Origin of the sequence: Streptomyces sp. NRRL S-1022 (assembly GCF_000720135.1) — a bacterium.
Classification (GTDB): domain Bacteria; phylum Actinomycetota; class Actinomycetes; order Streptomycetales; family Streptomycetaceae; genus Streptomyces.
The window spans coordinates 1-56,189 of record NZ_JOIU01000025.1 but is presented as its reverse complement, the minus strand read 5'-3'; the positions used below and the strand labels follow the sequence as shown (position 1 = coordinate 56,189).

51 protein-coding genes and 2 rRNA genes (1 of these 53 running past the window's edge) are annotated in these 56,189 nt (G+C 73.3%); 13 read left to right on the top strand and 40 right to left on the bottom strand.

What is annotated here, in order from left to right; translation table 11 throughout:
• The 7 genes from IG05_RS0131225 to IG05_RS0131195 form a co-directional block, all read right to left on the bottom strand.
• Window positions 1-339, bottom strand: the 5' portion of a protein-coding gene (locus tag IG05_RS0131225) for a S1 family peptidase (RefSeq protein WP_030347399.1). The gene continues 564 nt to the left of window position 1, outside the view; the window shows 339 of its 903 coding nt (coding positions 1-339); its start codon is at window positions 337-339; the stop codon falls past the left edge of the window.
• 212 nt (window positions 340-551) lie between these two features.
• On the bottom strand, window positions 552-1,334 hold the full coding sequence (locus IG05_RS0131220; protein ID WP_030347398.1) for a DUF1684 domain-containing protein: 783 nt from the start codon (window positions 1,332-1,334) through the stop codon (window positions 552-554).
• Between the two features lie 32 nt (window positions 1,335-1,366).
• Entirely contained in the window at window positions 1,367-2,647 is a 1,281-nt protein-coding gene (locus IG05_RS0131215; RefSeq protein ID WP_030347397.1) for an NtaA/DmoA family FMN-dependent monooxygenase, read from the bottom strand.
• Entirely contained in the window at window positions 2,644-3,723 is a 1,080-nt protein-coding gene (locus IG05_RS0131210) for an LLM class flavin-dependent oxidoreductase (protein WP_030347396.1), read from the bottom strand. The genes IG05_RS0131215 and IG05_RS0131210 overlap by 4 nt, the downstream gene beginning before the upstream one ends.
• A gap of 45 nt (window positions 3,724-3,768) precedes the next feature.
• Window positions 3,769-3,978: a hypothetical protein gene (locus IG05_RS0131205; protein ID WP_030347395.1), complete on the bottom strand. Its 210-nt coding sequence runs from the start codon at window positions 3,976-3,978 to the stop codon at window positions 3,769-3,771.
• Window positions 3,975-5,735 carry an FAD/NAD(P)-binding protein gene (locus IG05_RS0131200; protein WP_030347394.1) on the bottom strand — a complete coding sequence of 587 codons (1,761 nt, stop codon included), beginning with the start codon at window positions 5,733-5,735 and terminating at the stop codon, window positions 3,975-3,977. Before IG05_RS0131200 ends, IG05_RS0131205 begins: the two co-directional genes overlap by 4 nt.
• Window positions 5,732-6,589 (bottom strand): amino acid ABC transporter permease, encoded by an 858-nt coding sequence (locus tag IG05_RS0131195; RefSeq protein ID WP_030347393.1) that lies wholly within the window; start codon window positions 6,587-6,589, stop codon window positions 5,732-5,734. Before IG05_RS0131195 ends, IG05_RS0131200 begins: the two co-directional genes overlap by 4 nt.
• 414 nt (window positions 6,590-7,003) lie before the next feature.
• Here IG05_RS0131195 and IG05_RS0131190 point away from each other — a divergent pair, with 414 nt between their 5' ends.
• Entirely contained in the window at window positions 7,004-7,936 is a 933-nt protein-coding gene (locus IG05_RS0131190; RefSeq protein ID WP_030347392.1) for an ABC transporter substrate-binding protein, read from the top strand.
• 1 nt (window position 7,937) lies between these two features.
• On the opposite strand, the gene IG05_RS0131185 is transcribed toward IG05_RS0131190, so the two are convergent.
• Window positions 7,938-9,143: a DUF5685 family protein gene (locus tag IG05_RS0131185; RefSeq protein WP_030347391.1), complete on the bottom strand. Its 1,206-nt coding sequence runs from the start codon at window positions 9,141-9,143 to the stop codon at window positions 7,938-7,940.
• 266 nt (window positions 9,144-9,409) lie between these two features.
• Between IG05_RS0131185 and IG05_RS0131180 the strand changes: the two genes are divergently transcribed.
• Window positions 9,410-9,847 (top strand): cell division protein SepF, encoded by a 438-nt coding sequence (locus IG05_RS0131180; protein ID WP_030347390.1) that lies wholly within the window; start codon window positions 9,410-9,412, stop codon window positions 9,845-9,847.
• 37 nt (window positions 9,848-9,884) lie between these two features.
• Here IG05_RS0131180 and IG05_RS0131175 read toward each other — a convergent pair whose 3' ends face one another.
• The gene (locus IG05_RS0131175) at window positions 9,885-11,075 is read right to left on the bottom strand and encodes an acyl-CoA dehydrogenase family protein (RefSeq protein ID WP_030347389.1); all 1,191 of its coding nucleotides are present in this window, start codon (window positions 11,073-11,075) and stop codon (window positions 9,885-9,887) included.
• A gap of 99 nt (window positions 11,076-11,174) precedes the next feature.
• Complete coding sequence (locus IG05_RS0131170; RefSeq protein WP_030347388.1) at window positions 11,175-12,800, bottom strand: MFS transporter; 1,626 nt, start codon at window positions 12,798-12,800, stop codon at window positions 11,175-11,177.
• Window positions 12,801-13,060: 260 nt separating this feature from the next.
• Here IG05_RS0131170 and IG05_RS0131165 point away from each other — a divergent pair, with 260 nt between their 5' ends.
• Both IG05_RS0131165 and IG05_RS0131160 read left to right on the top strand, forming a co-directional pair.
• Window positions 13,061-14,245: a glycosyltransferase family 39 protein gene (locus tag IG05_RS0131165; RefSeq protein ID WP_030347387.1), complete on the top strand. Its 1,185-nt coding sequence runs from the start codon at window positions 13,061-13,063 to the stop codon at window positions 14,243-14,245.
• Window positions 14,246-14,482: 237 nt separating this feature from the next.
• Window positions 14,483-15,526: a phosphatase PAP2 family protein gene (locus tag IG05_RS0131160; RefSeq protein ID WP_030347386.1), complete on the top strand. Its 1,044-nt coding sequence runs from the start codon at window positions 14,483-14,485 to the stop codon at window positions 15,524-15,526.
• Between the two features lie 119 nt (window positions 15,527-15,645).
• Here the strand turns inward: IG05_RS0131160 and IG05_RS0131155 are convergent, their stop codons facing one another.
• Both IG05_RS0131155 and IG05_RS0131150 read right to left on the bottom strand, forming a co-directional pair.
• Window positions 15,646-15,861 carry an I78 family peptidase inhibitor gene (locus tag IG05_RS0131155; protein WP_030347385.1) on the bottom strand — a complete coding sequence of 72 codons (216 nt, stop codon included), beginning with the start codon at window positions 15,859-15,861 and terminating at the stop codon, window positions 15,646-15,648.
• A 362-nt stretch (window positions 15,862-16,223) separates the two neighbouring features.
• Window positions 16,224-16,931 carry a transglycosylase family protein gene (locus IG05_RS0131150; protein ID WP_030347384.1) on the bottom strand — a complete coding sequence of 236 codons (708 nt, stop codon included), beginning with the start codon at window positions 16,929-16,931 and terminating at the stop codon, window positions 16,224-16,226.
• A 543-nt stretch (window positions 16,932-17,474) separates the two neighbouring features.
• Between IG05_RS0131150 and IG05_RS0131145 the strand changes: the two genes are divergently transcribed.
• Together IG05_RS0131145 and IG05_RS0131140 are read left to right on the top strand one after the other, a co-directional pair.
• Window positions 17,475-18,260 carry a hypothetical protein gene (locus IG05_RS0131145; protein WP_030347383.1) on the top strand — a complete coding sequence of 262 codons (786 nt, stop codon included), beginning with the start codon at window positions 17,475-17,477 and terminating at the stop codon, window positions 18,258-18,260.
• Window positions 18,261-18,351: 91 nt separating this feature from the next.
• A complete protein-coding gene (locus IG05_RS0131140; RefSeq protein ID WP_030347382.1) occupies window positions 18,352-18,747 on the top strand; it encodes a hypothetical protein in 396 nt (131 codons plus the stop codon).
• Window positions 18,748-18,816: 69 nt separating this feature from the next.
• On the opposite strand, the gene der is transcribed toward IG05_RS0131140, so the two are convergent.
• The 5 genes from der to aroH all read right to left on the bottom strand — a co-directional run bounded on the left by der (window position 18,817) and on the right by aroH (window position 23,271).
• Entirely contained in the window at window positions 18,817-20,298 is a 1,482-nt protein-coding gene (gene der, locus IG05_RS0131135; RefSeq protein ID WP_030347381.1) for a ribosome biogenesis GTPase Der, read from the bottom strand.
• A 78-nt stretch (window positions 20,299-20,376) separates the two neighbouring features.
• Window positions 20,377-20,964, bottom strand: a complete 588-nt coding sequence (locus IG05_RS0131130; RefSeq protein ID WP_420707643.1) for a lysophospholipid acyltransferase family protein — start codon at window positions 20,962-20,964, stop codon at window positions 20,377-20,379.
• A 62-nt stretch (window positions 20,965-21,026) separates the two neighbouring features.
• Entirely contained in the window at window positions 21,027-21,722 is a 696-nt protein-coding gene (cmk, locus tag IG05_RS0131125) for a (d)CMP kinase (RefSeq protein WP_030347379.1), read from the bottom strand.
• A gap of 104 nt (window positions 21,723-21,826) precedes the next feature.
• Window positions 21,827-22,912: a prephenate dehydrogenase gene (locus tag IG05_RS0131120; RefSeq protein WP_030347378.1), complete on the bottom strand. Its 1,086-nt coding sequence runs from the start codon at window positions 22,910-22,912 to the stop codon at window positions 21,827-21,829.
• A complete protein-coding gene (gene aroH, locus IG05_RS0131115; RefSeq protein ID WP_030347377.1) occupies window positions 22,909-23,271 on the bottom strand; it encodes a chorismate mutase in 363 nt (120 codons plus the stop codon). Before aroH ends, IG05_RS0131120 begins: the two co-directional genes overlap by 4 nt.
• A gap of 147 nt (window positions 23,272-23,418) precedes the next feature.
• On the opposite strand from aroH, the gene IG05_RS0131110 reads away from it, so the two are divergent.
• Both IG05_RS0131110 and IG05_RS0131105 read left to right on the top strand, forming a co-directional pair.
• A complete protein-coding gene (locus tag IG05_RS0131110; protein WP_030347376.1) occupies window positions 23,419-23,898 on the top strand; it encodes a Rieske (2Fe-2S) protein in 480 nt (159 codons plus the stop codon).
• Window positions 23,899-23,920: 22 nt separating this feature from the next.
• Window positions 23,921-24,664 carry a DNA polymerase beta superfamily protein gene (locus tag IG05_RS0131105; protein WP_030347375.1) on the top strand — a complete coding sequence of 248 codons (744 nt, stop codon included), beginning with the start codon at window positions 23,921-23,923 and terminating at the stop codon, window positions 24,662-24,664.
• Here the strand turns inward: IG05_RS0131105 and IG05_RS0131100 are convergent.
• The 11 genes from IG05_RS0131100 to IG05_RS0131050 form a co-directional block, all read right to left on the bottom strand.
• On the bottom strand, window positions 24,590-25,339 hold the full coding sequence (locus IG05_RS0131100; protein WP_030347374.1) for a DNA polymerase beta superfamily protein: 750 nt from the start codon (window positions 25,337-25,339) through the stop codon (window positions 24,590-24,592). The genes IG05_RS0131105 and IG05_RS0131100 overlap by 75 nt on opposite strands.
• 4 nt (window positions 25,340-25,343) lie before the next feature.
• Window positions 25,344-26,351, bottom strand: a complete 1,008-nt coding sequence (locus tag IG05_RS0131095; protein ID WP_107051454.1) for an ADP-ribosylglycohydrolase family protein — start codon at window positions 26,349-26,351, stop codon at window positions 25,344-25,346.
• A gap of 67 nt (window positions 26,352-26,418) precedes the next feature.
• Complete coding sequence (locus IG05_RS0131090; protein ID WP_030347372.1) at window positions 26,419-27,480, bottom strand: pseudouridine synthase; 1,062 nt, start codon at window positions 27,478-27,480, stop codon at window positions 26,419-26,421.
• A gap of 13 nt (window positions 27,481-27,493) precedes the next feature.
• Window positions 27,494-28,111: an SMC-Scp complex subunit ScpB gene (gene scpB, locus IG05_RS0131085; protein ID WP_030347371.1), complete on the bottom strand. Its 618-nt coding sequence runs from the start codon at window positions 28,109-28,111 to the stop codon at window positions 27,494-27,496.
• Complete coding sequence (locus IG05_RS0131080) at window positions 28,108-29,181, bottom strand: segregation and condensation protein A (RefSeq protein ID WP_030347370.1); 1,074 nt, start codon at window positions 29,179-29,181, stop codon at window positions 28,108-28,110. The genes scpB and IG05_RS0131080 overlap by 4 nt, the downstream gene beginning before the upstream one ends.
• An 18-nt stretch (window positions 29,182-29,199) precedes the next feature.
• Complete coding sequence (locus tag IG05_RS0131075) at window positions 29,200-29,748, bottom strand: hypothetical protein (protein WP_030347369.1); 549 nt, start codon at window positions 29,746-29,748, stop codon at window positions 29,200-29,202.
• Window positions 29,733-30,866, bottom strand: a complete 1,134-nt coding sequence (locus IG05_RS0131070; RefSeq protein ID WP_078894615.1) for a ParA family protein — start codon at window positions 30,864-30,866, stop codon at window positions 29,733-29,735. Before IG05_RS0131070 ends, IG05_RS0131075 begins: the two co-directional genes overlap by 16 nt.
• 379 nt (window positions 30,867-31,245) lie before the next feature.
• Window positions 31,246-32,370 (bottom strand): alanine dehydrogenase, encoded by a 1,125-nt coding sequence (ald, locus tag IG05_RS0131065; RefSeq protein ID WP_030347367.1) that lies wholly within the window; start codon window positions 32,368-32,370, stop codon window positions 31,246-31,248.
• 137 nt (window positions 32,371-32,507) lie between these two features.
• Complete coding sequence (locus tag IG05_RS0131060; RefSeq protein ID WP_030347366.1) at window positions 32,508-34,574, bottom strand: tetratricopeptide repeat protein; 2,067 nt, start codon at window positions 34,572-34,574, stop codon at window positions 32,508-32,510.
• Window positions 34,575-34,757: 183 nt separating this feature from the next.
• On the bottom strand, window positions 34,758-35,384 hold the full coding sequence (locus tag IG05_RS0131055) for an NUDIX domain-containing protein (protein WP_030347365.1): 627 nt from the start codon (window positions 35,382-35,384) through the stop codon (window positions 34,758-34,760).
• 98 nt (window positions 35,385-35,482) lie between these two features.
• Entirely contained in the window at window positions 35,483-37,132 is a 1,650-nt protein-coding gene (locus IG05_RS0131050; RefSeq protein WP_030347364.1) for a CTP synthase, read from the bottom strand.
• Window positions 37,133-37,673: 541 nt separating this feature from the next.
• On the opposite strand from IG05_RS0131050, the gene IG05_RS0131045 reads away from it, so the two are divergent.
• The 3 genes from IG05_RS0131045 (at window position 37,674) to IG05_RS0131035 (ending at window position 42,554) form a co-directional block, all read left to right on the top strand.
• On the top strand, window positions 37,674-39,476 hold the full coding sequence (locus tag IG05_RS0131045; RefSeq protein ID WP_030347363.1) for a glycoside hydrolase family 15 protein: 1,803 nt from the start codon (window positions 37,674-37,676) through the stop codon (window positions 39,474-39,476).
• Window positions 39,477-39,540: 64 nt separating this feature from the next.
• On the top strand, window positions 39,541-40,863 hold the full coding sequence (locus IG05_RS0131040; protein ID WP_030347362.1) for an FAD-binding oxidoreductase: 1,323 nt from the start codon (window positions 39,541-39,543) through the stop codon (window positions 40,861-40,863).
• A gap of 44 nt (window positions 40,864-40,907) precedes the next feature.
• Window positions 40,908-42,554 (top strand): PucR family transcriptional regulator, encoded by a 1,647-nt coding sequence (locus tag IG05_RS0131035; protein ID WP_030347361.1) that lies wholly within the window; start codon window positions 40,908-40,910, stop codon window positions 42,552-42,554.
• 19 nt (window positions 42,555-42,573) lie between these two features.
• Here the strand turns inward: IG05_RS0131035 and IG05_RS0131030 are convergent, their stop codons facing one another.
• The 5 genes from IG05_RS0131030 to IG05_RS0131010 form a co-directional block, all read right to left on the bottom strand.
• Window positions 42,574-43,749, bottom strand: coding sequence for a glycosyltransferase family 4 protein (locus IG05_RS0131030; protein ID WP_030347360.1), 1,176 nt, complete (start codon window positions 43,747-43,749; stop codon window positions 42,574-42,576).
• Window positions 43,750-44,255: 506 nt separating this feature from the next.
• Window positions 44,256-45,998, bottom strand: coding sequence for a DNA repair protein RecN (gene recN, locus IG05_RS0131025; RefSeq protein WP_030347359.1), 1,743 nt, complete (start codon window positions 45,996-45,998; stop codon window positions 44,256-44,258).
• 39 nt (window positions 45,999-46,037) lie between these two features.
• Entirely contained in the window at window positions 46,038-46,955 is a 918-nt protein-coding gene (locus IG05_RS0131020) for an NAD kinase (protein WP_030347358.1), read from the bottom strand.
• Entirely contained in the window at window positions 46,952-47,767 is an 816-nt protein-coding gene (locus tag IG05_RS0131015) for a TlyA family RNA methyltransferase (RefSeq protein WP_030347357.1), read from the bottom strand. Before IG05_RS0131015 ends, IG05_RS0131020 begins: the two co-directional genes overlap by 4 nt.
• 7 nt (window positions 47,768-47,774) lie before the next feature.
• Window positions 47,775-48,071, bottom strand: coding sequence for a hypothetical protein (locus tag IG05_RS0131010; protein ID WP_030347356.1), 297 nt, complete (start codon window positions 48,069-48,071; stop codon window positions 47,775-47,777).
• 41 nt (window positions 48,072-48,112) lie between these two features.
• Between IG05_RS0131010 and IG05_RS0131005 the strand changes: the two genes are divergently transcribed.
• Window positions 48,113-48,460 carry an SCP2 sterol-binding domain-containing protein gene (locus tag IG05_RS0131005; RefSeq protein ID WP_030347355.1) on the top strand — a complete coding sequence of 116 codons (348 nt, stop codon included), beginning with the start codon at window positions 48,113-48,115 and terminating at the stop codon, window positions 48,458-48,460.
• On the opposite strand, the gene IG05_RS0131000 is transcribed toward IG05_RS0131005, so the two are convergent.
• The 4 genes from IG05_RS0131000 to IG05_RS0130985 form a co-directional block, all read right to left on the bottom strand.
• Entirely contained in the window at window positions 48,444-49,307 is an 864-nt protein-coding gene (locus IG05_RS0131000; RefSeq protein ID WP_107051451.1) for an ABC transporter ATP-binding protein, read from the bottom strand. The two genes, IG05_RS0131005 and IG05_RS0131000, sit on opposite strands and share 17 nt — an antisense overlap.
• Window positions 49,304-50,350, bottom strand: coding sequence for a FecCD family ABC transporter permease (locus IG05_RS0130995; RefSeq protein WP_030347353.1), 1,047 nt, complete (start codon window positions 50,348-50,350; stop codon window positions 49,304-49,306). The genes IG05_RS0131000 and IG05_RS0130995 overlap by 4 nt, the downstream gene beginning before the upstream one ends.
• A complete protein-coding gene (locus IG05_RS0130990; RefSeq protein ID WP_030347352.1) occupies window positions 50,347-51,390 on the bottom strand; it encodes a FecCD family ABC transporter permease in 1,044 nt (347 codons plus the stop codon). Before IG05_RS0130990 ends, IG05_RS0130995 begins: the two co-directional genes overlap by 4 nt.
• Window positions 51,391-51,469: 79 nt before the next feature.
• Window positions 51,470-52,498: an HAD hydrolase-like protein gene (locus IG05_RS0130985; RefSeq protein ID WP_030347351.1), complete on the bottom strand. Its 1,029-nt coding sequence runs from the start codon at window positions 52,496-52,498 to the stop codon at window positions 51,470-51,472.
• A gap of 74 nt (window positions 52,499-52,572) precedes the next feature.
• Between IG05_RS0130985 and IG05_RS0130980 the strand changes: the two genes are divergently transcribed.
• Window positions 52,573-53,856, top strand: a complete 1,284-nt coding sequence (locus IG05_RS0130980) for a DUF1015 domain-containing protein (RefSeq protein ID WP_030347350.1) — start codon at window positions 52,573-52,575, stop codon at window positions 53,854-53,856.
• Window positions 53,857-53,968: 112 nt separating this feature from the next.
• On the opposite strand, the gene IG05_RS48535 is transcribed toward IG05_RS0130980, so the two are convergent.
• The 3 genes from IG05_RS48535 to IG05_RS0130965 all read right to left on the bottom strand — a co-directional run.
• Window positions 53,969-54,748 (bottom strand): tetratricopeptide repeat protein, encoded by a 780-nt coding sequence (locus IG05_RS48535; protein ID WP_199808414.1) that lies wholly within the window; start codon window positions 54,746-54,748, stop codon window positions 53,969-53,971.
• Between the two features lie 1,142 nt (window positions 54,749-55,890).
• A 5S ribosomal RNA gene (gene rrf / locus IG05_RS0130970) occupies window positions 55,891-56,008 on the bottom strand.
• A gap of 104 nt (window positions 56,009-56,112) precedes the next feature.
• Window positions 56,113-56,189 (bottom strand): 23S ribosomal RNA (locus IG05_RS0130965); the annotation flags it as partial.

Sequence of the window (56,189 nt, the reverse complement as noted above, 5' to 3'; positions counted from 1 at the left end):
CTTGTTGAACCTGCCCGGTGTGCGCTTGACGACCAGGGCGTCGGCGGTGGCACCGGCCTGCTTCCTGATCTTGGCGATCTCGGCCTGGGAGACCGTGCTGTCGACGGTGACGACGACGCGGTGGGTCTTGCCGTCCACCGCCCAGGCGGTACCGGGGATGTCGGCCTTGAGGACGGAGTCGCTCGCCCGGGTGAGCTGAGCGGCGCTGAAGGTGTGGGCGTCGCTGGCGTTCGCGGTGGGGGCGGCGAACGCGGCTGCGGCCAGGAGGCCCGTGGCCACGGCGGTGAGCCGGGTCCGTCTCGCCATGGTGCCGCGGGGAGTGGTGCGCTTGTTCCTCACTTGTCGTTCCCTCCAAGGGAAGTCGGGGGGCCCGCGTGGGGTCGGGGCCCGTGAGGCGCAGCCAGGGACCGGCCGGATCCGAATACGCATGCCCCTGACAAGCGCTGGGGGGAGTATTCGGCCGAACGGCCGGTCGGCACAAGGGTGCCTTTCGGCCGACGGCCCGGAACCACCCGAACGACCCAAGGCGGCCCGGACCGGTACCCCGCAGGTCAGCCCAGCCGGCGCTCCCCCGCCTCGACCGCCGCGTCCAGCGTGTTGCCGGGAGGCGGGAAGGGGCAGATGAAGTGGTCCGCGAAGGCGCACGGCGGGAGTTGGGCGCGGTTGAAGTCGACGGTCGTGCGCCCCTCGGCGTCCGGGGCCGGGGCGAAGAGGAAGCGGAACCGGAAGCTCGTGTCACCGCTGGTGGCGTCGGCGAACACCGCCCACAGCAGCCCGTCCCCCTGCTGCGCGACCTTCAGCGTCCGCTCCCGTCCGCCCAGGGAGAAGGCGAGTTCGCCGGCGAGGGCGAAGCCGCGCTCCCGCCCGTCCGCGTTGCCGAGCCGGATGGTGCGCGTCCCGTCGTACGGCGTGAACCGCCCCGGCACCGACCAGCGCGGGTCGTAGGGCTCGGCCTCGATGCCCCGGAACGCCTGCCGGGCGGCGGAGCCGGGGTCGTACACCCGCACTCCCCACACGCCCTCGCGCACCAGCACGACCAGCCGCTTCGCGCCGAGCGCGACCCGCGCCCCGGACTCCGGACCACTGTCCGCGGCCAGCACGGCCTCACCGGAGAAGGGCCGGCCGTCCACGGACAGACCGTCGCTCTGCGCGGCCGTGAGCACCACTGCGCCCTCGTCCGCCACCCATTTCCCGGGAATGTCCGGAAGTCGACCCTCCGGATAGTCCTCGATCCAGTGCGTCGCGGTCAGCGCGAGCGGCCCGTAGGGCGCCGAGACGCTCTCCACCCGCTGCTCGTGCCACTGCTTCCAGACCTCGGACGCGTCGGTCGTCATGCCATCGGTTCCTTTCTCCTGTGAACGGCTCGTCATGTCCGGCTCTCCGCGGCCGGATGAGCCAGTCCGAGATGGGAGCGGAGGGTGCCGCCCCGGTATTCCGTGCGGAACGCCCCGCGCTCCTGGAGCAGCGGCACCACCCGGTCCACGAACTCCTCCAGCCCGTCGGCCGGCAGCTGCGGGACCAGCACGAACCCGTCGGCGGCTCCCTCGCCGGCGTACCGGTGCAGATCCGCGGCGACCGTGTCGGGCGTGCCGACGAAGGACTGCCGGCCGCTCACCTCGATCACCGTCTCCCGGACCGACAGCCCCTTCTCCCGGGCCAGCGCCCGCCATCGCGCGGCGAGCGCGCGGGTGCGGGGGTCCCGGGTGTCCGGGTCGGTCTCGGGCAGCGGGCCGTCGGGGTCGTACCCGGACAGATCCGTTCCCCAGACCCGCTCCAGCGCGTACAGCGCGTACCCCGGGGTGATCCGCCGGCGCCGGATGCCGGCGGCCCGCTCCCGCGCCTCGGCCGCGGTGTCCCCGAGGACGACGGTGACCGGGGACATGACCTTCAGGTCCCGCGGGGTACGGCCGTGGGCCGCGAGCCGCCGTTTGACGTCGGCGTAGCGCGCGCGGGCCGGCTCCGGCGCGGCGTGTTGGACGAGGAGGACGTCGGCCGAGGCCGCGGCCAGCTCCCGGGCCCGCTCTGACTCCCCCGCCTGGATGACCACGGGCCGCCCCTGGGGCGAGCGGGGCAGCCCGAACTCGCCGGCGATGTCGAAGTGCCGGCCGCGGTACGCGAACGGCCGGGGCACCCCGCCGGGGCTCCAGGAGTCCCACAACCGCCGGGCCACGCCGATGAGTTCGGCGGCCCGGCCGTACGGGTCGGGATGCCCGGCGGAGCGCGGGTCCGCGCCGGCGCGGGGGCCCGCCGAGGCCGCCACCCGCCAGCCCGCCCGGCCCGCGCTGAGGTGGTCCAGGGTGGCCAGCCTGCGGGCGAGTTCGTACGGCTCGCCGTGGGCGGCGTCCACGGTGGCGGCGAGCCCGAGGTGCACGGTGACCCCGGCGAGCGCGTTCAGCACGGCGACCGGCTCCGGCCCGCCGACCGGGTCCGGTTCGTGCAGCCGTCCGCGGTGCTCCGGCAGCCGGGGCTCCTCGTCGAGCAGGAGGAAGTCGAACAGGCCGCGTTCGGCGGTGCGGGCGAGCCGCTCGAAGCCGGCGAACGCGAGCCGCGCGCCGGCCGGCGCGCCGCCCCACACGGCCGTGCCGGGCCCGTCGGCGGCGCCGGACCCCGGGGGCGCGGCCGCCAGGTGCAGCCGCGTCACGGTCATGCCGTTCCCCCGGTCACGGCCGTCGCCCCGCGGGCGGTGTACCGAGGGGCGGGCCGGGCCAGGCCCAGGTGCTCGCGCAGGGTGCTGCCCGGGTAGAAGGTGCGGAACCGCCCGCGGTGCTGGAGCAGCGCCACCGTGCCGTTGACCAGCCGCTCCAGATCGCGGCGCGGTTCGACGGGGACGAGGTGGAAGCCGTCGGTGACGCCGTCGGCGTGCCAGGCCGCCACCAGTTCCGCGAGGTCGACCGGGCCGCCCCGGTACAGCGGGCCCTGCGCGGTGGGCCGCGGGCCGCCGCCGTGTCCCGGTGCGGCCGCGTGCTCGCCGTCGCCGAGGTCGACCAGCAGGCTCACCAGGACCCGCAGCGCGTCCGGGTTCCGGCCGGACGCGCTCGCCTCCTCGCGCAGCCGGTCCCGTAGGCCGGCGGCCTGGGCCGGCGTGGCGGCCCGCACCAGGGCGACGTCCGCGTACCGGGCGGCGACCGTACGGGCGGGGCCGTCGGTGGCGTCGACCACGCGCACGGGGTGGCCCTGCGGCGGCCGGGGCACGGTCGACGGGCCCGCGGCCGAGGCGGCGGTGCCGGTGAGGTCGACGCGGTGCGGCCGGTCCCGGTCGAGGAACCGGCCGGTGGCCTCGTCCCGGATCCCGGCGCCGTCCTCCCGGCTGTCCCACAGTCTCGCCGCCGCGTCGGCGACCTCGCCCGCCTCCTGCCACAGGGACTCCGCCGGGGCCGCGTGGCGGCGGCCGAACAGCCGGGCCTCGCCCTCGGTGGTGGACACGTCGATCCGCCAGCCGGCCCGGCCCCGGCTCACCCAGTCCAGGGTGGCCACGGCGGCCTGCACCCCGAAGGGCTCGGTGTGGGTGGTGGTGACGGTCGGCACCAGTCCGATCCGCCGGGTCGCGGGCGCCACCCGGCACAGCACGCCGAGCGCGTCGGGGCCGGGCCGGGCGAAGGAGTCGTCCAGCGTCACGAAGTCCAGCCCGCCCCGCTCGGCGAGCCGGGCCAGCTCCGCGTACGCCCCGCCGTCGACCACCCCCGGCAGATCGAGAGCGGCCGCGAGATGCAGCAGGCTACTCATCCGCGTCCCCCGGCTCACCGCGCCCCGGGGCCGAGGTCGCCACCCTCACAGCGCCCTCGCCAGGAACGCACGGGTCCGGTCCTCGCGGCCCACGATCCGTCCGCCGGCCATGAACAGCAGCGTGGGCTCGCCGGAGCCGGAGGGCCCGGGCACGACGGTGACCTCACCGGCGCGCACCTGGAGGTCGGTGCCTGCGGGCACGTCCGGCGAGCCGAAGCTCTTGTGCACCGGCCTGATGTCGACCATGACGCTCATCGCGCGAGTTCCTTTTCCAGTGAGCCGCTCAGCAGGGCCAGCACCGCCCGGGCGGTCGCGTCGTTCTGCCGGAAGGCGGGGCCGCCGGTGCGGGGGCGGGTGAAGGCGCCGGGGGTACGGGCGTCGGTGTAGGGGCCGAGGGCGAAGCGCCGGGGGTGCGGGCGTCCGGCGCGGTCGAGTATCCGGCCGTCGCCGGGGTCGACCCGGAGCAGCCCCTCGGGGGTCTCGGCGGCGCCGTCGGCGTGCAGTTCGCGCAGCAGGCTGTCGCGGGCGCGCCCGAGGGTGGGTTCGGGCAGCCGGGCCTCCACCAGTGCCCGGGCCTCGACGGAGAAGCCCGGCACGGTGGGACTGGTGGCCCGGAACACGCCGTCCTCGGCGGTGACGGCCATACCCGCCCCGACGAACCGGAGCAGTCCGGCCCGGGACAGCGCGAGCATCTGCCGCAGCCGGGGCCCGGGCGGCCCGGACGCCAGGTAGCTGAAGAAGCCGTGCCACCAGGATCCGATGTCGCCGAGCCGCACCAGCTGCCCGTAGACGGAGAGCAGCCCGAGGAAGACGGCCAGGTCGGCGCTGTGCGCGGGGTCGTGCCGGCGGGCGAGGTCCGCCTCGATGTAGTCCCGCAGCCCTTCCTGGAAGTCGTCGTGCGAGGCGTACCGCACGCCCGCCAGCGGGTGGTCGAGCGCGCCGAGGTCGAGCCGGTCGGCCGGATCCGGTACGGCGGCGGCGACCAGCGCCCGGGTCTCGGCGGGGCCGCCGGCCGCCGCGTACTTCTCCTCGAAGTCGGTCCAGGCCATCGCCGTACGCCCGGGGTGGGCGCTGAACAGTTGGTGGTAGTGGGCGAAGCCCAGCTCCTTCTCGACCAGCGGCCACACATCGCGCCGGAAGTCGAAGCCCCCGGGCCGGGCCAGCAGCTCCGCCACCTCGGCGGGGCCGAGGAAGCGGGGCAGCGGGGGCCGGTCGCCGGTCCAGTCGTAGCCGATCTTCGAGTGGTACGGCACCCCGCGCCGGGAGCCGACGTACAGCACCGGCTCCCGTCCCGAGGGCAGATAGGCGTCGCCCTCGTACCGCCCGCCGCGCCCCTCGGTGAGCAGCACCATCAGGTCGACGAAGGCCAGCCCGAAGCCGCGGACGAGGACGGGTGCGCCGGGTCCGAGCGCGGAGAGGTCGCTGTCGGCGGTGAAGTCGGGCGGCAGGTGCACCAGGCCGTGCTCGCGGGCGTACGCGGACAACTCGGTCTGCTCGGTGTCGAGTTCGGCGTCCTGGTGGCCCACGGCGAGGATCACCAGGTCGGCCGTGAGCGGGTGCGGGCGACCCTCCAGCCAGACCTGCTGGCGGCCTTCGCGCGGCCCGCCGACCCGCAGGGCGCGGTGGGGGTGGTGGTGGACGGTGACGTTCGGGGGCAGGTCGGCGAGGGCCCGGTCGTACACCCAGCGCAGATAGCGGCCCTGGAGCTGCCGGTCGGGGAAGGTGCGGCCGTCCAGCCCGGCCCACTCGTGCAGGGTGGGGCCCTCGCGCACCGGGCCGGCCATGGTCACCGTGTCGTCGGTGAACATGGTGACGTCCTCGGCCTGCGAGTTCATCCACAGCAGCGGGGACTGCGCCTGCCGCCAGATGCGTCCGCCGCCCGGCGGGTGGGGGTCGACCAGGTGGATGTCGAGGCCCGGACCGGCGTACAGCTCCGGCGCGTTGGCGGCGAGGCGTTCCAGGATGCCGGTCCCCCGCGGCCCGGCTCCGACGATCACCAGCTGCTGCCTCATCGGGCGTTCTCCGTGCCGCGGGCGTAGCGCTTCTCGACGTAGTGCTGGCCGATGCCCAGCAGCGAGGTGACCACCGCGTACCAGAGGGTGGCGACCATCAGCAGCGGGATCACCCGGTAGGTGCGGTGGTAGATCAACTGGGCGGAGAACAGCAGGTCGTTGACGGCGATGACGCTGACGATCGAGGTGCCCTTGAGGGTGCCGATCAGCAGGTTGCCGGCGGGCGGCACGATCACGCGCATCGCCTGCGGCAGCACGATCCGCCACCAGCGCCGCCAGGGGCTCAGGCCGAGCGCCTGGGCGGCCTCGATCTGGCCGCGGTCGACGGAGAGGATGCCGCCGCGGACGATCTCGGCGGCGTAGGCGGCCTCGTGCAGGGTGAGGCCGACGATCGCGACGGCGACCGGGCTGAGCAGGTCGACGGTCCGTACGCCGAACAGCCGCGGGTACAGCGCCCCGATGTTGAACCAGAGCAGCAGCTGCACCAGGATCGGGATGGACCGGAACAGCCAGACGTACCCCCAGCCGACCGCGCGCAGGACGGGGTTGGCGGACAGCCGGAACGCGGCGAGCAGGGTGCCGAGGGCGAAACCGAGGACCATCACCACCGCGGTCAGCCACAGGGTGAGCCACAGTCCGCGCAGCACGGAGTCGGAGGTGAAGTAGTCGGCGACGACGTCCCACTGGAACGCCCGGTTGCGCAGGACGGAGTTGACGGCGAACCCGAGCAGCGCGAGGACGACGACGGCCGCCGCCCACTGGCCGTACCGGCGCTGCGGGACGATCCGGGGGGCGTCGGCCGGCTCGGGCAGGTCCGAGGCGGCGGGGACTTTGGCGAGGGTGTCGGATGACATGCGAAGGCTCCGTGACGCGGTGGTCGAACACGGGTGGTGCCTTCACACGGACGCGCCCTGCGGCGCGCTACGGCCGAGCCCCTCAGCAGGACCGTGCACCGAGAGTACGGGGGCGTTTCCCTGCGCTGTCAAGGTTGTCCAGAGTGTGAGCCGTACATCTCAACTCGGTTGACGGAGAACCGGATGCCTGTTCCACTTGGCCCATGCATCCACAGCAGTGGCTGGTCACCCGCTCCCACATCGACTTCGGTCGCGTGTGGTCCTGTTCCTGTTGAGCTGACCCCCCTGCTCGCCTGCCCCCCGGGGGCGGCGTTTTCGCGTTCTCCCGCACTTCTGCTGCTCTTCCCGCCTTCACACGCGCACCCCTCCCCTCGCGTTCCCAGCACCCCTTCTGCTTCAGGAGACCGCTCCTCGATGCGTACGCCTGTTCATCGCCATTTCCTGGCTTTTGTCACCATCACCTCGGCCGCGTTGCTCCTGACCGCCTGCGGCTCCGGCGACCCGGACACCACCTCGGTGTCGGCCAAGTCCCCGAAGGTGCCCACCACGGACGTCGTCTCCGCCGTGCGCAAGGACGGCTCCGCGGCGAAGCTGCTGCCCGCCGGCACGACGAGCCTCACCGTCGCGGTCAGCGTCGGCGGCACCCCGCCCGGCACCACCTACGTCGACGACGGCAAGACCCTGACCGGTCAGGACGTCGACTTCGCCAAGGCCGTGGCCCGGGTCCTGGGCATCCGGCTGAAGGTGGAGCAGGCGAGCTTCGAGGCGATCCTGCCCGCCCTGGACAGCGGCAAGTACGACGTCGGCGCGAGCAACTTCGGTGTCACCGACGAGCGCCGCAAGTCCATCGACTTCGTCACCTACATCAACGACGGCCAGGGCTTCGCCACCCGCGCCGACAGCAAGCTCGCGAAGATCACCGACTTGAGGCAGCTGTGCGGCCTGAAGGTCGCGACCAGCGCGGGCACGACGTTCGAGGCCACGCTGGAGCAGAACAAGCACGTGTGCGCCGATGCGGGCAAGAAGGCCTACGAGGTGCAGACGTACGCCGAGTCGAGCGCGATCTGGTCCTCGGTCCAGCAGGGCCGCAGCGATGTCGTGATGTCCACGATCAACGGCCTGCGCTACGACGTCGCGCACCAGGAGGGCCTGAAGTTCCTCAACGAATTCCACCGCCTGGACGTCGGTTTCGCCTTCAAGAAGGGTTCGGAACTGACGCCCGCGTTCCAGGCGGCGGTGAACAGACTGCTGTCCGACGGCACCTACGAACGAATTCTCAAGAAGTGGGGCACGACCGGTTCGGCCATCAAGACGTCGCAGATCAGCCCGCCGGAACTGAAGGGCTGATTCAACCGTCGCAGGGGCAGCAGCAATCGCAGCCGTCGCAGCCCCCGGGGCAGGAACAGTCGCAGCAGTCGCACCACTGACAGCAGCCGTTGCGCTTCTTCCGGGACCACGGTCCCTCGTATTCCTCGGCGCAGCACATCCTGCACGTACAGAACAGCGCGAAGAACATCCCGCAGCCCGCCCAGAAGCCGCGTCCGCCCTTGGCGGGCTCGGGGCCGAAACCACCGGAACCACCACCGGAACCACCGCCGGAACCACCGCCGGAACCTCCGTCCGCACCGGCGGGACCGTAGGCGTTCCCCCCGCCGTACGGCCCCTGCGGCGCCGCGTGCCGAGGGGAGGCGCACACCGGTGCCGTGCCGAAGGCGCGGTCCACCGAGCGGCGCAGCTCGTGGACGAGGAGGAGGTGGACGAGCCGGCCGTCGCAGAATTCGGCCTCCCGCAGGGCGAGCCGGATGCCGTGCAGGGCGTCGTCGGCGAGCCGGCGGGCCTCGGCGACGGGCGTGCCGGTGGCGGTGAGGGGGTTCCAGGCACCCGTCAGGGCGTCGGCGCGCCGGTCCTCCACGGCGTCCAGCAGGTGGGCGAGCCGGCCGAAGAGCCGGCCGGCCTCCGCCAGCGGCCCGGCGTTGCCCGGCCGCCCGGCCAGCACCGCGGTGTGCGCGAAGGCCGCGGCGGTCGCGGTCTCGGTCGGCTCGGTGACGTCGAGGATCGGCGTGCCGGGACCGGCCAGGGTCTCCAGGCCGAGCTGCCGGTCGACGGCGTCGACCAGGACGCCGGTGTCGAAGCCGACCGCCGCCCCGCTGTGCGCCCCGGCCCGGCCCCAGCGCGCGGCGACCCGGCGCGCGGCGGCGGCGACCGGCCTGCGGGCCAGCAGTCCGTCCCGGTCGGCGACATGGTCGCGCACCTTCGCGGCGGCGAGCACCAGCGAGACGGCGGCGGCGAGCCGCGCACCCTCACCCTGTGCGACGGACGCGGTGCGCATGCCACGCAGCGCACACGGTCCGGCCGTACGGCGGCCGCCGTCCACCGGGCCGGCCTGAGCCTCTGTCAGAACCGATATGAGAAGCCCGTCATAGTTCGTCACGATCCGCGCGAGCTGACCGTGATCCCGGCGCAGGGCCAGGCACAGCCCGCACAAGTGTGCCGTCCAGTCGGCCTTCAGCCGCTCACCGAGGCGGTGGGCACACGGCTTGACGATTCCGAACACGACATCCCCCGTACTGTGATACGACGTTGGCGTTCACCCGTACGCACCGCGCATCACCCGTCCGCCGCAGACAATCATATTTCACTCTCAGTCAGCAGCCGTATGAGTCTCGCCCCTTGGGGCACAAGGACTCTCGACGGATCCGCTGTGCACCAGTACCGTCACAAACCCCCCGCGCGGCGTCTATCCACTTGGCGAGGCGTCCGCATCATGGATGACCATAGGGATGCGGAAAGCAAGAAAGACCGCTGTGAGAGGAGGCGTCCATGGGATCGGTACGCAAGGCGAGTGCGTGGCTCGGCCTCGTCGACGACAACGATGACGAGCGCTACTACGACGACGACTACTCCGAGGGCCCCGAGTCCGGGGACGCCTGGGTCACCGACCCGCGCGTGAAGGTGGCCACGGACACCGCCGAGGAGAAGGAACGCCGGATCGGCACGGTCACCCCGGACAGCTTCCGGGACGCCCGCGCCATCGGCGAGCTGTTCCGGGACGGTGTCCCGGTCATCATGAACCTCACCAACATGGAGCCCGGCGACGCCAAGCGGGTCGTGGACTTCGCGGCGGGGCTCATCTTCGGTCTGCGCGGCTCGATCGACCGGGTCTCGAACCGGGTGTTCCTGCTGACCCCGGCGGACACCGAGATCATCAGCGGTGAGGCGTCCGCCCACCGCTCGGACGGCTTCTTCAACCAGAGCTGAGGCAGGGCCGCGCACCGGCCCCGCCTCGCACCGGGCCTCACCGGAAGGCGTCGAGCCCGGTGAGCGCCTTGCCCAGCACGAGCTGGTGCATCTCGACGGTGCCCTCGTAGGTGAGCACCGACTCCAGGTTGGTCGCGTGCCGCATCACCGGGTACTCCAGGGAGATCCCGTTGGCACCGAGGATCGTCCGCGCCGTACGGCAGATCTCGATGGCCTCGCGGACGTTGTTGAGCTTGCCGAAGCTGACCTGCTCGGGACGCAGGCGGCCGGCGTCCATCCGCCGCCCCAGATGGTGGGCGAGCAGGATCCCCTTGTGCAGTTCCACCGCCATGTCGGCGAGCTTGGCCTGGGTGAGCTGGAAGCCGCCGATGGGCCGCCCGAACTGCTCGCGTGACCTGGCGTAGCCGAGAGCCGCCTCGAAGCTGCTGCGCGCCGCGCCCATCGCGCCCCAGACGATGCCGTAGCGGGCGTGCGAGAGACAGCTGAGCGGTCCGCGCAGTCCGGTGACCCCGGGGAGCACGGCCGTACCGGGCAGTCGTACGTCGTCCAGCACGAGTTCGCTGGTGACCGAGGCGCGCAGGGACCACTTGTGCTTGATCTCCGGCGCGGCGAAGCCGGGGGTGCCGGTGGGGACGACGAAGCCGCGGATGCCCTCCTCGGTCTGCGCCCAGACGACGGCCACCCCGGCGACCGAGCCGTTGGTGATCCACATCTTGCGGCCGTTGAGGACCCAGTCGTCGCCGTCGCGCTTGGCGTGGGTGCGCATGGCGGCGGGGTCGGAGCCGTGGTCGGGCTCGGTCAGCCCGAAGCAGCCGATCACCTCGCCGGCGGCCATGCGCGGCAGCCACTCAAGCTTCTGCTCCTCGCTGCCGAACCGGTGGATGGCGTACATCGCGAGGGAGCCCTGCACCGACACCAGCGAGCGGATGCCGGAGTCGGCCGCCTCCAGTTCCAGGCAGGCCAGGCCGTACTGCACGGCGCTCGCGCCCGCGCAGCCGTACCCGGTGAGCGACATGCCGAGCGCACCGAGCGCGCCCAGTTCACGCGCGAGGTCCCGGATGCCGGGCAGCTCGCCCTTCTCGTACCAGTCGGCGATGTGGGGCAGCACACGGTCGGCGGCCCAGCCGCGGACGGTGTCCCGGACCGCCAGGTCCTCCGGCTCCAGCAGGTCGTCGATCCCGAGCGGGTCGGCGGCATCGAACGGGGGCAGCTTCGCGGACGCGGACATGGAACACCCTCCGGACACGGGACGTCGATAAAACTAGCAGCGCTAGTTACGGCTTACCGGCCGACGTTACGGTGCAGTGTCCCGCACGTCCAGAGGGGATCAGGCGGTGACCCGCGGCTTCCCGGCCGCCGCCTCCGCCTCCCGCGGCGCCGGCAGCCCCACCTCGGCCCCGGCCGGCTCCTCCCCGCACTGCATGACCCACGGCAGCCGCAGCGCCATCACCCCGCCCAGCAGCAACAGCCCCGCGCTCACCAGCAGGGTCACGTGCAGCCCGTGCACGAAGGAGTCCCGCGCCGCCCGGCGCAGGGCGGCCCCGGCGGTTCCGCCGAGCCGGCCGGCGACCTCGTAGGCCTCGCCGAGCGAGTGGCCCGCCGCGTCCGAGGCACCCCGCGGCACACCCGGGACCGAGCGCAGCCCCGGTGTGTAGGCCGCGTTCATCACGCTGCCCAGCAGCGCGATGCCGATGCCGGCGCCGAGCTGGTACGACGTCTCGCCGATCGCCGCCGCGCCGCCGGCCTGGTCGGCCGGGGCCTCGCTCAGCATCGACTCGTAGGCGCCGAACAGCGTGGTCTCCAGTCCGAAGCCCAGCAGCACGAAGCCGGACAGCAGCAGCGCCGGGTCGTCGGTGCCGCCCATGGCCGTCAGCGTCAGCACCGCGGCGGCCGTCAGGCAGAAGCCGGCGCACACCATCCGGCGCGGCCCGAAACGGCGCAGCATGCGGGCGCCCGCCAGGCCCGCCGCCATGGCCGCGAGGGTCAGGGGCAGCAGCCTGAGGCCGGTCTCCAGCGGGGACAGGCCGAGCACCAGTTGCAGGTACTGGGCGGCGATCAGCTCCAGGCCGACCAGCGCCAGCATGGCCAGCACGATGCAGCCCACCGAGGTGCTGAACGCCGGCCGCCGGAACATGCGCAGGTCCACCAGCGGATGCGGGCGCCGGCGCTGGCGCCGGACGAAGAAGACGAGGAGGGCCGCGCCGATCAGCAGCGGCAGCACGGTGAAGGGGCTCGCCGCCGCCTCCCCGCCGCCGAGCCGCTTCACGCCGAGGACCACGCCGAACAGCCCGGCCGCCGCCGTCAGCGCGCCGGTCACGTCCCAGGGGCCGTCGCCGTCGCCCCGGGACTCGGGCAGCAGGGCCCGGCCCACCGGCAGGCTGACCAGCATCAGCGGGATGTTGATCAGGAAGACCGCACCCCACCAGAAGTGCTCCAGCAGGAAGCCGCCGAGCAGCGGTCCGACCGCCGCGCCGACCGCGGCGACCGCGCTCCAGACGCCTATGGCGAGGGCGCGCTCACGCCGGTCGGGGAAGACCTGGCGGAGGATGGACAGGGTCGCGGGCATGATCATCGCGCCGCCGACGCCGAGCAGCGCGCGGGCCAGGATGAGCGTCTCGGCGGTCTGCGCGAACGCGGCCACGGCGGAGGCGATGCCGAACAGGCCGTAGCCGAGCAGCAGGACGCGTCTGCGGCCGACCCGGTCGCCGAGGGTGCCGAAGAGGATCAGCAGCGAGGCGCAGACCAGCGGATAGACGTCGACGATCCAGAGCAGTTCCACGGCGCCGGGCCTGAGGTCCTCGGTGACGGCGGGGACCGCCACGTGCAGCACGGTCGCGTCGAGGGCGACGAGCAGCAGGCTGGCGCAGAGGACGACGAGGACGACCCACCGGTTGGCACCGGCCCCGGCCGCCCGACGGTGCTGCCGCACGGCAGCCGTGGTCGTCCCGGACATGTACGTACCTCCCAGATGATCCCTCGCGTGGGGCGGACCGACGGGGTGGGGACTCCCTGTCGTACGGCCGGAGAGGAGCGGTGTCTCCGGCCCGCGCGAACCCACGCGGGTGACTCGCCAGCGTACGCGAGTTCACCCGGGGGCCACGTGGCGGACCTCTCACACGCACGACGGAACCCGTGTGGCGTACGCCACGCCCTCCCCTCTTGACCCCCACCCGGCGACCGGTCCGGTGTCGGGGGCGGTCGATAATCGAGCCCGTGACCGATCTCGCGACGCGCGTGGACACCGCCCGCGCCCCCCTCCTGCGCCGGGCGGCGCCGGCCCTGCTGGGCTATGCGGCGGTCCGCGCCCTGGGGCTGCTCGTGCTGGCGGTGTGGAGCGCCGCGCACGGCAAGAGCGCGTACACCCTGCTGACCGCCCGCTGGGACTCCCTCTGGTACACCCGGGTCGCCGACCTGGGCTACGGCTACGAGGTGCGGCTGCCGAACGGGGACGTCCACTCCAACCTGGCGTTCTTCCCGCTGCTGCCGTGGCTGGAGCGGCTGGGGCACGCGCTCGCCCCGCTGTCGTACGCGGATGCCGGGTTCGCGGTGAGCCTGCTGGCCTCGGTGGCCGCCGCGGCCGGGATCTTCGCGGTCGCGGACCGGGTGTACGGGCCGCGGGTCGGCCTGTGCGCGGTGCTGCTGTGGGCGGTGCTGCCGGTCGGGATCGTGCAGTCGATGGCGTACAGCGAGTCGCTGTTCACCGCGCTGGCGGCCTGGTCGCTGTACGCGGTGCTGACCGGGCGGTGGGTGAGCGCGGGCGCGCTGGCGGCGCTGGCGGGGCTGACCCGGCCGGTGGGGCTGGCGGTGGTCGCCGCGGTGTGGACGGCGGGCGTGGTCTCTTTCGTGCGAGAGCGCGGCACGCGGCACGCGCCGGGCGCGCACCACCACGAACGCACCCTCGTCCGGCGCCGCGCGCTGGGCATGCTGCTCGCCCCGCTCGGCGCCGCCGGGTACGTCCTGTGGGTCGGCCGGCGCACCGGCCGGGGCCCGCTCGGCTACCTGGACGTCCAGGCCGGGTGGCGCAACGGGTTCGACGGCGGCTACGCCTTCGCCCGCTTCGTGGCCGACAAGTTCACGTCATTTCCGTCCGCCCTCGCCGGCGTCGGCCTGATCGCCGGGGTGGCCCTGCTGATCTGGCTCTACGTCACCGGAGTCCGCGGGCGCCAGCCGGTCGTCCTGCTGGTGTACACGGGGGTCGTGCTCGCTCTCGCCCTGTGCGCGTCGAGCTACTTCGGCTCCAAGCCGCGGCTGCTGATGCCCGCCTTCCCGGTGCTGCTGCCGCTCGCCGGCGCCCTGGCCCGGCTGCGCACCTCCCGATCGGCCCTGGTCATCGCGGGGTTGGCGGTCGTGGCGGCGGTCTACGGGGCGTTCTGGCTGAACGGCTCCGGCCCGCCGTGATCCACCCGGCCGGCCGATGACGCCCCGGAAAATTCCACGCCAGGGCCGGGTTAACACATTCATAAGCGCCATATAAACAACACCCGGCATGATCAAAGGAATTGGCCCGATCGGTGTCCCCGGATTGCGGAATCCCGGGAATTCGGCGCGCCCTTGAGACGTTTCCCACATCACATCGTCATCACAAAGCCGCTGTTTCGACCGGGAACACCGCTCACTCGCTGTAACGTCGATTGGGTGCGTACCGAACGAAACCTCACCCGGCGTCTGGACCGGGTGTTCGCCAGACTGGACCGTGAGCCGGAACGACCGGCCCACATCGATGTGCCGAGGATGAGCCGGCACCGGGTCGTCCTGTTCTCGGCGACCCTGGCTTTCTACCTGGCGATCGTGTGGGCCGTGGTGACCACCTCCTGGCTGGTCCGGCTGGACTGGCAGGTCATGTTCTTCCGGCCGTACCAGCAGTGGCCCGAGATCCACGCGTTCCTCGACTACTACGTGGTGCTGGGCCAGCGCGGCCCCACCGCCGTGATGGTCGCGGCCTGGCTCGGCTGGCGCTCCTGGCGGCAGCACACCCTGCGCCCGCTGCTCACCCTGGCCGCCTCGCTGCTGCTGCTGAACATCACGGTCGGCGCCGCCAAGCTCGGCATGGGCCGGCTCGGTCCGCACTACGCCACCGTGATCGGCTCGAACGAGATGGGCCTGGGCGGCGATATATTCCCCAGCGGCCACACCGCCAACGCGGTCGTGACCTGGGGAATCCTGGCGTATCTGGCCTCCAGCCCGAGAGCGCGCCGCTGGCTGTCGGCCCTCTCCGCCGTCACCTCGCTCGGCGTCGGCCTCACCACCGTCTACCTCGGTACGCACTGGCTGAGCGACGTGCTGCTGGGCTGGGCCGCGGGTCTGCTGATCCTGCTCGCGCTGCCCTGGTGCGAGCCGCTGATCACCAAGGCGGAGCTGTGGCTGTTCGACCTGCGCGACCGCTGGCGCGACCGCCGCGGCCTGCCCGCGCCCGAACCGGCCGTCCCCGTCAGGCCGGTGCTGCTCAAGACCCGCGGGGTGCCGGCCGGACAGCCGGTGCCGGTCCGCGAGCCGGTCTCCCCGACCCGGGCCTCCCGGGGCCTGGCGCACCTGGCGCCGGGGCCGCACACGGCCCGGTCGGAGCGCACCCCGGTCACCCCGGCGGGCAGCCGCCGCCCGCCGCACGCCGACCGTCTCGCGCACGCCGACCGCGTGCCGCGCGGCACGTCCCCGTCGGCCCGCCCGCTGACCGGCGGCTGACGGCCGCGACGGCGGCGGGTTCCGGTACGCACACCGCCCCGCCCCGCGCCACGGCGAAGGCCCCGCTCCCGAGGAGGAGCGGGGCCTTCGCCGTACGCGTGTCCGGACCGGGAGGGGGGTCAGCCCTTCCAGGCACGGGCCACCCGGCCGTCCCGCACCTCGAAGTTCAGCCGTCCGGCCCGGTACTCCATGGTGATGATCGCGTCCGGCGGCAGGGACCGTACCGTCGGCCATCCGCGCTGCCGGGCGAGCCGCTGGGCGTGCGCGGCGTCGAGGCCGACGTACCCGTCCGGACTGTCCTGGGGCTCCGCCTGCGGAGTGGGATTCGGTGCCATGCGGCCACGCTAGTCCGGCGGTGCGGGTAAGAGAAGGGTCAGTCTCCCGTCACACTTCTGTCACAGCCTGCGGGGCCGCGCTTTGCTCGAACTCCGTCACCCGTACGGGGGTTTCCGTTCGGCTTACCGGGGTAATCGAGCAGAATTCATGCGTGTCGGAGAGCCGTTCCGAATTCCCCCGAGTAAAGCGCCGCGACCGGTGACCGGGGCGACCCCGGACGCGTTTGTCCGCGCAATCCGCCGCGTCGGCGGTCAGGTTGACGCCGGAGGGGAATTTTCACGGATTCGGCACACAATCGCCGGACGCCGGCAGGCGCCGTCCCCGCCGGGACGGCGCCTGTCGGCCGAGTCGGGTCCGGGCCTCAGAGCGCGAGGCGCTGGCCGGGCACGATCAGATCGGGGTCGTCGCCGATGACGGCCTTGTTGGCGGCGTAGATCCGCTGCCAGCTGGTCCCGTGCCGGGCCGCGATGATGCTCAGGGTGTCGCCCTCGCGGACGGTGTAGTCACCGTGCGAGGCGGCGCGCCCTGAGGTGGCCGCCGGGTGTTCCGGCGCCTTCGCCGGGGCCTTCGCCGGGGCGGACCGCACGGGGGCGGACCGCGTCGTCGCGCCGCCGCGGGAGGCCGCCGTACCGGAGGAGTCGCCGTGGGCGGCCGCGGGGGCGCCGCCGGAGGCCCCGGCCCGTCCCGAGCAGACGGGCCAGGCACCCCAGCCCTGGGCGCCCTGGACCTTGGTGGCGACGGCGATCTGCGCGCTCCTGGAGGCCTGGTCGGCCGTCGGGGCGTAGGCGGTGCCGCCGTACGCGCGCCAGGTCGAGGCGGAGAACTGGAGTCCGCCGTAGTAGCCGTTGCCGGTGTTGATGTGCCAGTTGCCGCCGCTCTCGCACTGGGCGATGCGGTCCCACACCCCGTTGTCCGCCGCGGTGGCGTCGCCGGTCGCGGCCAGCAGTCCCAGCGGGGCCAGCAGCGCGGCTCCGGCGAGCGCGGCCGCCGTACGGCCCTTGCGGGCGCCGTCGGGACGCGCGCCGTCGGGACGGGCGGTGTTGCGGGTGGTATCGGCACACTCGGACATGTAGTTCCCTCTCCACGAACCCGGGCTCCCCCAAGGCGGGGCGCGCGTCGCCGCGTAGGGCCGCGGTTCGGCGCGTCCGCCCCGTCCGCCGTGGCCGGTGTCGGCGATTCTGCTCTGCCTGTGCCGGCCGGCGGACGTTCCCGAGCGGTGCTCGTTGCACACGGCGGAGGAATGTAGGGAGGACGAGCGGCCCGGATCAACCAACTCCGAGTCCTTCCAGGCCAGTTGGCTGTTACCGCAGGTATCGGCGATTTCCGGTCACCCACTACATGCGCCGATTTCCTGATTTGTCGACCACCACCCTGCGTAAACCGTGACCCACATCACCCCTTCAAGTTCCTTGACCATGCACGGCGCTGACGGAAAGGGTTCGAACAGTCACGTACAGTGACGCTGTGTGGTGGAAGCTTCGAACCGTTCCCCCTCGGGGCGTGACCCCCACCACAGGACGCCCGTTGTCTTCTTCATGAGCCCTGAGCCCCGGGGCTCATCGGCCGGGAGCCACCCGGCCGACCCCAGCCCCGCATCCCGAGGGAGCCACCCGTGCCGCGCATGCTCGACGTCAGCGACGCCGTACGCGCCGAGATCGGCGACGAAGAAGCCGACCGGCTGCTCGCCGGAGAGAACGCCCCGGGCAGTTACGACTGCACGTCCTGTCGCACCCCGGGCGACTCCGAGCAGGAGCGCACCAGCACCGTCCTGTTCGTCGGCGACGAGACCGCCGTCCTCGCCTTCGCCCACGCCAGCTGCCTGCCCTCGCAGGTCGTCCAGGTGACGGAGGAGCAGCTGCAGGGCGCCGTCCGGTCCATCGGCGCCGGCGACCTGGCCGGCGGCGCACCGCACAGGGCCGTGCCCGAGCAGGCCGTACTCGGGGTGACCAGCGGACTCGTCCTGATCCACGGCGAGTTGCACCCGGCGCTCCTCGTCGAGCCGACCTCGCCCATCGCCCGCCCGGGCACCATCACGGCCGGTGACGACTTCCTCCCGCTCCTCATCGAGCAGGGCTTCATGCCGGTGACCGAGCTGGCGTCCGTCCCGCCGGTGCTGCACGGCTGGTCCGTCCTGCTGGCCATGGGCCAGCTGCACGCGGTGCTGCAGCCCTCGGCGCACGGCGGACAGCCGGTCGCCTGGTGGCAGGCGCACCAGCCGCTGCAGGTGACCGACAGCTGGCGGGCCGCCGCCAACAAGCACCAGCAGGTGCTGATGTACGCGGCGCCGGTGGGCTCGATCGGCCGTCAGCCCCGGGAGGACCTGCTGCGGGACGCGCTGGACAAGGCCGCCGCCAACGGGAAGTTGGTCGCCGTGGCGCTGCCGCTCGCCGGTACCTGACCACCGCACACCGGGCGGCGGCAACGGCGGTTCGTGACCCTCAGGGGTTGCCGGACCGCATCCCTTTGACGTCCCCGTCGTTTGGACATACGTGCACGCATACGACACTCCTCCCCGCCGGTCCTTTTCGTCCGTGCCGTCCGCCCGGGCGGCGCACGAGCCCGCCGGTGGACCGTCGGCCACGCCGATCTACGACTCGCTCTACGCGGAGTGGGTCAAGGCCTTCCGTACGCTGCCGGGCGACCGCAGCGGCGAGGAGGGGCTGAGGTTCAGCGCCTTCGGGGACCTCCCGGACGCCTCGGGCACGTACGGCGGCCACCGGCCGGGGTCGTTCAGCAGCTCGTACAGCGCCTACAGCGCGGGGGCCTACAGCGCCCGGCAGCAGTCGCAGTGGCAGCGGGTCGGCACGCTCGGCCGGCAGCACGAGACCGGGATGCACTATGTCCCGGCCGTGGCCCTGCCGCCGGGACAGCGCCGGGGCGCGTGACAGGCGCCCGGACGTGAAGGGCGGCCCCCCGTCAGAGCCGGGGGGGCCGCCCTTCACGGCGTACGGCCGTTACTTCTTCTTCGCGCCGCGCTTCTCGCGCACCCGCACCGAGATGTGGATCGGGGTGCCCTCGAAGCCGAACTCCTCGCGCAGCCGGCGCTCGATGAAGCGCCGGTAGCCCGCCTCGATGAAGCCGGAGGCGAAGAGCACGAACCGCGGGGGCTTGGTGCCGGCCTGGGTACCGAACAGGATGCGCGGCTGCTTGCCGCCCCGGACGGGGTGCGGGTGGGCCGAGACCAGCTCGCCGAGGAAGGCGTTCAGGCGGCCCGTGGGGACGCGCGTCTCCCAGCCGGCCAGCGCGGTCTCGATCGCCGGGACCAGCTTCTCCATGTGCCGGCCGGTGCGCGCCGAGACGTTGACCCGGGGCGCCCAGGCGACCTGGCCCAGCTCGGTCTCGATCTCCCGCTCCAGGTAGTAGCGGCGCTCCTCGTCGAGGGTGTCCCACTTGTTGAGGGCGAGGACCAGCGCGCGGCCCGCGTCGACCGCCATGGTGACGATCCGCTGGTCCTGCACGGAGATGTTCTCGGAGGCGTCGATCAGGACGACGGCGACCTCGGCCTTCTCCACGGCGGCGGCCGTGCGCAGCGAGGCGTAGTAGTCGGCGCCCTGCTGGAGGTGGACCCGCTTGCGGATGCCGGCGGTGTCCACGAACTTCCACGTCTTGCCACCGAGTTCGATCAACTCGTCGACCGGGTCGCGGGTGGTGCCCGCCAGCTCGTTGACGACGACCCGCTCCTCGCCGGCCACCTTGTTCAGCAGCGAGGACTTGCCGACGTTCGGGCGGCCGATCAGGGCGATGCGGCGGGGGCCGCCGATCGCGGTGCCGAAGGACTGCTCGGGGGCGTCCGGCAGGACGTCGAGGACGGCGTCGAGCATGTCGCCGGTGCCGCGGCCGTGCAGGGCCGAGACCGGGTGGGGCTCGCCGAGGCCGAGGTTCCACAGGTAGGCCGCGTCGGCCTCGCCGCTGGGGCCGTCGACCTTGTTGGCGCAGAGCACGACCGGCTTGCCGGCCTTGCGCAGCAGCCGGACGACCGCCTCGTCGGTGTCGGTGGCGCCGACCTTGGCGTCGACCACGAAGACGACCGCGTCGGCCGCCTCGATCGCGTACTCGGCCTGCGCGGCCACGGAGGCGTCGATGCCGAGGACGTCCTGCTCCCAGCCGCCGGTGTCGACGACCTTGAAGCGGCGGCCGGCCCACTCGGCCTCGTAGGTGACGCGGTCGCGGGTGACGCCCGGACGGTCCTCCACGACCGCCTCGCGGCGGCCGATCATCCGGTTCACCAGGGTCGACTTGCCGACATTGGGGCGGCCGACGACGGCGAGCACGGGCAGCGGGCCGTGGCCCGCCGCCTCGATGGCGCCCTCGACGTCCTCGATGTCGAAGCCCTCTACCGCGGCGAGCTCCATGAACTCCGCGTACTCGGCGTCGCCGAGAGCCCCGTGGTCGTACTCGTGCTCAGCCGAGTCGCCGGGCTGGATGTCGTCGTTCATGAAGTCCGTACCTCGTCGTTCATTCGTGGTGATCGGTGGAAAAGCCCCGCATGGGCTGATCCACTACTCAAGTGTCGCCTAGCGCCCGGTCAGGCGCCCGGCGTTTTCCAGGTGGCTGATGAGCTGCTTGCGGATGCGCTCGGTCGCCTCGTCCAGCGCCTTGCGCGTACGCCGCCCGGAGCCGTCGCCCGCCTCGAACGGGTCGCCGAAGACGACGTCGATCCGGGAGCGCAGCGGGGGCAGCGCCTTGGTCAACCGTCCGGGCCGCCCGGAGCTTCCCAGGACGGCCACGGGCACGATCGGTGCCCCGCTGCGCACCGCGAAGTAGGCGAGCCCGGCCCGCAGCGCGGCGAAGTCGCCCTCGCCCCGGGTGCCCTCCGGGAAGATGCCCAGCACTCCCCCGGCCGCCAGCACGCCGAGGGCCCGGCCGATCGCGGTGCGGTCGGCGGCCGTGCGGTCCACCTTCAGCTGGCCGATGCCGGTCAGGAAGGCGTCCAGCGGGCCGACGAAGGCCTCCTTCTTGATCAAGAAGTGGGTGGGGCGCGGCGCCACGCCCATCACCATCGGGCCGTCGATGTTGTGGGAGTGGTTCACGGCGAGGATCACCGGGCCGGTGGCCGGCACCCGCCAGGCGCCGAGCACACGCGGCTTCCACAGGCCGTACATCAGGCCGACGCCGATGCGCCGCCCGACCTCGGCCCCCCGCTCCGAGGGCACGGACGGCTCGGTCACTTCCCGGCTCGCTTCTCCTCGACCAGGGTGACGACGCACTCGATGACCTGGGCGAGAGTGAGCTCGGTGGTGTCCACCTCGACCGCGTCGCCGGCCTTGGCGAGCGGCGAGGTCTTGCGGCTGGAGTCGGCCGCGTCCCGCTTGATCAGGGCCTCGCGGGTGGCGTGCAGGTCGGCGCCCTTCAGCTCACCGCTGCGGCGGGCCGCACGGGCCTCCGGGGAAGCGGTGAGGAAGATCTTCAGGTCGGCGTCCGGGAGGACGGTCGTACCGATGTCCCGGCCCTCGACCACGATGCCGTGCTCCGCGGCGGCGGCCAGCGAGCGCTGCAGCTCGGTGATCCGGGCGCGCACCTCGGGCACCGCGCTGACCGCGCTGACCTTGGAGGTGACCTCCTGGGTGCGGATCGGGCCGGCGACGTCGACGCCGTCGACCGAGATGGCCGGGGCGGCCGGGTCGGTGCCGGAGACGATCTCCGGCTTGCCGGCGACGGCCGCGATGGCGGTCGGGTCCTCCAGGTCGATGCCGTTGGTCACCATCCACCAGGTGATCGCCCGGTACTGGGCACCGGTGTCCAGGTAGCTGAGGCCGAGCTGCGCGGCCACGGCCTTCGACGTGCTCGACTTGCCCGTGCCGGAGGGACCGTCGATCGCGACGATCACGGGCTTGGCGGTCGGGGCGGCGCCGTTTTCCACGGGGGGACACCTTCCTGGTGCGGTGCGGTCGGGAGGCGGGGAGCGAGAGCGCCCCGCACAAGGTTACTGGGTGCGGGTCACTCGTCCGGACGCGTGCGGCCGTGCTACTGCCGCAGCGCCCAGCCGCGCTCCCGCAGCGCGGCGGTCAGCGGCCCCGCCGCCTTCGGCTCCACGCTCAGCTGGACCAGTCCGGCCTGCTGCCCGGTGGCGTGCTCGATCCGGACGTCCTCGATGTTGACCCCGGCCCGGCCCGCGTCCGCGAAGATCCGGGCGAGCTGGCCGGGCTGGTCGTCGATGAGGACGACGACGGTCTCGTACACGCGCGGGGCGCTGCCGTGCTTGCCGGGTACCCGCACCTGGCCCGCGTTCCCGCGGCGCAGCACGTCCTCGATGCCGGCGGTGCCCTCGCCGCGCTTGTCCTCGTCGGAGGACTGCAGGGCGCGCAGCGCCCGGACCGTCTCGTCCAGGTCGGCGGCGACGTCGGAGAGCAGGTCGGCGACCGGTCCCGGGTTCGCGGACAGGATGTCGATCCACATGCGCGGGTCGGAGGCGGCGATCCGGGTCACGTCCCGGATGCCCTGCCCGCACAGTCGTACGGCCACCTCCTCGGCGTGCTCCAGGCGCGCGGCGACCAGGCTGGACACCAGGTGGGGCATGTGGGAGACGAGGGCGACGGCGCGGTCGTGGGCGTCGGCGTCCATGACGACCGGGACGGCCCGGCAGTGCGAGACCAGTTCCAGGGCGAGGTTCAGCACCTCGGTGTCGGTGTCCCGGGTCGGGGTGAGCACCCAGGGGCGGCCCTCGAAGAGGTCGCCGGTGGCGGCCAGCGGGCCGGACTTCTCCCGGCCCGACATGGGGTGGCTGCCGATGTACGCGGTGAGGTCCAGGCCGAGCGCCTCCAGCTCGCGGCGGGGGCCGCCCTTGACGCTGGCGACGTCGACGTAGCCGCGGGCCACGCCCCGGCGCATGGCGTCGGCGAGCACCCGGGCCACGTGGGCGGGCGGGGCGGCCACGATCGCGAGGTCGACCGGGCCCTCGGGGGCCTCGTCGGTGCCGGCGCCCAGCGCGGCGGCGGTGCGGGCCTGGCCGGGGTCGTGGTCGGCGAGGTGGACGGTGACCCCGCGCTGGACGAGGGCCAGGGCGGCGGAGGTGCCGATCAGGCCGGTACCGATGACGAGTGCGGTTCTCACTGGGCGATGTCCTTGCGCAGGGCGGCCGCGGCGCCGAGGTAGACGTGGTGGATGTCGGTGCGCGGCGTGTCCGACTCGATGTGCGCGAGGATCCGTACGACCCGGGGCATGGCGCCCTCGATGTCCAGCTCCTGGGCGCAGATCAGGGGGACGTCGAGGATGCCGAGCCCGCGGGCGGCGGCGGCCGGGAAGTCGCTGTGCAGGTCGGGGGTGGCCGTGAACCAGATGCTGATCAGGTCGTCGGCGGTCAGCCCGTTCCGCTCCAGGACGGCGGTGAGCAGGGCCCCGACCCGCTCCTCCATGTGGCCGGCCTCGTCCCGCTCCAGTTGCACGGCCCCCCGGACCGCTCGTACCGCCACGGCGCTGCTCCTCGCTGACGTGCGTGTCTGGTTCTTGGTCCGTCCAGCCTAGTCAGCCCGCGCGGGGCGAGCGTGCGCCGCTCGCCCGCTGAGACGATGCGTACGTTCCGGTATCCACCGGTATGCACGTCTGTACGGAGGTCTGACATGCCCCAGCCAGCGACACGGCGGACAGTTCTCGCCTCGGGCGCCGGTGCGCTCGCCATGGGATGCGTGGGATGCGGCGGCAAGGACGCGGGCGAGGCCGCTCCGGCGTCTTCCCCGCCGTCGCCGTCGATGCCCGCGTCGATGCCCGCGTCGATGTCGATGTCACCGGCCGCGGAGGAAACGGCTGCCGACGGGAAGGCGCTGGCGCGGACGAGCGACATCCCGGAGGGCGGCGGCAAGGTGTTCAAGAAGGAGAAGGTGGTGGTCACCCAGCCCAAGAAGGGCGACTTCAAGGCTTTCTCGGCGATCTGCACGCACCAGGGCTGCACGGTGAACGCGGTGGCGGACGGCACCATCGACTGCCCCTGCCACGGCAGCAGGTTCCGGATCGACGACGGGTCGGTGGCCCACGGTCCGGCGACCAGGCCGCTGCCCGGACGCTCGATCACGGTGGACGGAAAATCGATCCGCCTGCACTGAGGGGGCCACGTACGCTCCGGGGATGCAGCCGCAGGACCTGGTACGCGACCACACGATCTACGCCTGTGTCATGGGCTCCCGCGCCTTCGGCCTGGCGACGGACGCCAGCGACACCGACCGGCGCGGGGTGTTCCTCGCGCCGACCCCGCTGTTCTGGCGGTTCGAGAAGCCGCCGACGCACGTGGACGGGCCGGGTGAGGAGCAGTTCTCCTGGGAGCTGGAGCGGTTCTGCGAGCTGGCGCTGCGCGGCAACCCGAACATCCTGGAGTGCCTGCACTCCCCGCTGGTGGAGCACCTGGACGACACCGGCCGCGAGCTGCTGTCCCTGCGCGGCGCCTTCCTGTCCCGGCAGGCCTACGCCACCTTCACCCGCTACGCCCTCGGCCAGCGCAAGAAGCTGGAGGCCGACATCCGCACCACGGGCGCCCCGCGCTGGAAGCACGCGATGCACCTGCTGCGCCTGCTGATGAGCGCCCGGGACCTGCTGCGCACCGGCGAGCTGCGGATCGACGTCGGCGAGTGCCGCGAGTCCCTGCTGGCGGTGAAGCGCGGCGAGGTGCCGTGGACACGGGCCGAGGCCTGGATGGTCCGGCTGGCGGCCGAGGGCGAGGAGGCCCTGCGGGGCAGCCCGCTGCCGCCGGAGCCGGACCAGGCACGCGTGGCCGGCTTCCTGTACCGGGTGCGGCGGGCCTCAGCAGTCCAGGCGGAGCCGGACCACCAGGTCGTGCAGGGCGTCGTGGGCGCCGGCCGCTTCGGGCAGGGCTGAACCGGCCTGCGCCTCGTCGAGCACGGCGTGCAGCCGCTCCACGTCGGCCTCCGCGCGCGCGTGGTCGATGTCGGCCCTGCCGTGCTCCCGCTCCCCCTTGGCGGCTATCAGCTCGGGCAGGTAGCCGGGCCCGCCGACCTGCTCCAGGAGCGTGGGCAGATGGGCCTGGACCTCGCCGCTGCGCATGAGGTGGACGCCGGTGAGCAGCACGCGGAAGGTGTAGAGCAGCGGCTTGAGTTCGCCGGTCTTCTCGAACAGCCGCCACTGGGTCACCGCGAACCCGCGGTAGTGGTGGGCGTGGTGGCTGGTGAGGACGCCGGGGGCCAGGGCGGCCAGCTCCCGGTGCGCCTCGGAGGTGTGCACGACCAGGGGCGACAGCAGCTGCTCCAGCACATAGCCGTTGCGGCGGAGCATCAGCCGGACGAACTTGCGCAGGTCGTGGGTGACGAGGTCCAGCTCGACGCCGTAGCGGACCCAGGCCCGCGAGCGGGTCTCCTCCGGCTCGTGCAGCCCGACGAGGTCGGCGGCGGGGAGCAGGTGGACGCCCCGCAGGTCCACGTCGGAGTCCTGCGAGGGGAAGCCGTACAGGTGGGCTCCGGAGACGGTGGCGAACAGCAGCGGGTCGGGCTGTTCCGCGACCACCGGGGTCAGGTCGATGTCGAGGTCGTCGATCATGGGGCTAAGCGTCCCAGAGCGCTCCGAGGGCCAACAGGTCGCCTCGGTACTCGATCCGCCCGGTCCAGTCGGCGGGCCAGACGTCCACGCCCAGCCAGGCGCCCGCGAAGGCGCCGGTGAGGCAGGCGAGGGAGTCGGAGTCGCCGGCGGTGCAGGCGGCCCGGCGCAGCGCGGTCACCGGCTCGTCCGGGAAGAGCAGGAAGCTCAGCAGACCGGTGGCGAGGGCCTCCTCGGCGATCCAGCCCTCGCCGGTGGCCAGGCACGGGTCGCTCTCCGGGGAGACGGTCCGCACGGCCTCCTGGAGGCGGCCGAGGATCTCCAGGCACTCGTCCCAGCCGCGCGCGATGAAGTGCTCGGGGGTGGGGTCCTGGGAGCGGGTCCACAGGTCGCCGAGCCAGGTGTGGTCGTAGCGGGTGCGGTGGTCCAGGGCGTACGAGCGCAGCCGGCCGACGAGCCCGGCCGGGTCGGTGCCCCGGGCGAGCAGGTGGACGGCGTGGGCGGTGAGGTCGGAGGCGGCCAGCGCGGTGGGGTGGCCGTGGGTGAGCGCGGCCTGCAACTGGGCGGCGCCGGCGCGCTGTTCGTCGGTCAGTCCGGGGACGAGGCCGACGGGCGCGACTCGCATGTTGGCGCCGCAGCCCTTGGAGCCGGTCTGGCTGGCGTCCTGCCAGGCCCGGCCCTCGCCGGCCAGCAGGCCGCACGCGGTCAGGCAGGTGTTGCCCGGGGCGCGGTTGTTCTCCGGTGACCGGTACCAGTCCACGAACTCCTCGCGCAGGAGCGGCTCCAGCCGCTCGGGCGTGAGGGGCCCGCGCTCCAGGGCCGTGGCGAGCGCGCGCCCGACCGCGAGGGTCATCTGCGTGTCGTCGGAGACCCGGGCGCGCTGTGACAGCTCCAGCTCCCGCCAGGGCCCGAACATCGACAGGATCAGCGGCACGGTCTTGAACTCGGTCGGGTAGCCGAGGGCGTCCCCGAGCGCGAGCCCGAGCAGTGTGCCGGTGGCCGCGTGTTTCGGCATGAGATCACCATCCCCCTTTATCGTCACACTGACCATAAAGGGGGATGGTGATCAAGGCAAGGGACTTCTAGAGCTCGACTTCCTTCATCAGCATGCCGACCTCGGTGTTCGACAGCCGGCGCAGCCAGCCGGACTTCTGGTCGCCCAGGGTGATCGGGCCGAAGGCGGTGCGCACCAGCTTCTCCACCGGGAAGCCCGCCTCCGCCAGCATGCGGCGCACGATGTGCTTGCGGCCCTCGTGCAGGGTCACCTCGACCAGGTAGTTCTTGCCGGTCTGCTCGACCACCCGGAAGTGGTCCGCGCGGGCGTAGCCGTCCTCCAGCTGGATGCCGTCCTTCAGGCGCTTGCCGAGGTCGCGCGGGATCGGGCCCACGATGGCCGCGAGGTACGTCTTCTTCACGCCGTACTTGGGGTGGGTCAGCCGGTGCGCCAGCTCGCCGTGGTTGGTGAGCAGGATGACGCCCTCGGTCTCGGTGTCCAGCCGGCCGACGTGGAAGAGCCGGGTCTCGCGGTTGGTGACGTAGTCACCGAGGCACTGCCGGCCCTCCGGGTCCTCCATGGTGGACACCACGCCCGCGGGCTTGTTCAGCGAGAAGAACTGGTACGACTGGGTCGCGACCGTCAGACCGTCGACCTTGACCTCGTCCTTCTCCGGGTCGACGCGCTTGCCCTGCTCGGTGACGATCTCGCCGTTCACCTCGACCCTGGCCTGGTCGATCAGCTCCTCGCAGGCCCGCCGGGAGCCGTAGCCCGCGCGCGCGAGCACCTTCTGCAGCCGCTCGCCCTCCTGCTCGGCGCCGGGGAAGGTCTTGGGCAGCCGGACGTCCTTCTTGCCCGCGTACCGCTCGCGGTTGCGCTCCTCGACCCGCGTCTCGTACTCACGGGAGCGCGCGGGGGCCGTACGGCCACCCTGCTGGGGCTGCCTCGGGCCGCCCTTGGCGCCGCCCCGCGCGGCACCGCCACGCCCGGCCTTGGGGCCGTCCTTGGTGGCTCCGGGGCCCACGTCGTAGCGGCGCTCCTCGGGGCGGGGCTTGCGGGGCCTTCCCTGTCCCTGCTTCTGGTCCCTGTCGTTGCCGGCACCGCGGTAGTTACCGCGCCCGCCGCTCTTGCCGCTGCCGCTGCTTCGCATCAAGGTTTCCGTCTTAGTCGTCTGCGTCCTGACCGCCGGGCGCGTCGGGCGCGTCCGGGTCGAACGACGGGACTCCCTCCTGGGTCTCGGCCTCGATCGCCTCCGCCTCGGGGAGGAAGGGCGCGAGCTCCGGGAGCTCGTCCAGGCCGCGCAGGCCCATCCGCTCCAGGAAGTAGTTCGTCGTCCTGTACAGGATCGCACCTGTTTCGGGTTCCGCGCCCGCCTCCTCGACCAGACCGCGCTGCAGCAGGGTGCGCATCACGCCGTCGCAGTTCACTCCGCGCACGGCGGAGACGCGGCTGCGGCTGACCGGCTGGCGGTAGGCGACGACCGCGAGGGTCTCCAGTGCCGCCTGGGTGAGCCGGGCGGTCTGGCCGTCCAGGACCAGCCGCTCGACGGCCGGCGCGTAGCCGGCACGGGTGTAGAAGCGCCAGCCGCCGGCCACGAAGCGCAGCTCGAAGCCCCGGCCCTGCACGGTGTACTCGTCGGCCAGCTCGCGCAGGGCGTCCGCGATCTGCCGCCGGGGCCGCTCCAGGATCCGTGCCAGGTGCTCCTCGGTCGCGGGCTCGTCCACGACCATGAGCATCGCCTCCAGGGCGGGCTTGAGGTCGAGGTCGGCGGTCTCGCTCATGCCTGCTTCCCCTCCTTGTTCCCCTTGTTCTCCTCCTCGGGCACCTGCGGCGGCCGGTCGAACTCGTCCGTGACCACCGGTGTCTCGTCCCCGTCCCCGCCGGTCCAGCGGACCAGCAGATCGCCGAGGGCGGTCTCCTGGTCCAGGGCGACGGCCTTCTCGCGGTACAGCTCCAGCAGTGCCAGGAACCTGGCCACGACGGTGAGGGTGTCGTCGGTGTCCTCGACCAGCGCCCGGAAGCTGGCCTCGCCCAGCTCCCGCAGTCGGGCGACCACGATCCGGGCCTGTTCCTGCACGCTGACCAGCGGGGCGTGGATGTGGTCGACGTAGACCTGCGGCCTGGGCCTGGGCTGCATCGCCTTGACCGCGAGCCGGGCGAAGCCCTCGGGGCCGATGCTGATGACGACCTCGGGCAGCAGCTCGGCGTGCCCGGGTTCGAGGCCGACGGTGCGGGGGTACCGGCGGGCCTCCTCGTCGAGCCGCTCGTTGAAGATGTCGGCGATCCGCTTGTAGGCGCGGTACTGGAGCAGCCGCGCGAACAGCAGGTCCCGGGCCTCCAGGAGGGCCAGGTCGGCCTCGTCCTCCACCTCGGCGGCGGGCAGCAGCCGGGCGGCCTTGAGGTCCAGCAGGGTGGCCGCGACGACGAGGAACTCGGTGGTCTGGTCCAGGTCCCAGTCGGGTCCCATGGCCCGGATGTGCGCCATGAACTCGTCGGTGACCTTCGACAGGGCCACCTCGGTGACGTCCAGCTTGTGCCGGGAGATCAACTGGAGGAGCAGGTCGAAGGGGCCCTCGAAGTTCGACAGGCGGACCTTGAAGACACCGTCGGAGGACTCCTGCGGATCCTCGGGCTCCGAGGGCTCTGGGGGCGCTTCGGCCGCGGGATCGCTCTGCGCGACGCCGGGCTCGGGCTGCCCGGGCCGCTCGGGCTCGGGAGCCTCGGTGGGTGGCGGTTCCGGAACCCCGGCGGGTACGGCGGCCGGCTCGGCCGGTGCGGTGCCCGGGCCGCGCCCCAGCGCACGCCGACGGCCGGCAGGTGCGCCGGGGGCAGGGGCTCCGTACGAGGTCATAGCCCCCGCAGGCTACCGCTACCGCCCGCGCAGCCGGCGTACGAGGATGCTCGCGTCCCCGCGGGACTCCAGGTCGGCCAGGACCACGGCCACCGCCTCGCGGACGATCCGCCCGCGGTCCACCGCGAGCCCGTGCTCGCCGCGGAGCACGAGACGCGCGTGCTCCAGGTCCATCAGCTCCTCGGCCGAGACGTACACGGTGATCTTCTCGTCGTGCCGCTCGCGGCCGCTGGGCCGCCGGGCCGCCGACCGCCCGCGCTTGCGCGGCTGCGCGGCGGCAGAACCTTCCTGCGCCCCCTGCCGGCGCGCCGGGCGGGTGCGGGACTCGCCGGCGTCGGCCGGCTCGGCCTCCGCGGCCGTGTGCTCCGCTCCCTCTCCGTCACCGCTCTGGACGGGCACCGACTGCGGTGCGTCCTCGGCGGCGGCCATCTCGTCGCTCTCCCCCGCGGGAGCCGGCACCCGGGCCTCACCGTTGGTCCCGCGCCGGGGCGTGGACGGCTGCAGCGCCATCCCCCCCGTCGTGCGGAACAGTTCGTCGGCCCCGGGCAGACTCACTCGGCGTGACACCGGGCGAGCACCTCCCTGGCGAGCTGGCGGTAGGCGGCGGCACCGACGGAGTTGGAGGCGTACGTGGTGATCGGCTCACCGGCGACCGTGGTCTCCGGGAAGCGGACGGTGCGCCCGATGACCGTGTGGTAGACGTGGTCGTCGAACGCCTCGACGACCCGCGCGAGCACCTCACGGCTGTGCACGGTGCGCGAGTCGTACATCGTGGCGAGGATGCCGTCGAGCTCCAGCTCGGGGTTGAGCCGCTCCTGGACCTTCTCGATGGTCTCGGTCAGCAGGGCCACACCGCGCAGGGCGAAGAACTCGCACTCCAGCGGCACGATCACCTTGTGAGCGGCCGTCAGGGCGTTGACGGTGAGCAGGCCGAGCGACGGCTGACAGTCGATCACGATGTAGTCGTAGTCGGGCAGCAGCGGCTTCAGCGCCCGCTGGAGCGTCGACTCGCGCGCGACCTCGGAGACCAGCTGGACCTCGGCGGCCGACAGGTCGATGTTGGAGGGCAGCAGGTCCATGTTGGGGACCGCCGTCTTCAGCAGGACCTCGTCCGCGGACATGCCCCGCTCCATGAGCAGGTTGTAGACGGTGAGGTCGAGCTCCATGGGATTGACGCCGAGACCGACCGACAGCGCGCCCTGCGGGTCGAAGTCCACGAGCAGCACACGCCGGCCGTACTCCGCGAGCGCGGCACCCAGGTTGATGGTCGACGTCGTCTTGCCGACGCCGCCCTTCTGGTTGCACATCGCGATGATCTTCGCGGGGCCGTGGTCGGTCAGCGGGCCCGGGATCGGGAAGTACGGCAGCGGGCGTCCGGTCGGGCCGATGCGCTCGCGGCGCTGGCGGGCCGCGTCGGGCGCGAGCGTGGCCGCGTACTCGGGATCGGGCTCGTACTCGGCGTCGGGGTCGTAGAAGTGCCCCTCGGGCAGTTCGTCGTAGTCGGCGAAGTGGTTGTGGGGCGCGCCACTTCCGTCGCCGGCCATGGCGTTCACGTGATGGCCATCCATGCTCTGGTGTGCTGTCCGGGCCACGTGCGGACCGGAACTCTGGTGGGCTGCGAAGGTGCGCACAGCGACGGAGCCGACAGCCTCGGAACCCGCGGGGCCCTGGCCCCGTGCAGGCATTCCTGGTTGACCACCCCCGGGAGAAAATGTCGACTCATTCACAAGTCGTCTTACCTCCTTGGTGACCAGGAAACTTCTAGACAAGGTCAGCGTGACACCATGCCGACGGTTGGCGACTCTATGGCGTGTCGGCGGTTCGCAGCAACACAATCCGCCGGACCCGGCAGGATGTGTCGGCAATGAAACATCTCGCTGTCAAGGGCGTAGGGCCGTCGCACAGCAGGTTTCACCGGTGTGCGAATCGGTCGAAGGGTTACGTTCGAGGCGAGTTGACCGAGAGCCGCAAAGTGACCATACACACATCCGGCCGGACCTTGTCGGGCAAGGTCCGGCCGGGCGCTCATAGTTGACGAGCCGTGTTGACGAATCGCCTTTTGGGTCAGCCGAGCAGCGAGTCCAGCTCGACGTGCTCCAGGCCGTGGGCCTCGGCGACCTCCTTGTAAACGACCTTGCCGTCATGGGTGTTGAGACCCTTGGCGAGCGCGGCGTCGCGGCGCAGCGCCTCCACCCAGCCGTTGTTGGCGAGCGAGACGATGTACGGCATCGTCGCGTTGGTGAGGGCGTTGGTGGAGGTGTTCGGCACCGCGCCCGGCATGTTGGCCACGCAGTAGAAGACCGAGTTGTGCACCTGGAAGGTCGGCTCGGCGTGGGTCGTCGGGTGGGAGTCCTCGAAGCAGCCGCCCTGGTCGATGGCGATGTCGACAAGGACACTTCCCGGCTTCATGCGGGCGACCAGCTCGTTGGTGACCAGCTTCGGGGCCTTGGCACCCGGGATGAGGACCGCGCCGATGACGAGGTCGGCGTCGAGGACGGCCTTCTCCAGCTCGAAGGAGTTGGACATGATCGCCTTGACCTTCGTGCCGAAGATCCGGTCGGCCTCGCGCAGCTTGTTGATGTCGCGGTCGAGCAGCGTCACCTCGAAGCCCATGCCGACGGCGACCTGGGTGGCGTTCCAGCCGGAGACACCGCCGCCGATGACCACGGCCTTGGCCGGGGTCACGCCCGGCACGCCGCCCGGCAGCACGCCGCGGCCGCCGGCCGCGCGCATCAGGTGATAGGCGCCGACCTGCGGGGCCAGCCGACCGGCGACCTCGGACATCGGGGCGAGCAGCGGCAGCGCGCGGCTCGGCAGCTCGACGGTCTCGTAGGCGATGGCCGTGGTGCCCGACTCCAGCAGCGCGTCCGTGCACTCCTTGGAGGCGGCCAGGTGCAGGTAGGTGAAGAGGATCTGGTCCTTGCGGAGGCGGTGGTACTCCTCCGCGATGGGCTCCTTGACCTTCAGCAGCAGGTCGGCGGCGGCCCACACCTCGTCGGCGGTGTCGAGCAGGGCGGCACCGGCGGAGACGTACTCCTCGTCCGTGATCGAGGAGCCGAGGCCGGCGCCGCGCTCGATGACGACCTGGTGGCCGTTGCGCACCAGCTCGTGCACGCCGGCGGGGGTGATGGCCACCCGGAACTCGTTGTTCTTGACCTCGCGGGGGATGCCGACCTTCACGTCGATCACGGTCCTTGGCTCAGAGGGTATGGGGGTGCATTACAGACGTACCCAGACATGCGGGGGCATACCGGGAGACACCGCTGGAGAACGTGCGGCAGAGCCAGTCTAATGAAGGTGTTCCGGCTGTCTAGCCTTCCATTGCATCAATCTTCGCTGGATGCGGTACGGATTTCGCAGGCGTTAGCGGCTTGTTCCGGCCTTGCGTCGTCCTCCGGGGGCTTCTCACCCAGCATGCGCTCCGCCGCGGCGCGGTGCAGGCGGGCCGCGGCCGGGTCGCCGAGCCGGTCCAGGGTGTCGGCGAGGCGCAGCTGCACCGCGGCCTGCAACCGGACGTCCTCGGCGCGCCGCGCCCACTCCACCGCCTCCTGGCAGGTGCGCAGCGACTCCTCGGGCCGCCCCGCGTACTCCTGCACCCGGGCGATCTCGCTCAACGCCCGCGCGCTGGCGGCGACATCACCGCTCCTGCGGTACCCGGCGAGGGCCGCCCGCCAGTTCCTGAGCGCCTCGCCGTAGCGCCCCGCGTAGGTGTGGGCGGTGCCGATGCGGCCGTACAGCCGGGCGGCCTCCGGGTGCTCCCCCCGGGCCAGCCGGTCGGCCAGCGCCCGGCCGAACCAGTCCGCGGCCCGGTCGTGATCGCCCAGCTCCTGGTAGGCGCCGCCTACGGATTCCATCGCGCGGCCCGTCGCGTACGGGTCGTTCGCCTCGCGTCCGGCGTCCAGCGCGGCCCGGTAGCGGGCCAGCGCCTCCCGGGTGCGGCCGGTCTGCGCGTCCAGATCGCCCAGGTTCAGCAGGGCCGCGGCCTTCTCCCGGGGCAGCCCGCGCCGCTCGGCGACATCCAGCACCAGGCCGTGCACGCCGTACAGGTCGGGCGCGGCGGCCTGCGTGCCGACATGCGCCGCCAGGGCCCTGACCAGCTGGGACATCAGCCGGCGGGCGAGGGTGTCGAGCTCGCCGTCGGCCACCGCCAGGCGTGTGGAGGCCAGCAGGGCGGGCCGCCGGATACGCAGCCAGTCCGCGGCGGCCCGCGGGGTGGGGAAGCGCAGCGCGGGCGGCAGGCCGCTCAGCTTCTCGCGGGCCTGCGGGCTGTCCGTCTCGGTGATCGCCCGGCAGGACTGGAGCAGCCGTACCGTCCGCTCCAGCATCCGGGCCCGGGCCAGCTGGAGCTCGGCGGGCCGCTCCTGGCTCTCGGCGAGGGCGCGCAGCAGCGGGTGCAGACAGCCGGGGACCTCGTACTGGGGCAGCGGGGAGGCCACCGCGCGCAGCAGGCCGAGGGCGACCAGGTCGTCCAGGGTGGTGCGGGCCGCGTCGACCGAGCAGCCGGCCAGCGCCGAGGCGGTGTGCGGGTCGACCAGGCCGGCCGGGGCGAGGCACAGCAGCCGCAGGGTCCGGGCGGCCGGGGCGGGCAGCTGCTCGTACACGAGCCGGAAGACGCGGGAGAGCGGGGTGGCGTCCGCGCCCGCCTCGGTCTCCGTGTGCAGCCGTTTGGCCAGGTCGGAGACGGCGGCCTGGGGGCGGGCGGCGAGCCAGCCGCCGGCCAGCACCAGTGCGGCCGGGTGGCCCTGGCACCCCTCGACGAGGCTCTCGGCGGAGCGCGGGTCGACGGTGATGCGGACCGAGCCGGTGTAGCCGGTGAGCAGTTCCAGCGCGGACTTGGTGTCGAGCCCGCCGAGCGTGCAGGGACGGACGTCCGCGATGCCGGTGAGCGGGCCCTGGGAGACGGCCACCACCAGGCAGTCCGGGGCGTCCGGAAGCAGCGCGTCGACCTGGTCGGCGCCGGCCGCGTCGTCCAGCAGGAGGAGCATCCGCCGGCCGGTGAGGGCCGCGCGCAGGGCCGCGGCCAGCTCCTCCTCGGCGGCTCCGGCGGGGGCGGGCAGCCCCAGCCCGGCCAGCAGGTCGCGGGCGGCCTGTTCGACGGGGACCGGCGTGCCGCCGGGCTCGCTCAGCCGGGCCCGCAGCACCCCGTCGGGGTAACGGTCGGCGACCAGCCGGACGAGTTCCTCGGCGAGCCGGGTGCGGCCGGAGCCGGGGCGGCCGGCGATGAGGAGCACGCGCGCGCGGGGGGCCTTGCGGCCGGAGAGGGTGTCCAGTCCCGCGCGCGCGATGTCGGCGCGCAGCTCCTTCAACTCCCGGCTACGGCCCAGGAAACGGTCCGTCGTGGCCGGGTGTGCGGACAGCTCCGCACCGTCTGGGTCCACCGCCTGATCCGTCACGGGCCACACTCCCGTCCCACCGCACGCGCAAGCCCGCCGGTGTCTTCCGGTACGGGCGTTGAAGAGCCTAGTTCACGCTCTGCGACGTTCCGGGAGGAGCGCGGCGGACGGATCGCCCGATCGGATCAGGCGATCGTCACACCAGTGACCCGGACGGGTGCGGGCCCGGGGGCCGTGCCCGTCTCAGGCAGCGAAGGGGCGCGCCGGCCACGGCGCGTCCGCCGGCCGCAGCGCGTCCAGGCCGTCCCCGGTCCGCGCCGCCACCAGGGACAGGACCCCGACGACCAGGCAGTTGTTGTGCACGTCCCCGGCCAGTACCCGGCGCACCAGCTCATCGACCGGCACGCGTGCGTGCTCCATGTCGGTCTCCTCGTGCTCCGCCGCGAAGCGCTCGCCCTCCGCGTCGGACAGGCCGCGGGCCAGGAAGACCCGTACGGCCTCGTCGCAGCCGCCGGGTGTGGTGTACACGTCGGTCAGCACCCGCCAGTCCTCGGCCTTGACGTGCGCCTCCTCGTACAGCTCGCGCTGGGCGGCGTGCAGCGGGTTCTCGCCGGGCACGTCCAGCAGGCCGGCCGGGATCTCCCACAGCTTGTGCCGCACCGGGTGGCGGTACTGGTTGATCAGCAGGACCCGGTCCTCCTCGTCCAGGGCGAGGACGGCCACGGATCCGGGGTGGACCTGGTAGTCACGGCGGACCACCGAGCCGTCGGGCATGACCACGTCGTCCGTGCGGACGGAGGTCTTGTTGCCCGTGAAAGGGGTCTCCGTCGCCCGGATCTCCCACTCCTCGGGGGTGTCCTTGATCGTCATGCCCTGTCCTTCCACACACGTTCCGCACGACCGGCAGAAAGAAGCCGGGGTGCCCACCTTTCGAAGGTATGCACCCCGGCCACCGTACAACTGGTGTGTTACTTCGAGATCTTCCGCTCGACCGCGGCCTTCACCAGACCGGCGAACAGCGGGTTGGCGCGGGTCGGCCGCGAGCGCAGCTCGGGGTGCGCCTGCGTGGCGACCAGGTACGGGTGGACGTCCCGCGGGTACTCCACGTACTCCACGAGCTTGCCGTCGGGCGAGGTGCCGGAGAAGACGATCCCGGCCTTCTTCTCCAGCTCCGCGCGGTAGGCGTTGTTGACCTCGTAGCGGTGGCGGTGCCGCTCCTCGACGTACTCCTTGCCGTCGTAGACCTCGCGGACGATGGAGCCCTCGGCGAGCTTGGCCGGGTACATGCCCAGCCTCATCGTGCCGCCCAGGTCGCCCTCGCCGGCGACGATGTCCATCTGCTCGGCCATGGTGGAGATCACCGGGTGGGCGGTGGCGGGGTCGAACTCGGTGGAGTTGGCGTCCGGGATGTCGGCCAGGTTCCGCGCGGCCTCGACCACGATGCACTGCAGGCCCAGGCAGAGGCCGAGCAGCGGGATCTTGTTCTCGCGGGCGTACCGGATGGCGCCGACCTTGCCGTTCACCCCGCGCTCGCCGAAGCCGCCGGGGATGCAGATGCCGTCCACGTCCGCGAGCTGGGCCTGGGCGCCGGCCGGGGTCTTGCAGTCGTCGGAGGTCACCCACTTGATCTTCACGCGGGCACGGTTGGCGAACCCGCCGGCGCGCAGGGCCTCGGTGACCGAGAGGTAGGCGTCGGGCAGGTCGATGTACTTGCCGACCAGGGCCAGGGTGACCTCGTGGTCGGGGTTGTGGACGCGGTCCAGCAGGTCGTCCCAGGTCGTCCAGTCCACGTCCCGGAACGGCAGGTCGAGCTTGCGGACCACGTAGGCGTCCAGGCCCTCGGCGTGCACGACCTTGGGGATGTCGTAGATCGAGCGGGCGTCGGGGCAGGCGACCACGGCGGCCTCGTCGACGTCGCACATCAGGGAGATCTTCCGCTTGATCGCGGTGGGGACCTCGCGGTCGCAGCGCAGCACGATCGCGTCCGGCTGGATGCCGATGTTGCGCAGGGCGGCCACCGAGTGCTGGGTCGGCTTGGTCTTCAGCTCACCCGAGGGGCCGATGTAGGGCAGCAGCGAGATGTGCACCACGAAGACGTTGTCCCGGCCGACCTCGTGGCGGACCTGGCGGACGGTCTCCAGGAACGGCAGCGACTCGATGTCGCCCACCGTGCCGCCGACCTCGGTGATGACCACGTCGACCTCGTCGGTGGCCATGCGGCGGATGCGGTGCTTGATCTCGTTGGTGATGTGCGGAATGACCTGCACCGTGTCGCCCAGGTACTCGCCGCGCCGCTCCTTGGCGATCACGGTCGAGTAGACCTGACCGGTGGTGACGTTGGCGGTGCCGTCCAGGTCGCGGTCGAGGAACCGCTCGTAGTGGCCGATGTCCAGGTCGGTCTCGGCGCCGTCGTTGGTGACGAACACCTCACCGTGCTGGAAGGGGTTCATCGTGCCCGGGTCGACGTTCAGATACGGGTCGAGCTTCTGCATCACGACCCGCAGGCCCCGTGCCTTGAGCAGCATGCCCAGGCTGGAGGCGGTCAGACCCTTGCCGAGCGAGGAGGCGACACCCCCGGTGACGAAGATGTGCTTGGTCGTCGTGGTTTTGGGCGGCATGGCCAAGAGGGGGCTCCCGTGGTCGCGGTCTGGGGGGTGCGGTCCGGCGTCCCTCCCGGCGCTGCCGGGGGTGCCGTCGCTGCGGTTCGGGGGTTTTTTCCCACCGGTCCACGGGCTACCAGCGTATCAGCGCCTGGCACGGATGGCTTCCGGGCACGCTCCGCACCCGGCCGCCCACACGCTGCCGCCACACATGTCACTCGTGTCACTGGAGACGTGCCGCGGACACACCGTTCTCACCCGGTGCTCACTCGTTCGGCCCACACGGGTTGCCCGGAGCGGCACGCACATCATCTACGTGCGTCGTATCCTGCTCGGACATTCGCTGCCGAGCCCGGCCGGAACGACGGCACACCCCCGCCAACATCACCCGGAACAACGAGAGCGCGGCAGTTCGTTGAGCAAAGACTGTCGTGTTGCCTCAGGGCTCGGCGGGCTGCTTTGCTTCACCGCTCAACGACGCACAAAAACGACCCCTTGACCGCACTAGCGACAGCCCCCTGCGCGGGGGTGTGACGTGGCCGTTCGACTGGAGTTGCACGTGGCCGGGCGCATCGAAGACTACGCACTCATCGGAGACATGCAGACAGCGGCGCTGGTCTGCCGGGACGGCACGGTGGACTGGCTGTGCCTGCCCCGCTTCGACTCGCATGCCATCTTCGCCGGCCTGCTGGGCACCGAGGAGCACGGCTTCTGGCGGCTCGGCCCGGCGCACGCCGCCGACGCCAAGCCGCCCACGGCCGCCCGGCGCAGCTACCGCGGCGACTCGCTGATCCTGGAATCCGAGTGGGACACCCCGCGCGGCACGGTCCGTGTGACCGATTTCATGCCCCCGCGTGACGGCGCCCCGCAGCTGATCCGGATCGTGGAGGGGGTCACCGGCCGGGTGCCGATGCGCTCGGCCCTCAGGATGCGCTTCTCCTACGGCCGGGTGGTGCCGTGGGTGCACAAGCACGAGGGCCGTACGGTGGCCGTCGCCGGGCCGGACTCGGTGTGGTTCGACACCGAGGCGGAGACCTACGGCAAGGCGCTCACCACGTACGCCGACTTCACGGTCGCCCCCGGTGACCGGATCGCGTTCACGATCTCGTGGCAGCCCTCGCACAAGGAGCCGCCGCCGCTGCCGGAGCCCGAGACGTCCCTGGAGGCGACGGAGGACTTCTGGCGCGAGTGGGTCGAGCACTGTACGTACCACGGGCCGTACCGCGAGGCGGTGATCCGCTCGCTGATCACCCTGAAGGCGCTGACGTACGCCCCGACCGGCGGCATCGTCGCCGCCCCCACCACCTCCCTCCCGGAGGACATCGGGGGCGTGCGCAACTGGGACTACCGCTACACCTGGCTGCGGGACGCGGCGATCACCCTGTCCTCGCTGCTGCGCACCGGCTACCGCGAGGAGGCCCGCGCCTGGCGCGAGTGGCTGCTGCGCGCGGTCGCCGGCGACCCGGAGAACCTGCAGATCATGTACGGCATCGCCGGCGAGCGCGAGCTGGGCGAGGCGGAGCTGGACTGGCTGCCGGGCTACGAGGACTCCGCCCCGGTCCGGGTCGGCAACGGCGCCGCGCACCAGCTCCAGCTGGACGTGTACGGCGAGGTCACCGAGGCCCTGCACCTGGGCCACATGACGGGCCTGGCCCGCAACGACTACGCCTCGCTGCTCCAGCTGAAGCTGATCCGCTACCTGGAGGACCACTGGCAGGAGCCGGACGAGGGCATCTGGGAGGTGCGCGGCCCGCGCCGGCACTTCGTGCACTCCAAGGTGATGGCCTGGGTCGCGGTGGACCGCACGATCAAGCTGATCGAGTCCGGCGGCGCGGACGGCCCGCTGGAGCGCTGGAAGGAACTGCGCGACGACATCCACCGGGACGTGTGCGAGAAGGGCTACGACAAGGAGCGCAACACCTTCACCCAGTCGTACGGCTCGCAGGAACTGGACGCCTCGCTGCTGCTCATCCCGCAGATGGGCTTCCTGCCGCCGGACGACAAGCGGGTGATCGGCACCATCGAGGCCATCCAGCGCGAGCTGTCCACCTCGGACGGGTTCATCCTGCGCTACCCGACGGAGGGCGACCACGCAGGTGTCGACGGCCTGCCGGGCGACGAGGGCGCCTTCCTGGCCTGCTCGTTCTGGATGGCGGACGACCTGGCGATGATCGGCCGGGTGGACGAGGCCCGCAAGCTGTTCGAGAAGCTGCTCGCGCTGCGCAACGACCTCGGTCTGCTCGCCGAGGAGTGGGACCCGCGCCTGAAGCGCCAGGTGGGCAACTTCCCGCAGGCGTTCAGCCACGTCCCGCTGATCGACACGGCCCTGCGTCTGACGGCCTCGGGGGCCTACGGCGGCTAGTCCGGCCGCCCCGGCCTAGGCTGGGAGCCGGACCTCCGCTGCACGGCCCGGCAAGGGGGCGGCCATGGCTTCCAAGGCGCACATCGCCCTCGCGGCGCTCCGCGCGGAACTGGCCGGCGAGGTGTTCGCCCCGGGGGACCCCGGGTACGACGGCGCGCGGGCCGTCCCCAACGCCAGGACCGACCGGCGTCCGGCCGTGATCGCCCGGTGCGCGCACGGGACGGATGTGGTGCGGGCCGTGCGCTTCGCGCGCGAGCTGGACCTGCACATCGCGGTGCGCGGCGGCGGACTGGGCCTGGCGGGCACCTCGGTGGACGGCGCGCTGGAGGTGGACCTGCGCCGGCTGCACGAGGTGACGGTCGACCCGGCGGCCGAGGCGGCCCGGGTGGGCGGCGGGACGACGGTGGGGCGGCTCGACCGGGCCACGCTGCCGTACGGCCTCGCGGCGACCGTCGGCCGGGCCCCGGGCGTCGGGGTCGCCGGCTGTGTCCTGGGCGGCGGCACCGGCCCGCTGGACCGCGCCGTCGGACCCGCCGCGGACCATCTCGTCGGGGTGGAACTGGTGACCGCCGACGCCGAGCGGGTGCACGCCAGCGCCGACGAGAACCCGGAGCTGTTCCGGGCGCTGCACGGCGGAGGCGGCAACTTCGGCGTCGCCACCGCGCTGACCCTGGCGCTGCACGAGCTGCCCCGGCTCGCCGCCCTCGCCGTGCTGTACCGGCCGGAGTCCGGCCCGGCCGCGGTACGCGCGTTCCGCGAGGTCGTCGGCGCCGGCCCGGACGAGGCGGGCGGGGCGGTGCTGTACCTGTCCGGGCGGCCCGCGCCGAGGTGCGCCGCGCTGGTGACGTACGCGGGCGGCGAGGCGGAACTGCGCGCGCTGGCCGGGCCGCTCACGGCGCTCCCGCACGAGGCGGAGGTGGGCGGGGCCCGGGCTCTGGGACTGCTGTACCCGCCCGGGGGGACGCGGGCCCACTGGTCGGCCCGGTGCCTGACCGGTCTGCCCGACGCGGCCGTGGACGCCGTCCGCGCCCTGGCGGCGGACCTGCCGACGCCGGGTTCCCGGCTCGTGCTGCTGCCGCTCGGCGGAGCGGTCGCCGCCGCAGGCCATCCGCTGCCGTACCAGCGGGCAGCCTGGATCGTGCACCCCTTCGCCTGCTGGGCGGACCCGGCCGACGACGAGCGGGCCCTCGCCTGGGTGCGGGACGCCTGCGCCGGCGTACGCCCCTGGAGCACGGACGCCGTCCCCCTCACCCTCGTCGGCGACGAGGGCCCCGAGCGGGTCCGGGCGGGCCTGGGCGAGGGGAACCTGCTGCGCCTGGAGAAGGTGAAGCGGCGCTACGACCCCGACAACGTCTTCCGCTTCAACCACAACATCCGGCCCTTGTAGGCGGGAGCTGTCCTGAGGACGTCGCCGCAGGTAGCGTCCGCTGCATGGACAGCCGTACGGACCACCGATTCGACACCCAGGGCGCCGGCATCACCGTGCAGCGGGCGCTGGAGCTGCCCGGACTGCGCAGCGGGCTGCCCGAGGTCCTGGCGGGCGCCGACCGGCTCGGCCGTACCGTGCGCTGGGTGCACGCGGGCGAGGTCCCGAACATCGCCTCGCTGCTCAAGGGCGGCGAGCTGCTGCTCACCACCGGCTACGGCCTGGGCACCCGGCCGGCCGAGCAGCGGGCGTTCGTCCGGACCCTGGCCGAGCGGGGGATCGCCGCCCTGGTGGTGGAGCTGGGCCCGCGCTTCGCCATGCTGCCGGCCGCCCTCGTGGACACGGCCCGGGCGGCCGGTCTGCCGCTGGTCCAGCTGCACCGCGAGGTGCCCTTCGTGACGGTGACCGAGGAGATCCACACCGAGATCGTCAATGGCCACTACGCGCTGCTCCAGCGCGCGGAGGAGGTGCACCGGCGCTGCACCGAGGCGCTGCTGGGCGGCGGCGGGGTGCCGCAGGTGCTGGGCATCCTGGCGGACTTCGGCGACAACCCGGTGTTCCTGGAGACGGCCGACGGCCGGCTGCTGTACGCCGCCGGTGCCGGACCGCAGGGCGCCGACCCGCTCCAGGTCTGGGAGGGGCTGCGCGGTCCGCACAAGGAGTCCCCGCCGCCCGCCGGTTCGGTGCTGGTGGACGTGCCGGGCGGCGGACCCGGTACGGCGGGTTCGGTGCGGGCCCGGCTGGTGCTGCTGCCGGTGCGCTCCCCGCTGTCCCCGGTGCACCGGATCGCCGCCGAACGGGCCGCGGGCATCCTGGCCGTGGTGCTGATGCAGGCCCGGCAGGAGGAGGAGCTGGCGGCGCGCGGGCGCGGTGACTTCCTCACCGACCTCGCCGAGGGCCGGATCGTGGCGGAGGACGCCCCGGCGCAGGCCCGGGTCCTCGGTTTCAAGCCCGGCACCGGCCCGCTGCTGCCGGTGGTGATGCGGATCGGTGACGGCATCTCCCCCGGCGGGGGCTGGGCGGTGCTGGCCCGGGCGGTCTCCGAGGAGCTGGCCGCGGTGGGCGTGCCGGTGCTGCTCGGGGTGCGGCCGGTCGAGGGCCGGGTGCTGGTGCTGCTGGGGATGCGTTCGGAGTCGGAGCGGGCGGCGGTCGCCGACCGGGTGGCGGCGGCGCTGCGGGCGGGGGTGGAGCGGGCCGGGATGCTCCGGCCGGGCTCGCCGCCGCCGGTGGTGGTCGTCGGGGTGGCCGGGGGCTGGGCGGCGGCCTCGGCGGGGCTCCGGCACGCGGCGGAGACGGCGACGGCGGCCCAGGGCCTGACCGACCGGCCCTGGTACGACGCCCGGCGCCTCGACATCGACCTGCTGCTGTGGCGGCTGCGCGAGCACCCGGACCTCGCGGCCTTCGTGGACCGCGCGATCGGCCCGCTGCGCGATCACGACCACCGCTCCAAGCCGCCGCTGCTGCCGACCCTGGAGACCTATCTGGCGCACGCCGGCCGCAAGGCGGAGACGGCCCGCGAGCTGCACCTCAACCGGCAGACGCTGTACAACCGGCTGGCGCGGATCGGGGAGTTGCTGGGCACCGACCTCGACGACCCGCAGACCGTGCTGGCGTTGAGCCTGGCCCTGCGCGCGCGCCGGCACGTGCCCTAGGACCCGTCGTTCCCAAGGCTCAGGCCAGCGGCCTGGGCTGGGTCAACTCGTCGTACACGCTCAGCACTTGGGCGACGGTCTCGTCCTCGCTCGGCCAGGTGGCGGCCTGCCGGGTCCCGCGCTCGCGCAGCTGTGCGCAGCGCTGCGGGTCGGCGAGCAGCCGTACGACGGTGCGGGAGAGGGCTTCCGGATCGCCGTAGGGGACGAGTTCGGCGGCGTCGCCGACGAGGTCCGGGATGCCGCCGACGCGGGTGGCGACGAGCGGCACGCGCGCGTGCAAAGCCTCCTGGGCGAGCACGGACCGTGACTCCCACCTGCTGGTCAGGAGTGCCAGGTCGGCGGCGGCGAGCAGCTCGGCCACGTCGTCCCGGTGCCCGATGAGCCGTACCGGCAGCTCCTCGTCCTCGATCCGCCGCTGCAGCACCGGCCGCAGCGGCCCCTCCCCCGCGACGACCACGAGCGGTGCCGGGTCCAGGTCCCGCCAGGTGCGGGCCGCGTCGAGCAGGACGTCGTAGCCGCGGTTCCGGTCCAGGGAGCCGACCGCGATGAGCAACGGGCGCCCGGTGACGCCGAGTTCGGCGCGGATCTTGGGCCGCAGCCGGTCCGGGTCGTCCGGGTCGAGGGCGTCCGGACCGAGGGCGTCGGTGCCGTGGAGGGCGCCGGGCCGGGGCCGGGCCGGCAGGGCGACGGCCGCGAGCCGGGCGTCCCGCGCGCCGGTCCGCCGGGCCCGGTCGACCAGGTCGGAGCTGGTGCCGAGGACCACGGCCGCGGTCTTCACCACCCGTCGCTCCAGCATGCGCAGCAGATGGGCCCGCGGCCCCTCGGCGTGGGCCCGGTTGTGCCAGGTGACCACCAGCGGGGTGGTGCGCCCGCCGAGCGCGAGCACGGCCCGGAAGGAGGCGTGCAGTCCGTGCGCGTGCACCAGGTCGGCGTTGGCGCAGGCCGTACGCAGCGCGGCCACGGAGACCGGGTCGCTGCTGCGCGGCACGTGCACGTGCTCGGCGCCGGTCCCGGTGAAGTCGTAGGCGCGGTCGGCCTCGGCGGGGGCGCACACCGTGACGCGCACGCCCCTCGCCACGAGCCCCTCGGCCAGCGAGCGCACGTGCGCGCTGCTGCCGGCGTTGCCTCCGCCGAGCACCTGCACGGTGCGCAGCGGCGACTGGCCGTGCGGTGCGTTGCTGCTCACGGGGGTCACGGGGCCGGGGCTCCTGGTTCACGGCGGGGGCGGTCACGAGGGAACGTACAGAAGGTAGCGGGCTCCGGGGGGCGGAAGGACGCACACCGCGCGCCTCCCGCGCGGACCGTCCGGACCCCCTGCCCACCCCGTTTTCCCTGCCAAGCATGCCAGCCCGTACGGCCGTTCAGGGCCATTCGGGAGGGCGCACCGTGCGGCGGGCCGGGGCAATGCGCCGGAGCACATCACCCACACGGGTGAAGAAACCCCTGCCGTGACCGAACGCCGTGCGAGGGCGTCCGACGAGGTCAGCCGCCCACGACAGCCATGCCCACGCGCTCCCCCGGACCCCGTCCCGGGCCGCCCCGGCCGTACGGACGGCGCACGCGGGCAGGCCCGGTGCGCCGGTTCCCCGCCCCGACCGCCACCCCCGCGCGAACCCGAGCCCGCGCGCCCCTCGGGCCCGGGCACCCCCGGGCGACCCCGCCCGGCCGGCGACGCTCCGGGCGGCCCGCCCGGCCGTGGGGCTAGGCGTCCGCCCTGGCCGTCGCCAGGAGTTCCTCGGCGTGGGCGCGGGCCGTCTCGGAGTCCTCCTGGCCGGCCAGCATCCGGGACAGCTCGCGGATGCGCTCCTCGCCCTCCAGGACCTTCACGCCGGAGCGGGTGACGGAGCCGTCGTTGGTCTTCTCCACCAGCAGCTGGCGGTCGGCGAACGCCGCGACCTGGGGCAGGTGGGTGACGACGACGACCTGCGCGGTCTTGGCGAGCTTGGCCAGGCGCCGCCCGATCTCGACGGCCGCCTTGCCGCCGACACCGGCGTCGACCTCGTCGAAGAGGTACGTCGGCACCGGGTCGGTGCCCGCGAACACGACCTCCACGGCCAGCATGACGCGAGACAGCTCACCGCCGGAGGCGCCCTTGGCGATGGGGCGCGGCGGGGCGCCCGGGTGCGGGGCGAGCAGCAGCTCGACCTCGTCCGCGCCCGAGGGGCCGTAGGCGACCGTCCGGCCGCCGACCTCGACGCCCTCCGGGTCCTCGGTCTGCCGGATGTCGAAGGAGACGCGCGCGTGGGGCATCGCCAGCGAGGCCAGCTCGGCGGTCACCGCGGCGGCGAACCGCTCGGCGGCCTCCGTCCGGGCGTCGGTCAGGGCCTGCGCGAGGCCGCCCAGTCCGGTGCGCAGGGCGTCCCGCTCGGCGGTCAGCTCCTCGATCCGCTCGTCGTCCCCGTCCAGCTCGGTCAGGCGCGCGGCGCTCCGCTCGGCCCAGGCCAGGACCGCGTTCACGTCCTCGCCGTACTTGCGCGTCAGCACGGTCAGCGCGGCCCGGCGCTCCTCCACCGCGCCCAGCCGCAGCGGGTCGGCGTCGAGATCGTCGGCGTACCCCGCCAGCTCGCCGGCCACGTCACCGAGCAGGATGCCGATCTCGCCGATCCGGTCGGCGAGCGCGGACAGCGCCGGATCGTGCGCCCGCACGGAGTCCAGGGCCCGGTGGGCGCCCGCGACGAGGGTCGAGGCGTCGATGCCCTCGGGGTCCTCGGGGTTGCCCGCGAGAGCGGCGTGCGCGGCCGTCGCGGCGGACGCCAGCGCCTCGGCGTGCCCGAGCCGCTCGGCCTCCTCGGCCAGCTCGACGTCCTCGCCGGCCCGCGGCTCCACGGCGGCGATCTCGTCGAGCCCGTACCGCAGCATGTCGGCTTCCTGCGCCCGCTCACGCGCGCGCGTGGTGATCTCCTCCAGCTCGGCGGAGACGGCCCGCAGCCGCTTGTACGCCTCGGAGTACTCGGCGAGCGGCACGGCGACGGCGTCGCCCGCGTACCGGTCCAGCGCCTGCCGCTGCCGGGACAGCTTCAGCAGCCCCTGCTGGTCGGTCTGCCCGTGCACGGCCACCAGGTCGTCGGCCAGCTCGGCGAGCAGCCCGACGGGAACGCTGCGCCCGCCCAGGTGCGCCCGGGAGCGGCCCTCGGCGGAAACGGTACGGCTGATCAGCAGGGCCCCGTCGTCCAGCTCGGCCCCGGCCTCCTCGGCACGGACGACGGCGGCGGCGCCGGCGGGTACGGCGACCCGCCCCTCCACGACCGCCTTCTCCGCCCCGATCCGTACGAGCGCCGGGTCCGCGCGGCCGCCGAGCAGCAACCCGAGGCTGGTGACCACCATGGTCTTGCCCGCACCCGTCTCACCGGTGACAGCGGTGAACCCCGGTGACAGCTCGACGACAGCATCGTCGATGACCCCGAGCGACCGTATCCGCATCTCCTCCAACACGGAACAGACCATACGAGGTCCGGGGCGGGGAGTGCACATGGCCCGCCCTTGTCACTCCGAGGAGTGGTGCGGCGCCCCCCGCCATCCGGTCGTCGGCAGCGCGAACTTGGCGACCAGCCGGTCTGTGAACGAGGAGTGGTGCAGCCGGGCCAGCCGCACCGGCACGGCCCCCCGCCGCACCTCCACCCGCGCCCCCGGTGGCAGCTCCACGGTCCGCCGCCCGTCGCACCACAGCACCCCCGGCGGGACGTGCGGCAGCACCTCCACCGCGAGCACCGAGTCCGGCGAGGTCACCAGCGGCTTCGCGAACAGCGCGTGCGCGCTGATCGGCACCATCAGCAGCGCCTCCACCTCCGGCCACACCACCGGTCCCCCGGCGGAGAAGGCGTACGCGGTGGATCCGGTGGGCGTGGACAGGACGACCCCGTCGCACCCGAACCCCGTCACCGGCCGCCCGTCGATCTCCAGCACGACCTCGAGCAGCTTCTCGGCGCCGGCCTTCTGCACGGCCGCCTCGTTCAGCGCCCAGTCGGTGTGCACGATGTCGCCGTTGCGGTGCACGACCACGTCGACGGTCATCCGCTCCTCGACCTCGTAGGACCGGGCCACCACCCGGTCCACGACCCGGTCCAGGTCGTCCCGCTCGGCCTCCGCGAGGAACCCGACGCGCCCGAGATTGACGCCGAGCATCGGCACTCCGGAGGCCCGGGCGAACTCGGCACCGCGCAGGAGCGTGCCGTCACCGCCGAGGACGATCAGCAGCTCGCACCCGTCCAGGCACTGCGGTGTCGCCTCCTTGACGAGGGCCACCTCGTCGGGGAGCGGCAGGTCGCGCGCCTCCTCCTCCAGCACCCGCACCCCGATGCCATGCCGCAGCAGGCCCTTGACGACGAGTTCCGCACTGCGGATCGCCGCGGGCCGCCCGGTGTGGGCGAGCAGGAAAACAGTACGCGCCAGGTTCTGTGTCAACGCGGCCCCTCCGCCACTGCACGGTCGACGTCGGCCGGGTCCACCCGAGGTGCCCCCGCCCGCAGCCAGAGAAAGTACTCGACGTTCCCCGAGGGGCCGGGCAGCGGACTGGCGGTGACACCCTGCACCCCGAGCCCCAGCTCCCAGGCCTTCTCGGCCACTCCCCGCACGGCCTCCGCCCGCAGTTGCGGACTCCGTACGACACCTCCGCTGCCGAGCCGCTCCTTCCCCACCTCGAACTGCGGCTTGACCATCATCACCAGGTCGGCGTCCGGCGTCACGCACCGCTTCAGGGCGGGCAGCACCAGCCCGAGCGGGATGAAGGACAGATCGCCCACGACAAGATCCACAGGTTCCCCATCGATCGCCTCAACCGTCAACTCGCGTACGTTCGTACGGTCCTTGACGGTGACGCGTTCATCGTTGCGGAGGGACCAGGCGAGCTGGCCGTAGCCGACGTCCACCGCGACGACATGGGCGGCGCCCGCGCGCAGCAGGACGTCGGTGAAGCCGCCGGTGGACGCGCCGGCGTCCAGCGCGCGCCGGCCCGCGACCACGAGACCCCGCGGGACGAAGGCCTCCAGCGCGCCGGCGAGCTTGTGCCCGCCCCGGGAGACGTACTCCGGATCGCTGTCGTCGGCCTCGACGACGATCGCCGCCGCGGTCTCCACCTGCGTGGCCGGCTTGGTCGCCACGGTCCTGCCGACGGTGACCCGGCCGGCGGCGATCAGCTGGCTGGCGTGCTCGCGCGAGCGGGCGAGCTTCCGGCGGACCAGCTCCGCGTCGAGACGGCGGCGTGCGACTCCTGCCACGTTCGGTTCAGCTCCTGCTCTGGTACGACGTCGGTGACGCCGGGTACGACGGTGGGGGCGCCGGAGGTCCCGGGCGGGCGTCGAGCGCGGTGAGCGCGTCGCGCAGCCCCCGGTGTACATCCTCGTACACCTCCAGGTGCCCGTCGGTGGCGAGGTGGTCGGCGTCGGCCAGCCGCTCCAGCAGGGCGTCGGCCTCGGCGTTGCCGGTGGGGGTGCGGGGGACGTTCAGGGGGGCGGGCGCCGCGGGGTCGGACGCGGGCGCCGCCTCGGTGCCGATCTCGGCCTCGGACACGGACTCGCTCATGCCCAGACGCTACCCCGAACCGCTGGGGTACCGTCGGGGCGATGGCCACGATCGAGGAGTGCCGCCGGGCACTGGGGAAGCTTTCGGACAACATGCAGGGCGCCGGGGGCGAGGTCCGCGCGGCCGCCGCGCTGGACCGCTCGGTGAGCTGCCACATCACCGACCTGGACGTCACCTTCGCCGGCCGGCTGACCGGCGGGCGGATCGAGGTGGACGACACTCTTCCCGGGCCTCCCCCCGAACGGGCGCAGATCAGGCTCGCCATGGCCGGCGACGACCTGGTGGCCCTGGTGGACGGCGAGCTGAACTTCGCGACCGCCTGGGGTTCGGGCAGGGTGAAGCTGGAGGCGAGCCTGCTGGACCTCTTCCGGCTCAGGAAGCTGCTGTGACCCGTGCCCTCCGCGCGGCCGGCACCACCAGCGGGGTGCCCGTCTCCGGGTCGTCGATGACCTGGCAGCGCAGCCCGAAGACCTCCTCGACCAGCTCGGCCGTGACGATGTCGTTCGGGGCGCCCTCGGCGATCACCGTGCCGCCGCGCAGGGCGATGAGGTGGGTGGCGTAGCGGGCGGCGTGGTTGAGGTCGTGCAGCACGGCCACCAGCGTCCGCCCCTGCTCCTCGTGCAGCTCGGCGCACAGGTCGAGGACGTCGATCTGGTGCTGGATGTCCAGGTAGGTGGTGGGCTCGTCCAGGAGCAGCAGCGGGGTCTGCTGGGCGAGCGCCATGGCGATCCACACCCGCTGCCGCTGCCCGCCGGACAGCTCGTCGACGTACCGTTCGGCCAGCTCGGCCACGCCGGTCCGCCGCATCGACTCGTGCACGACCCGCTCGTCCTCCGCCGACCACTGGCGCAGCACGCCCTGGTGCGGGTAGCGGCCCCGGCCGACGAGGTCGGCGACCGTGATGCCGTCGGGCGCGATGGACGACTGCGGCAGCAGGCCGAGGGTCCGCGCGACCTTCTTCGCGGGCATCGACTGGATGGCCTGCCCGTCCAGCAGCACCCGGCCCCGGCTCGGCCTGAGCATCCGCGACAGCGCCCGCAGCAGCGTCGACTTGCCGCACGCGTTGGGACCGACGATCACCGTGAAGGAGTTGTCCGGGATCTCCACCGACAGCTGCTCGGCGATGACCCGCTGCTCGTAGGCCAGGGTGACGTTGTCGGCGGACAGGCGGTTCACAGTGCTCCTAGGGGTGGTCGGGTGCGCGGCACTCGGGTCCGGGCCCTCGGCGCGCCTCATATCCGGCCCGCCCGGCGCTCGGTGACCAGCAGCCACAGCAGGTAGGCGCCGCCGAGGACGCCGGTGACCACGCCGACGGGCAGCTGGTCGGCGCCGAAGACGCGCTGGGAGGCCCAGTCGGCGGCGACCAGCAGGGTCGCCCCCATGCACAGCGAGGGCACCAGGTTGGGCCCCGGCGAGCGGGTGAGGCGGCGGGCGAGCTGCGGCGCGGTCAGCGCGACGAAGCTGACGGGGCCCGCGGCGGCCGTGGCGGCGGCGGTGAGCAGCACGGCGGAGACCATCAGCAGGAGCCGGACCCGCTGCACGCGCACGCCGAGCGCGTGGGAGACGTCGTCGCCCATCTCCATCATCCGCAGGCCGCGCGCGTTGGCGAGGACCAGCGGGACGACCACGGCGCACAGCCCGAGCAGCGGCCAGACCTGGTCCCAGTCCCGGCCGTTCAGCGAGCCGGTCATCCACACCACCGCGCGGGTCGCGTCGACCAGGTCGGCCTTGGTGAGCAGATAGCCGTTGACCGCCGTCATGACCGCGTTGACGCCGATACCGACCAGCACCAGCCGGTAGCCGTGCACGCCCTGCTTCCAGGCGAGGGCGTACAGAGCGAGACCGGTCGCCAGGCCGCCCACCAGCGCGCCCAGGGTGACCTGGGAGGCGCTGCCGGACAGCAGCACGATGACGATCAGCGCGCCGGCCGTCGATGCCTGGGACAGGCCCAGCAGGTCCGGACTGCCGAGCGGGTTGCGGGAGACGGACTGGAACAGCGCGCCGCCGAGGCCCAGCGAGGCACCGACCAGCAGACCCACGAGGACCCGCGGCAGCCGCAGTTCGTTGACGATGAAGTCCTGGTACGCGGTGCCGTTCCCGGCGAGCGTGCGCAGCACGCCGGCCGCCGGGATCTTCGCGTCGCCGGTGCCGATCAGGGCGACACCGGCGGCGCAGGCGGCGGCCAGCAGCAGCACGACGACGATCAGCGCACGCGGCTCCAGACGCAGGGAGAACCCGCCGGGAGTGCGCACGGCACGGCTCCTGGGGTGTGTCTTCACAGCTGGGCCGTCCTCCGCCGTCGTACGAGAAAGATGAAGACCGGGCCGCCGACGAGTGCGGTGACGATGCCGACCTGGAGTTCGGCGGGGCGGGCCACGACCCGGCCGGCGACATCGGCGCCGAGCAGCAGCACGGGCGCCAGAACCATGGCGTACGGCAGGATCCAGCGCAGGTCGGGCCCGGTGAAGGAGCGCACGACGTGCGGGACCATCAGGCCGACGAAGACGATCGGGCCGCAGGCGGCGGTCGCGGCACCGCACAGCAGCACGGCGGCCAGCATGGCCAGCGCGCGGGTGCGGCCGAGGTGGGCGCCGAGGGCGCGGGCGGTGTCGTCGCCCAACTCCACGGCGTTGAGCGGCCGGGCCAGCGCGAGCGCGAGCACCGTGCCGACCGCGAGGAACGGCAGCACCTGCGTGATGGTCGGGTAGCCGGCCGAGGCGAGGGAACCCACCGTCCAGAAACGCATCTTGGCCAGCGCCGCGCCGTCCATGATCATCACGGCTTGGAGGTAGCCGTACAGGGCCGCGCTGATCGCCGTACCGGCCAGCGCGAGGCGTACCGGGGTGGCGCCCCGGCTGCCGCCGAGGAACCACACCAGCGCGCCGACCGCCGAGGCACCCAGGAACGCGAACCACACATAGCCGGTGAGGCTGGTGACACCGGCGTAGGTGACGGCCGTGACGACCGCCGCCGAGGCGCCCGCGTTGATGCCGAGCAGCCCGGGGTCGGCCAGCGGATTGCGGGTCAGCGCCTGGAGCACCGCGCCGGAGAGACCGAGCGCGGCACCGGCCAGCAGGCCGAGGACCGTACGCGCGAGCCGCTCGTCCACGACCACGTCGCCGTACGTCCCCGTGTCGTGGAACAGGCCGTGCCAGACCTGGTCCGGGGACAGCGCCTTGGCCCCGATAGCGATGCTCGCCGCAGCGACGAGCACCAGGAGCAGGACCGAGAGCAGGAGCCCAAGGGCCCGCGCCGCCCGGCGGGTCGGGGGCGCGGGGGAGGTCTCCGCGCGCGGTTCCGGAGGACTGTCGACCAACACGAGGTTAGGTTAGCCTACCCTCGCATCGCATCTCGATGCCCGGTTCCCGCGGCTCCCGCCCACGCCCCCTGAGAGCCCGTCAGAGACCCAGCCTGGCCAGCGCCTTCTCCCCGTCCAGCGCGCAGGAACCGTCTCCCGCCGCCGTCCAGGCCGCCGCGCACAGCGCCCGCAGCCCGTCCAGCGCCTCGCCGTCACCGGCCAGCTCCAGCCGCCCGGCCCCGGCGGTCGCCGTCCACCCGCCGCAACGGAAACCGTCACCCTCGCGGGTGATCTCCGGCTGACCGGCGAGCAGCCCCCGCAGATCGGCGTCCACGTACGTCGGCCGGTGCTGCGGCGGCGCGGCCAGCAGCTGCGCCCCGTCGGTGACACCGGTCAGCACCAGCAGCGAGTCCACCCCGCCGTTGAACGCGCCCTCGATGTCCGTGTCCAGCCGGTCCCCGACCACCAGCGGCCGCTCGGCACCCGTCCGCAGGATCGTCTCCCGGTGCATCGGCGGCAGCGGCTTGCCCGCGACCTGCGGCTCCGCGCCCGTCGCGATCCGCACCACCTCCACGGCCGCCCCGTTGCCCGGCGCGATGCCCCGCCCGCTCGGAATCGTCAGGTCGGTGTTGGACGCGAACCACGGCACCCCGCGCCGCACCGCGTACGACGCCTCCGCGAACCGCCCCCAGGGCAGATCCGGTCCGCCATAACCCTGCACGACCGCCGCCGGGTCGTCGTCCGCCGACTCCACCGGCACCAGGCCGCGCTCGCGCAGCGCCACCCGCAGCCCCTCGCCGCCGACCACCAGCACCCGGGCCCCCGCCGGCACCTGCTCGCCGATCAGCCGCGCCACGGCCTGCGCCGAGGTGATGACGTCGTCCGCACCCGTCGGTATGCCCAGCTCCGTCAGATGCCCGGCCACCGCGTCCGGCGTCCGCAGCGCGTTGTTGGTGACGTACGCGAGACGCATTCCGCCCGACCGGGCCGCCGCCAGCGAGTCGACCGCGTGCGCGATCGCGTGCCCGCCCGCGTACACCACCCCGTCCAGGTCGAGCAGCGCCGTGTCGTACACCTCGCTCAGGGGCTGCCCACTGCCCTCGGGCCTCGTCCTGACGCCCTGGCTCATGTCCACATCGCTCCTCGTTCACTCGCCTTTCCCCCGATCATCCCGCACGCCACCGACACACGTACGATGCCGGGATGAACACAGCAGGTCACTGGGAGGCAACACCGCGTCGAGGCTTGGAACTGACCCCGTTCCGAGGCCTCCGCTACGACCCCGACCGGGTCGGCAGCCTCGCCTCCGTCACCTCTCCGCCCTACGACGTCGTCGTACGCCCCGACGGCCTGCACCACCTCCAGTCGGCGGACCCGTACAACATCGTCCGGCTGATCCTGCCCCAGGCCGGCAGCCCCAGCGCCCGCACCGAGCAGGCCGCCGACACCCTGCGCCGCTGGCTGGACGAGGGCGTCCTCACCGCCGACCCCGAGCCGGGCCTGTACGTGTACGAGCAGCGGGACGGCAACGGCATGCTCCAGCGCGGGGTCATCGGCACCCTGCGGGTCTCCGAGCCCGCCGAGGGCGTGGTGCTGCCGCACGAGGACGTCATGCCGCCCGTGGTCGCCGACCGCGCGGCCCTTATGCGGGCCACGCGCGCGAACCTCGAACCGCTGCTGCTGACCTACCGGGGCGACGGCACGGCCGCCGAGGTCGTCGAACGTACGGCCGCCCGTCCGCCCCTGCTGGCCACGACCACCGAGGACGGCTGCCACCACAGCCTGTGGTCCGTGACCGACCCCGACGACCTGGCCCGCATCCAGACCGACCTGGCCGGCCGCCAGGCCCTGATCGCCGACGGTCACCACCGCTGGGCCACCTACCGCCGGCTGCGCACCGAGCACCCCTCCCCCAGCCCCTGGGACTACGGCCTGGTCCTCCTGGTCGACACCGCGCGCTATCCGCTGCGCGTCCGCGCCATCCACCGGCTGCTGCACGGCCTGCCGGTCGCGGAGGCGCTGGCGGCGGTGGACGGCCTGTTCCGGGTACGGCGCCTCGACGTGCCCCTGCCGCAGGCCCTGGAGGTCCTCGCGGACGCCTCCTGCGGGGGCAACTCCTTCCTGCTGGCCGGCGACGGCGCCTTCCACCTGCTCGACCGCCCGGACCCGGACCTGCTGGCCCGCACGATCCCGGCGGACCGCCCCGCGGCCTGGCGCTCCCTGGACGCCACCGTCCTGCACGCCACGCTCCTCGAACACGTCTGGCGCATCCCCGAGGACTCGCCGGCCCACATCGCCTACATCCACGACACGGCGGCGACGGTCGAGAAGGCGGAACGCGACGGCAGCACGGGCGTCCTGATGCACCCGGTCCGCGAGGAGGTCGTGCTCGACCTGGCCCGGCAGGGCGTGCGGATGCCCCGCAAGTCGACCTCGTTCGGCCCGAAGCCGGCCTCGGGCCTGGTGCTGCGGGCGCTGGAGATCTGACCGGGCGACAGCCCTACACACGCGAAAGAGGGCAGGCCCCCGGGGGCCTGCCCTCTTTCAGTGACCAGCGAACAGTGATCAGCGATCAGGTGTTCAGTGACCCGTACGGACGTCAGTCCTCGTCGCGGTCCTCCGCGGAGCCACCGTCGGACTCGCCGGAACGGTCCGCCTCACCGGACTCCGCCGTCTCGCCGGACGCGTCGGCCGCATCCTCGGCCAGGGCGTCGACGAACTCCACGCCGTCCAGCTCGGCGAGCCGGTCGGAGGCGTCCGTGCTGCCGTCCCGGTCCGCCTCGACGGCCTTCGCGAACCACTCCCGCGCCTCCCGCTCCCGGCCGGCGGCCAGCAGGGCGTCGGCGTAGGCGTAGCGCAGGCGCGCGGTCCACGGCTGGACGGAGTTGGAGGCCAGCTCCGGGCTCTGCAGGGTCACGATGGCCGCGTCCAGCTGCCCCATGTCCCGCCGGGCGCCGGCGGCGACGAGCCGCATCTCGACCTGGCCGGCCTTGTCCAGCTTGTGCACCTCGGGGGCGCCGGCCATGTCCAGGGCCTTCTCCGGCCGGCCTAGTCCGCGCTCGCAGTCGGCCATCACCGGCCACAGCTCCACGGTGCCGGTCATCCGCCGGGCGGCACGGAACTCGGCGAGGGCCTCGCCGTACTTCTGGCTCGCGTAGGCGGCGAATCCCGCGGCCTCCCGGACGGCGGCCACGCGGGACGCCAGACGCAGAGCCACCCTGGAGTAGCCGTAGGCGCCCTCGGGGTCCTCGTCGATCAGCCGGGCGACCATCACCAGGTTCTTGGCGACGTCCTCGGCGAGCGACTTGGGCAGGCTCTGAAGCTCCTGGCGGACGTCACTGTCGATCTCGTCGCCGGTGACGTCCTCCGGGATCGGCAGCCGCTTGATCGGCTCGCGGTCCCGGTCCCGCTCCTCGCGGCGGAAGCCGCCGCCGCGGCGGTCGTCACGGCCGTCACGGCCGCGGAAACCACCCGGCCGGCCGCCACGGTCCCCACGGTCGTCCCTGCGGGGCCCACGGCCGCCGCGGTCGTCGCGCCGGTCGCCACGGTCACGGTCGTCACGACGGAACCCGCCGCGGTCGCCGCCGCGGTCGTCCCGCCGGAAGCCACCGCGGTCGTCGCGACGGTCATCACGGCGGTCGCCGCCGCGGTCGTCACGGCGGTCGCCGCCGCGGTAGCCACCGCGGTCGTCGTCGCGACGGTAGGAGGGACGGTCGCCACCGCGGTTGTCGTCGCGACGGTAGGAGGGGCGGTCGCCACCGCGGTTGTCGTCACGGCGGCCGTAGCCGGCACGGTCGTCGTCGCGGCGGTACGAGGGACGGTCGCCACCGCGGTCGTCCCGACGGAACCCGCGGTCCCCACGGTCGTCGCGACGGTCGTCACGCCGATCGTCCCGGCGGTCGTCCCGACGGAACGGCGGGCGGCCACCGCGGTCACCCTCGCGGCGGAAGCCGCCACCACGCCGGTCGTCGCGGGTGTCGTCCCTGCGGTCGCCACGGTCACGGTCGTCACGACGGAAGCCACCGCGCTCACCACGGTCACGGTCACCGCCGCGGTAGCCACCGCGGTCGTCGTCGCGGCGGAAGGAGGGGCGGTCGCCACCGCGGTTGTCGTCACGGCGGCCGTAGCCGGCACGGTCGTCGTCGCGGCGGTAAGAGGGACGGTCGCCACCACGGTCGTCCCGACGGAACCCGCGGTCCCCACGGTCGTCGCGGCGGTCGTCACGCCGGTCGTCCCGGCGGTCGTCGCGACGGAACCCGCCGCGGTCGCCACGGTCGCGATCGTCCCACTGGAACCCGGGACGCGCACCGCGGTCGCCCTCGCGGCGGAAACCGCCGCCACGGCGGTCGTCGCGACGGTCATCGCGGCGGTCGCCACCGCGGTTGTCGTCACGGCGGCCGTAGCTGCCACGCTCGCCGCCGCGCCGGTCGCTGTCGCGGCGGAAGCCGCCACGGTCACCCCGGTCACCACTGTCCCGTCGCCGCTGGTCGCGCTCCGGTCGGTCGTCGGGAGAGTTGGTGGACATGGTGACTCCTGTCTTCGCCCACAGGGTCCCCCCTGCAGTACCATCGGCGCTGTGAGGCTTAGCTTCCGGGTTCGGAATGTAACCGGGCGTTTCCCTCACGCTATGACCACCGAAACCCTAATGGTTTCGAGCGAACAAGCACACTTTTCTGTTATGCGTTCTGCTCTAAGCCGGCAACGGTCGTTGCCTCAGAACTAACACAGTGGACGCGAGCAACTGAGGACAAGCCCTCGGCCTATTAGTACCGGTCACCTCCACACGTTACCGTGCTTCCAGATCCGGCCTATCAACCCAG

What these genes read in the sequence shown, in the direction of transcription:
- IG05_RS0131215 (WP_030347397.1), bottom strand. Translation starts at nt 2,647, where the DNA reads ATGACCGTGACGCGGCTGCACCTGGCGGCCGCGCCCCCGGGGTCCGGC.
- recN (WP_030347359.1), bottom strand. Translation starts at nt 45,998, where the DNA reads ATGGTCTGTTCCGTGTTGGAGGAGATGCGGATACGGTCGCTCGGGGTC.
- IG05_RS0131005 (WP_030347355.1), top strand. Translation starts at nt 48,113, where the DNA reads ATGGCCACGATCGAGGAGTGCCGCCGGGCACTGGGGAAGCTTTCGGAC.
- IG05_RS0131210 (WP_030347396.1), bottom strand. Translation starts at nt 3,723, where the DNA reads ATGAGTAGCCTGCTGCATCTCGCGGCCGCTCTCGATCTGCCGGGGGTG.
- IG05_RS0131000 (WP_107051451.1), bottom strand. Translation starts at nt 49,307, where the DNA reads ATGAGGCGCGCCGAGGGCCCGGACCCGAGTGCCGCGCACCCGACCACC.
- IG05_RS0131080 (WP_030347370.1), bottom strand. Translation starts at nt 29,181, where the DNA reads ATGACCTCGTACGGAGCCCCTGCCCCCGGCGCACCTGCCGGCCGTCGG.
- IG05_RS0130980 (WP_030347350.1), top strand. Translation starts at nt 52,573, where the DNA reads ATGAACACAGCAGGTCACTGGGAGGCAACACCGCGTCGAGGCTTGGAA.
- IG05_RS0130985 (WP_030347351.1), bottom strand. Translation starts at nt 52,498, where the DNA reads ATGAGCCAGGGCGTCAGGACGAGGCCCGAGGGCAGTGGGCAGCCCCTG.
- der (WP_030347381.1), bottom strand. Translation starts at nt 20,298, where the DNA reads ATGAACGACGACATCCAGCCCGGCGACTCGGCTGAGCACGAGTACGAC.
- IG05_RS0131190 (WP_030347392.1), top strand. Translation starts at nt 7,004, where the DNA reads ATGCGTACGCCTGTTCATCGCCATTTCCTGGCTTTTGTCACCATCACC.
- IG05_RS0131010 (WP_030347356.1), bottom strand. Translation starts at nt 48,071, where the DNA reads ATGAGCGAGTCCGTGTCCGAGGCCGAGATCGGCACCGAGGCGGCGCCC.
- IG05_RS0131100 (WP_030347374.1), bottom strand. Translation starts at nt 25,339, where the DNA reads ATGATCGACGACCTCGACATCGACCTGACCCCGGTGGTCGCGGAACAG.
- IG05_RS0131220 (WP_030347398.1), bottom strand. Translation starts at nt 1,334, where the DNA reads ATGACGACCGACGCGTCCGAGGTCTGGAAGCAGTGGCACGAGCAGCGG.
- scpB (WP_030347371.1), bottom strand. Translation starts at nt 28,111, where the DNA reads ATGAGCGAGACCGCCGACCTCGACCTCAAGCCCGCCCTGGAGGCGATG.
- IG05_RS0131110 (WP_030347376.1), top strand. Translation starts at nt 23,419, where the DNA reads ATGCCCCAGCCAGCGACACGGCGGACAGTTCTCGCCTCGGGCGCCGGT.
- IG05_RS0131170 (WP_030347388.1), bottom strand. Translation starts at nt 12,800, where the DNA reads ATGTCCGGGACGACCACGGCTGCCGTGCGGCAGCACCGTCGGGCGGCC.
- IG05_RS0131050 (WP_030347364.1), bottom strand. Translation starts at nt 37,132, where the DNA reads ATGCCGCCCAAAACCACGACGACCAAGCACATCTTCGTCACCGGGGGT.
- IG05_RS0131035 (WP_030347361.1), top strand. Translation starts at nt 40,908, where the DNA reads ATGGACAGCCGTACGGACCACCGATTCGACACCCAGGGCGCCGGCATC.
- IG05_RS0131195 (WP_030347393.1), bottom strand. Translation starts at nt 6,589, where the DNA reads ATGTCATCCGACACCCTCGCCAAAGTCCCCGCCGCCTCGGACCTGCCC.
- IG05_RS0131150 (WP_030347384.1), bottom strand. Translation starts at nt 16,931, where the DNA reads ATGTCCGAGTGTGCCGATACCACCCGCAACACCGCCCGTCCCGACGGC.
- IG05_RS0131180 (WP_030347390.1), top strand. Translation starts at nt 9,410, where the DNA reads ATGGGATCGGTACGCAAGGCGAGTGCGTGGCTCGGCCTCGTCGACGAC.
- IG05_RS0131090 (WP_030347372.1), bottom strand. Translation starts at nt 27,480, where the DNA reads ATGCGAAGCAGCGGCAGCGGCAAGAGCGGCGGGCGCGGTAACTACCGC.
- IG05_RS0131155 (WP_030347385.1), bottom strand. Translation starts at nt 15,861, where the DNA reads ATGGCACCGAATCCCACTCCGCAGGCGGAGCCCCAGGACAGTCCGGAC.
- IG05_RS0131205 (WP_030347395.1), bottom strand. Translation starts at nt 3,978, where the DNA reads ATGAGCGTCATGGTCGACATCAGGCCGGTGCACAAGAGCTTCGGCTCG.
- IG05_RS0131095 (WP_107051454.1), bottom strand. Translation starts at nt 26,351, where the DNA reads ATGCCGAAACACGCGGCCACCGGCACACTGCTCGGGCTCGCGCTCGGG.
- IG05_RS0131130 (WP_420707643.1), bottom strand. Translation starts at nt 20,964, where the DNA reads ATGTACGGCCTGTGGAAGCCGCGTGTGCTCGGCGCCTGGCGGGTGCCG.
- IG05_RS0131055 (WP_030347365.1), bottom strand. Translation starts at nt 35,384, where the DNA reads ATGACGATCAAGGACACCCCCGAGGAGTGGGAGATCCGGGCGACGGAG.
- IG05_RS0131175 (WP_030347389.1), bottom strand. Translation starts at nt 11,075, where the DNA reads ATGTCCGCGTCCGCGAAGCTGCCCCCGTTCGATGCCGCCGACCCGCTC.
- IG05_RS0131200 (WP_030347394.1), bottom strand. Translation starts at nt 5,735, where the DNA reads ATGAGGCAGCAGCTGGTGATCGTCGGAGCCGGGCCGCGGGGGACCGGC.
- IG05_RS0131070 (WP_078894615.1), bottom strand. Translation starts at nt 30,866, where the DNA reads ATGCCTGCACGGGGCCAGGGCCCCGCGGGTTCCGAGGCTGTCGGCTCC.
- IG05_RS0131040 (WP_030347362.1), top strand. Translation starts at nt 39,541, where the DNA reads ATGGCTTCCAAGGCGCACATCGCCCTCGCGGCGCTCCGCGCGGAACTG.
- IG05_RS0131105 (WP_030347375.1), top strand. Translation starts at nt 23,921, where the DNA reads ATGCAGCCGCAGGACCTGGTACGCGACCACACGATCTACGCCTGTGTC.